This window comes from Enterovirga aerilata (assembly GCF_013044135.1).
GTDB lineage: Bacteria > Pseudomonadota > Alphaproteobacteria > Rhizobiales > Beijerinckiaceae > Enterovirga > Enterovirga aerilata.
This window is the reverse complement of sequence record NZ_JABEPP010000007.1, coordinates 1-54801: the sequence shown is the minus strand read 5'-3', so window position 1 is coordinate 54801 and position 54801 is coordinate 1. Positions and strand designations below refer to the sequence as shown.

At 69.5% G+C, this 54801-nt stretch carries 55 protein-coding genes, 1 pseudogene and 1 riboswitch (1 of these 57 only partly in view); of the genes and pseudogenes, 29 read left to right on the top strand and 27 right to left on the bottom strand.

Going from position 1 to position 54801, the window contains the following annotated elements; translation table 11 throughout:
* Both HJG44_RS21580 and HJG44_RS21575 read right to left on the bottom strand, forming a co-directional pair.
* Nucleotides 1-358: the 5' portion of a hypothetical protein gene (locus HJG44_RS21580; RefSeq protein WP_171220475.1), read on the bottom strand. The gene continues 14 nt to the left of window position 1, outside the view; only the first 358 of its 372 coding nucleotides appear in the window; it begins with the start codon at nt 356-358; its stop codon lies beyond the left edge, outside the window.
* A gap of 8 nt (nt 359-366) precedes the next feature.
* Nucleotides 367-1716: a sulfite oxidase gene (locus HJG44_RS21575; RefSeq protein WP_171220474.1), complete on the bottom strand. Its 1350-nt coding sequence runs from the start codon at nt 1714-1716 to the stop codon at nt 367-369.
* 186 nt (nt 1717-1902) lie between these two features.
* Here HJG44_RS21575 and HJG44_RS21570 point away from each other — a divergent pair, with 186 nt between their 5' ends.
* On the top strand, nt 1903-2922 hold the full coding sequence (locus HJG44_RS21570; RefSeq protein ID WP_171220473.1) for an SDR family oxidoreductase: 1020 nt from the start codon (nt 1903-1905) through the stop codon (nt 2920-2922).
* A 160-nt stretch (nt 2923-3082) separates the two neighbouring features.
* On the opposite strand, the gene HJG44_RS21565 is transcribed toward HJG44_RS21570, so the two are convergent.
* Entirely contained in the window at nt 3083-3292 is a 210-nt protein-coding gene (locus HJG44_RS21565) for a hypothetical protein (RefSeq protein ID WP_171220472.1), read from the bottom strand.
* Nucleotides 3293-3369: 77 nt separating this feature from the next.
* On the opposite strand from HJG44_RS21565, the gene HJG44_RS21560 reads away from it, so the two are divergent.
* Complete coding sequence (locus tag HJG44_RS21560; RefSeq protein WP_246736419.1) at nt 3370-4023, top strand: RraA family protein; 654 nt, start codon at nt 3370-3372, stop codon at nt 4021-4023.
* Nucleotides 4024-4138: 115 nt separating this feature from the next.
* Here HJG44_RS21560 and HJG44_RS21555 read toward each other — a convergent pair whose 3' ends face one another.
* A complete protein-coding gene (locus tag HJG44_RS21555) occupies nt 4139-5347 on the bottom strand; it encodes a glycerophosphodiester phosphodiesterase family protein (protein ID WP_246736437.1) in 1209 nt (402 codons plus the stop codon).
* Between the two features lie 154 nt (nt 5348-5501).
* On the opposite strand from HJG44_RS21555, the gene HJG44_RS21550 reads away from it, so the two are divergent.
* The 3 genes from HJG44_RS21550 to HJG44_RS21540 are packed head-to-tail and all read left to right on the top strand — an operon-like array spanning nt 5502 to nt 8504.
* Nucleotides 5502-6881: an MBOAT family O-acyltransferase gene (locus HJG44_RS21550; RefSeq protein ID WP_171220469.1), complete on the top strand. Its 1380-nt coding sequence runs from the start codon at nt 5502-5504 to the stop codon at nt 6879-6881.
* Nucleotides 6868-7872 carry an SGNH/GDSL hydrolase family protein gene (locus HJG44_RS21545; RefSeq protein WP_171220468.1) on the top strand — a complete coding sequence of 335 codons (1005 nt, stop codon included), beginning with the start codon at nt 6868-6870 and terminating at the stop codon, nt 7870-7872. The genes HJG44_RS21550 and HJG44_RS21545 overlap by 14 nt, the downstream gene beginning before the upstream one ends.
* Entirely contained in the window at nt 7869-8504 is a 636-nt protein-coding gene (locus HJG44_RS21540; RefSeq protein WP_171220467.1) for a GDSL-type esterase/lipase family protein, read from the top strand. Before HJG44_RS21545 ends, HJG44_RS21540 begins: the two co-directional genes overlap by 4 nt.
* A gap of 19 nt (nt 8505-8523) precedes the next feature.
* Here the strand turns inward: HJG44_RS21540 and HJG44_RS21535 are convergent, their stop codons facing one another.
* The 5 genes from HJG44_RS21535 to HJG44_RS21515 all read right to left on the bottom strand — a co-directional run bounded on the left by HJG44_RS21535 (nt 8524) and on the right by HJG44_RS21515 (nt 11514).
* Nucleotides 8524-9024, bottom strand: coding sequence for an invasion associated locus B family protein (locus tag HJG44_RS21535; protein WP_171220466.1), 501 nt, complete (start codon nt 9022-9024; stop codon nt 8524-8526).
* A 68-nt stretch (nt 9025-9092) separates the two neighbouring features.
* Nucleotides 9093-9284 (bottom strand): hypothetical protein, encoded by a 192-nt coding sequence (locus HJG44_RS21530; RefSeq protein ID WP_171220465.1) that lies wholly within the window; start codon nt 9282-9284, stop codon nt 9093-9095.
* 32 nt (nt 9285-9316) lie between these two features.
* On the bottom strand, nt 9317-10057 hold the full coding sequence (locus tag HJG44_RS21525) for a recombinase family protein (protein ID WP_171220464.1): 741 nt from the start codon (nt 10055-10057) through the stop codon (nt 9317-9319).
* Between the two features lie 123 nt (nt 10058-10180).
* Entirely contained in the window at nt 10181-10660 is a 480-nt protein-coding gene (locus HJG44_RS21520; RefSeq protein ID WP_430395087.1) for a YaiI/YqxD family protein, read from the bottom strand.
* A gap of 2 nt (nt 10661-10662) precedes the next feature.
* A complete protein-coding gene (locus HJG44_RS21515; RefSeq protein WP_210261277.1) occupies nt 10663-11514 on the bottom strand; it encodes an alpha/beta hydrolase in 852 nt (283 codons plus the stop codon).
* 152 nt (nt 11515-11666) lie between these two features.
* Between HJG44_RS21515 and ilvA the strand changes: the two genes are divergently transcribed.
* Both ilvA and HJG44_RS21505 read left to right on the top strand, forming a co-directional pair.
* Entirely contained in the window at nt 11667-13202 is a 1536-nt protein-coding gene (ilvA, locus tag HJG44_RS21510) for a threonine ammonia-lyase, biosynthetic (RefSeq protein WP_171220462.1), read from the top strand.
* Nucleotides 13199-14128 (top strand): EamA family transporter, encoded by a 930-nt coding sequence (locus HJG44_RS21505; protein WP_171220461.1) that lies wholly within the window; start codon nt 13199-13201, stop codon nt 14126-14128. Before ilvA ends, HJG44_RS21505 begins: the two co-directional genes overlap by 4 nt.
* On the opposite strand, the gene HJG44_RS21500 is transcribed toward HJG44_RS21505, so the two are convergent.
* The 9 genes from HJG44_RS21500 to HJG44_RS21465 form a co-directional block, all read right to left on the bottom strand.
* Complete coding sequence (locus tag HJG44_RS21500) at nt 14103-15080, bottom strand: type II secretion system F family protein (RefSeq protein ID WP_171220460.1); 978 nt, start codon at nt 15078-15080, stop codon at nt 14103-14105. The genes HJG44_RS21505 and HJG44_RS21500 overlap by 26 nt on opposite strands.
* A 12-nt stretch (nt 15081-15092) precedes the next feature.
* Nucleotides 15093-16067: a type II secretion system F family protein gene (locus HJG44_RS21495; protein ID WP_430395086.1), complete on the bottom strand. Its 975-nt coding sequence runs from the start codon at nt 16065-16067 to the stop codon at nt 15093-15095.
* Nucleotides 16068-16104: 37 nt separating this feature from the next.
* Nucleotides 16105-17562 (bottom strand): TadA family conjugal transfer-associated ATPase, encoded by a 1458-nt coding sequence (locus HJG44_RS21490; protein WP_171220459.1) that lies wholly within the window; start codon nt 17560-17562, stop codon nt 16105-16107.
* 26 nt (nt 17563-17588) lie between these two features.
* Nucleotides 17589-18863: a CpaE/TadZ family protein gene (locus HJG44_RS23890; protein ID WP_346767236.1), complete on the bottom strand. Its 1275-nt coding sequence runs from the start codon at nt 18861-18863 to the stop codon at nt 17589-17591.
* Complete coding sequence (locus HJG44_RS23885) at nt 18860-19570, bottom strand: CpaD family pilus assembly protein (protein WP_246736418.1); 711 nt, start codon at nt 19568-19570, stop codon at nt 18860-18862. Before HJG44_RS23885 ends, HJG44_RS23890 begins: the two co-directional genes overlap by 4 nt.
* Before the next feature lie 49 nt (nt 19571-19619).
* Nucleotides 19620-21128, bottom strand: coding sequence for a type II and III secretion system protein family protein (locus HJG44_RS21480; RefSeq protein ID WP_171220457.1), 1509 nt, complete (start codon nt 21126-21128; stop codon nt 19620-19622).
* A gap of 29 nt (nt 21129-21157) precedes the next feature.
* Nucleotides 21158-21955, bottom strand: a complete 798-nt coding sequence (gene cpaB, locus HJG44_RS21475; RefSeq protein ID WP_171220456.1) for a Flp pilus assembly protein CpaB — start codon at nt 21953-21955, stop codon at nt 21158-21160.
* 189 nt (nt 21956-22144) lie between these two features.
* Nucleotides 22145-22660, bottom strand: coding sequence for an A24 family peptidase (locus HJG44_RS21470; RefSeq protein WP_171220455.1), 516 nt, complete (start codon nt 22658-22660; stop codon nt 22145-22147).
* Nucleotides 22661-22735: 75 nt separating this feature from the next.
* Complete coding sequence (locus HJG44_RS21465; protein ID WP_171220454.1) at nt 22736-22906, bottom strand: Flp family type IVb pilin; 171 nt, start codon at nt 22904-22906, stop codon at nt 22736-22738.
* A gap of 367 nt (nt 22907-23273) precedes the next feature.
* On the opposite strand from HJG44_RS21465, the gene HJG44_RS21460 reads away from it, so the two are divergent.
* The 3 genes from HJG44_RS21460 to HJG44_RS21450 all read left to right on the top strand — a co-directional run bounded on the left by HJG44_RS21460 (nt 23274) and on the right by HJG44_RS21450 (nt 25185).
* Nucleotides 23274-23846, top strand: a complete 573-nt coding sequence (locus HJG44_RS21460) for a pilus assembly protein N-terminal domain-containing protein (RefSeq protein WP_171220453.1) — start codon at nt 23274-23276, stop codon at nt 23844-23846.
* Between the two features lie 128 nt (nt 23847-23974).
* Complete coding sequence (locus HJG44_RS21455) at nt 23975-24556, top strand: TadE/TadG family type IV pilus assembly protein (protein WP_171220452.1); 582 nt, start codon at nt 23975-23977, stop codon at nt 24554-24556.
* Nucleotides 24553-25185, top strand: coding sequence for a TadE/TadG family type IV pilus assembly protein (locus HJG44_RS21450; protein WP_171220451.1), 633 nt, complete (start codon nt 24553-24555; stop codon nt 25183-25185). The genes HJG44_RS21455 and HJG44_RS21450 overlap by 4 nt, the downstream gene beginning before the upstream one ends.
* Nucleotides 25186-25218: 33 nt before the next feature.
* On the opposite strand, the gene HJG44_RS21445 is transcribed toward HJG44_RS21450, so the two are convergent.
* The gene (locus tag HJG44_RS21445; RefSeq protein ID WP_171220450.1) at nt 25219-26739 is read right to left on the bottom strand and encodes a phosphomannomutase/phosphoglucomutase; all 1521 of its coding nucleotides are present in this window, start codon (nt 26737-26739) and stop codon (nt 25219-25221) included.
* A 92-nt stretch (nt 26740-26831) separates the two neighbouring features.
* Between HJG44_RS21445 and HJG44_RS21440 the strand changes: the two genes are divergently transcribed.
* Nucleotides 26832-27884, top strand: coding sequence for an AbrB family transcriptional regulator (locus HJG44_RS21440; RefSeq protein ID WP_171220733.1), 1053 nt, complete (start codon nt 26832-26834; stop codon nt 27882-27884).
* 3 nt (nt 27885-27887) lie between these two features.
* Here HJG44_RS21440 and HJG44_RS21435 read toward each other — a convergent pair.
* Nucleotides 27888-28295: pseudogene (locus HJG44_RS21435) on the bottom strand (Uma2 family endonuclease); the annotation flags it as partial.
* 166 nt (nt 28296-28461) lie between these two features.
* On the opposite strand from HJG44_RS21435, the gene HJG44_RS21430 reads away from it, so the two are divergent.
* On the top strand, nt 28462-30291 hold the full coding sequence (locus HJG44_RS21430) for a hypothetical protein (protein ID WP_210261276.1): 1830 nt from the start codon (nt 28462-28464) through the stop codon (nt 30289-30291).
* Between the two features lie 57 nt (nt 30292-30348).
* Here the strand turns inward: HJG44_RS21430 and HJG44_RS21425 are convergent, their stop codons facing one another.
* Nucleotides 30349-31947, bottom strand: a complete 1599-nt coding sequence (locus HJG44_RS21425) for a catalase (RefSeq protein ID WP_171220448.1) — start codon at nt 31945-31947, stop codon at nt 30349-30351.
* 131 nt (nt 31948-32078) lie between these two features.
* Between HJG44_RS21425 and HJG44_RS21420 the strand changes: the two genes are divergently transcribed.
* The gene (locus HJG44_RS21420; RefSeq protein WP_171220447.1) at nt 32079-33017 is read left to right on the top strand and encodes a LysR substrate-binding domain-containing protein; all 939 of its coding nucleotides are present in this window, start codon (nt 32079-32081) and stop codon (nt 33015-33017) included.
* 4 nt (nt 33018-33021) lie between these two features.
* On the opposite strand, the gene HJG44_RS21415 is transcribed toward HJG44_RS21420, so the two are convergent.
* Nucleotides 33022-33402: a DUF3775 domain-containing protein gene (locus tag HJG44_RS21415; RefSeq protein ID WP_171220446.1), complete on the bottom strand. Its 381-nt coding sequence runs from the start codon at nt 33400-33402 to the stop codon at nt 33022-33024.
* A 100-nt stretch (nt 33403-33502) separates the two neighbouring features.
* On the opposite strand from HJG44_RS21415, the gene HJG44_RS21410 reads away from it, so the two are divergent.
* The gene (locus HJG44_RS21410) at nt 33503-33763 is read left to right on the top strand and encodes a SemiSWEET transporter (protein ID WP_171220445.1); all 261 of its coding nucleotides are present in this window, start codon (nt 33503-33505) and stop codon (nt 33761-33763) included.
* 41 nt (nt 33764-33804) lie between these two features.
* Here HJG44_RS21410 and HJG44_RS21405 read toward each other — a convergent pair whose 3' ends face one another.
* Nucleotides 33805-35628 carry a hypothetical protein gene (locus tag HJG44_RS21405; protein WP_171220444.1) on the bottom strand — a complete coding sequence of 608 codons (1824 nt, stop codon included), beginning with the start codon at nt 35626-35628 and terminating at the stop codon, nt 33805-33807.
* A 129-nt stretch (nt 35629-35757) separates the two neighbouring features.
* Here HJG44_RS21405 and HJG44_RS21400 point away from each other — a divergent pair, with 129 nt between their 5' ends.
* The 4 genes from HJG44_RS21400 (at nt 35758) to HJG44_RS21385 (ending at nt 39618) form a co-directional block, all read left to right on the top strand.
* Complete coding sequence (locus HJG44_RS21400; RefSeq protein WP_171220443.1) at nt 35758-36276, top strand: GtrA family protein; 519 nt, start codon at nt 35758-35760, stop codon at nt 36274-36276.
* A complete protein-coding gene (locus HJG44_RS21395; RefSeq protein WP_171220442.1) occupies nt 36273-37775 on the top strand; it encodes an NAD(P)/FAD-dependent oxidoreductase in 1503 nt (500 codons plus the stop codon). Before HJG44_RS21400 ends, HJG44_RS21395 begins: the two co-directional genes overlap by 4 nt.
* Nucleotides 37776-37869: 94 nt before the next feature.
* Nucleotides 37870-38319 (top strand): chemotaxis protein CheW, encoded by a 450-nt coding sequence (locus HJG44_RS21390; protein ID WP_171220441.1) that lies wholly within the window; start codon nt 37870-37872, stop codon nt 38317-38319.
* Nucleotides 38320-38427: 108 nt separating this feature from the next.
* Nucleotides 38428-39618 (top strand): multidrug effflux MFS transporter, encoded by a 1191-nt coding sequence (locus tag HJG44_RS21385; protein ID WP_171220440.1) that lies wholly within the window; start codon nt 38428-38430, stop codon nt 39616-39618.
* On the opposite strand, the gene HJG44_RS21380 is transcribed toward HJG44_RS21385, so the two are convergent.
* On the bottom strand, nt 39619-41670 hold the full coding sequence (locus HJG44_RS21380) for a transglycosylase domain-containing protein (RefSeq protein ID WP_171220439.1): 2052 nt from the start codon (nt 41668-41670) through the stop codon (nt 39619-39621).
* 154 nt (nt 41671-41824) lie between these two features.
* Here HJG44_RS21380 and HJG44_RS21375 point away from each other — a divergent pair, with 154 nt between their 5' ends.
* Complete coding sequence (locus HJG44_RS21375) at nt 41825-42313, top strand: hypothetical protein (protein ID WP_171220438.1); 489 nt, start codon at nt 41825-41827, stop codon at nt 42311-42313.
* Between the two features lie 683 nt (nt 42314-42996).
* Here the strand turns inward: HJG44_RS21375 and HJG44_RS21370 are convergent.
* Together HJG44_RS21370 and HJG44_RS21365 are read right to left on the bottom strand one after the other, a co-directional pair.
* Nucleotides 42997-43392 carry a PIN domain-containing protein gene (locus HJG44_RS21370; RefSeq protein WP_171220437.1) on the bottom strand — a complete coding sequence of 132 codons (396 nt, stop codon included), beginning with the start codon at nt 43390-43392 and terminating at the stop codon, nt 42997-42999.
* A 46-nt stretch (nt 43393-43438) separates the two neighbouring features.
* Nucleotides 43439-43678: an antitoxin gene (locus tag HJG44_RS21365; RefSeq protein WP_171220436.1), complete on the bottom strand. Its 240-nt coding sequence runs from the start codon at nt 43676-43678 to the stop codon at nt 43439-43441.
* Between the two features lie 38 nt (nt 43679-43716).
* Here HJG44_RS21365 and HJG44_RS24100 point away from each other — a divergent pair, with 38 nt between their 5' ends.
* The 3 genes from HJG44_RS24100 to HJG44_RS21350 all read left to right on the top strand — a co-directional run bounded on the left by HJG44_RS24100 (nt 43717) and on the right by HJG44_RS21350 (nt 45436).
* Entirely contained in the window at nt 43717-44142 is a 426-nt protein-coding gene (locus HJG44_RS24100; RefSeq protein ID WP_171220435.1) for a DUF2277 domain-containing protein, read from the top strand.
* 69 nt (nt 44143-44211) lie between these two features.
* A complete protein-coding gene (locus HJG44_RS21355) occupies nt 44212-44850 on the top strand; it encodes a DUF5343 domain-containing protein (RefSeq protein WP_171220434.1) in 639 nt (212 codons plus the stop codon).
* Nucleotides 44851-44908: 58 nt separating this feature from the next.
* Nucleotides 44909-45436 (top strand): Swt1 family HEPN domain-containing protein, encoded by a 528-nt coding sequence (locus tag HJG44_RS21350; RefSeq protein WP_171220433.1) that lies wholly within the window; start codon nt 44909-44911, stop codon nt 45434-45436.
* A 455-nt stretch (nt 45437-45891) separates the two neighbouring features.
* On the opposite strand, the gene thiC is transcribed toward HJG44_RS21350, so the two are convergent.
* Nucleotides 45892-47784 carry a phosphomethylpyrimidine synthase ThiC gene (gene thiC / locus HJG44_RS21345; RefSeq protein ID WP_171220432.1) on the bottom strand — a complete coding sequence of 631 codons (1893 nt, stop codon included), beginning with the start codon at nt 47782-47784 and terminating at the stop codon, nt 45892-45894.
* A gap of 80 nt (nt 47785-47864) precedes the next feature.
* Nucleotides 47865-47974: riboswitch (TPP riboswitch) on the bottom strand.
* Between the two features lie 206 nt (nt 47975-48180).
* On the opposite strand from thiC, the gene HJG44_RS21340 reads away from it, so the two are divergent.
* From HJG44_RS21340 to tcuA, 7 genes are all read left to right on the top strand, one after another.
* Nucleotides 48181-48606, top strand: a complete 426-nt coding sequence (locus HJG44_RS21340) for a hypothetical protein (protein WP_171220431.1) — start codon at nt 48181-48183, stop codon at nt 48604-48606.
* The gene (locus HJG44_RS21335; protein ID WP_171220430.1) at nt 48603-49451 is read left to right on the top strand and encodes an alpha/beta fold hydrolase; all 849 of its coding nucleotides are present in this window, start codon (nt 48603-48605) and stop codon (nt 49449-49451) included. The genes HJG44_RS21340 and HJG44_RS21335 overlap by 4 nt, the downstream gene beginning before the upstream one ends.
* 16 nt (nt 49452-49467) lie before the next feature.
* Nucleotides 49468-50676 (top strand): ABC transporter substrate-binding protein, encoded by a 1209-nt coding sequence (locus HJG44_RS21330; RefSeq protein ID WP_171220429.1) that lies wholly within the window; start codon nt 49468-49470, stop codon nt 50674-50676.
* 11 nt (nt 50677-50687) lie between these two features.
* Nucleotides 50688-52157: an aldehyde dehydrogenase gene (locus HJG44_RS21325; RefSeq protein WP_171220428.1), complete on the top strand. Its 1470-nt coding sequence runs from the start codon at nt 50688-50690 to the stop codon at nt 52155-52157.
* Between the two features lie 8 nt (nt 52158-52165).
* Nucleotides 52166-53080: an NAD(P)-dependent oxidoreductase gene (locus HJG44_RS21320; protein ID WP_171220427.1), complete on the top strand. Its 915-nt coding sequence runs from the start codon at nt 52166-52168 to the stop codon at nt 53078-53080.
* 1 nt (nt 53081) lies between these two features.
* Nucleotides 53082-53819: a helix-turn-helix domain-containing protein gene (locus HJG44_RS21315; RefSeq protein WP_171220426.1), complete on the top strand. Its 738-nt coding sequence runs from the start codon at nt 53082-53084 to the stop codon at nt 53817-53819.
* 34 nt (nt 53820-53853) lie between these two features.
* A partial coding sequence (tcuA, locus tag HJG44_RS21310; protein WP_171220424.1) for an FAD-dependent tricarballylate dehydrogenase TcuA occupies nt 53854-54801 on the top strand: 948 nt, incomplete at its 3' end.

The window sequence follows — 54801 nt, the reverse complement described above, 5'->3', positions numbered from 1 at the left end:
ACGGATTGCGGAAGCCGCCGGCGCGGGAGGGCGCCCTCGGCGGATGGTGGCGGGCGAGATAGTCGAGGACGACGTCCCGGTCAGCGCCCTGGATGTCCGCCATGCCGTGCCGCTGCACCATCCATGTCAGGGTGTCGTCCCAGCGCTCGCGCGTCATGCCCTGGTTCGAGACGAGCCTGTAGCCGTGGCAGGCCGAGCAGAGGCCGAAGGTCTCCTCCCGCCCCGGCGTGTCCGGCAGGTCCTCGATGCGTTCGTCCTGCGGCGTGAAGGCGGGACGCGGCGCCTGGGCGGCCGCGACGGATGCGAGAGCGGCCGCGCCGGACAGGAACGCGGCCCCGACCCGGAACCTGTTCGCCATGCGCCGGATCAGCCGACGAGGAGCGCGACCCGGTGCATGGCGTTGCCGCCGTAGCCCTGCGGGTTCCAGCCCGCCGCGACGGGCGGCTGCATCTTCCCGTTGGCATCCGTGCCGCGGGTCCAGATCTCGAAATAGCCGTCCGAGGGCAGGGCCAAGGTCGCGGTCCAGCGGTGCCAGTCGTAGGGGTTGCGCGGCGGCGCGAGCGCCGCCGGGCTCCAGGTCTGGCCGAAATCGACCGAGAGGTCGACGCGCGAGACCGCGAGGTCGCCCGCCCAGGCGGCGCCCCGGACGGCAATCTCGCGCGTGCCGGCCGGCAACCGCGTGCCGTTCGTCGGGGAGGTCGTGATGGAACGCACCGGCATCGATTCGAGAATGCGGAAATCCTTCTCGTCCGCCCTGGCGCCCGGCACCATCGGCCGGTTGGGCACCCGGTAGGAGGTGCCCGTCATGCCCTGGCCGTCATGCTCCCGGTCGCGCAGGGTGACCCGGGTCAGCCATTTGTGCGAGAGCGAGCCGGGCCAGCCGGGAACGAGGAGCCGCACCGGCCCGCCATGGATGTTCGGCAGAGGCTCGCCGTTCATGGCGAAGACGACGAGGGTGTGCTCGTCCATGGCCTTCGGCAGGCGCATGCCGCGCGAGAGCGAATCCTTGCTCGGATCACCCGAGAGATGCGGGTCCGCGCCGTAATGGGCCGTGTATGTCGCGCTGTCCTTCACGCCGGCGGCCCTGAGAAGATCGGCGAGCGGGACCCCGGTCCATTCCGCGCAGCCCGCGCCGCCATTCGTCCACGGGTTTCCCCGCGCCTCTGGCTGGAAGGCAGAGCGGCCGTTGCCGCCGCATTCGAGCACCATGCGGTAGGTGCGCGGGGCGAAGCGCGACTTCAGCTCCCCGAGCGTCAGTTCAAGGCGGCTGTTCACCTCGCCGTCGACGACGATCTTCCAGGAATCCGGGTTCGCCGGCGGCTCGGGGATCTGCCCGTTGTTGCGGATGAAGAACCTGGCCGTCGGCGTCGTCTCGTCGTCGAGCATATGCTCGGGCGTCTCGGCGACGAGCGGCCGTTCCCCGAGCACCACGAGGCCCTTCTCCTTGCCCGGGAAATCCAGGATCTGCGGACCCGCGGTCTTGCCGCCGCCGGACGGCGCCGTGCTCCCCTGCGCGAAGGCCGCCGGCAGCACCCCCGCGGGCAGGCTCGCCCCGAACGGGATCGCCGCCCCGAGGGCGACGCCGAGCCCGCCGAGGCTCGTCGCCTCCAGGAGCCCGCGCCGGTTCAGGGCGCGGCGCCCGAAAACGACGGCGTCCGCACGCTCGGGATCGCGCGCATAGAGTTCCGCGAGCGACCGCTCCAGCTTCTTCGCCATGTCCGTCCTCCCCGGGGGCCGCCGCGATCATGCGCCGCGTTCGGCCCTCTGCGGCCGATCCTAGCGCAGGTCGCGCGGCTGTGAAGCGGGCTCCCGTCTGCGGCCTTGTGCCCGCGCAACGAGGCGGCGCGGGGAGGCGTTGGTTGCGCGATGGCCGCACGGGCGGGCCGGGACAGCGGAGATCAGATGGCTTCCGACGAATTCGATTCCACCCGCCGCCTGCTCGTCGGCGGGCTGGCGACGGGCGCCGCTGCCGCGCTTGCCTCCCCCGCCCTGGCCCAGGCGCCGGCTTCTCCGCCGAGCCCGGCCGGCGGTGCGTCGTCCCAGCGGCTCGTCGACCCAACGGCGAAATACCCGAAACCGCCCTTCCCCAAGCAGGAGCAGCCCTGGCCGGGACTCGCCTCGCGGATGAATCCGCGCCCCGACCACGGCGAGACGAGCTACCGGGGCTCCGGCCGGCTCGCCGGGCGCAAGGCGCTGGTGACCGGCGGCGATTCCGGGATCGGCCGAGCCGCCGTGATCGCCTTCGCGCGGGAGGGCGCCGATGTGGCGATCAACTACCTGCCGGCCGAGGAGGAAGATGCGCGCGAGGTCGTCGAGCTCATCCGCCAGGCCGGCGGAAAGGGAGTCGCCCTGCCGGGAGACATCCGCGAGGAGGCGTTCTGCCAGAAGCTCGTGGCCGATGCCGTCCGGGAACTCGGCGGTCTCGACATCCTGGTGAACAACGCGGCCTTCCAGCGCCCGCGCAAGTCGATCCTCGACATCTCGTCGGAGGAGTTCGACCAGACCTTCAAGACGAATGTCTACGCGCCCTTCTGGATCACGAAGGCCGCCCTTCCTCACCTCAAGCCCGGCTCGGCCATCATCACGACGAGCTCGGTGAACGCCTACGATCCGGGCGAGAACCTCCTGGCCTATGCGTCGACCAAGGCCGTGAACATGAACTTCACGAAGTCGCTCGCCAAGCAGCTCGCGCCGAAGGGCATCCGGGTGAACGCGGTCGCGCCCGGTCCCGTCTGGACGCCCCTCCAGCCCTCCGGTGGGCAGTTCCCCGAGGATCTCCCGGATTTCGGCGCGACGAGCCCGATGGGCCGACCGGGCCAGCCGGCCGAGCTGGCGCCGCTCTTCGTCCTGCTCGCCTCCGACGAGGCGACCTTCTCGACCGGTCAGGTCTTCGGCGCCGTGGGTGGTCGCGGCGGCCCCTGACCCTGGCGTTCGGCTCACGGGCTGCCAGCTCGCGCTGGCAATGCCCATGCGCCGGCTGGGGCTGCCGAGACGAAGAGCGCAACGCCGAAAACGCCACGGCCCGGGGGCCGCGGCGCAATCATCATCGAAAGCCTGGCCGGTCAGGCCGGCGTTTGCGAGCCTAGAAGCCGACCCCGAGCGACGGCACGCTTTGCAGGCAGCCGATCCCTGAGCAGCGACGCTGCGCAAGGGGCCGGGCGTCGCGGTTCTGAACGGTCCGCACGACCTCGCCCTGCCGCGTCACCGCGGCGTCGCTCGTGCGCTCCTGCGCGGCCGCCGCCCCGGCCATTGCCGTGCCGGCGACAAGGGCCGCGGCGATCAGGCGTTTCATGCTACCCTCCGATGTCATTCGCCGGTAACAACCGGACGCGCGCGGGAGGGTTCCTGCCGGGGCGAGCGGAGGCCGCATTGCTGCCCTACGACGTCCACCGCCGCCTCTACGCCGCCGTCCTCTCGGATGTCCTCGACGGCATGGGGCTCCGCGAGCAGGCGATGCGGCCCTTCGTGCGGCCGCTCGACGAGGCGAGCCTGCTGTTCGGGCGCGCCAGGACCGGCCTCTACATGCCGGTCTATACGGTGCGGGAGGGCGAGAACCCCTACGAGGTCGAGATCGCCCTGGTGGACGACCTGAAGCCGGGGGAGGTGGCGGTCTTGGCTTGCGGCGGCCCGACGGACCGGATCGCGCCCTGGGGCGAGCTCCTGTCGACGGCCGCCCGGGCGCGCGGCGCCGCCGGCTGCGTCACGGACGGGCTGGTCCGCGACGTCCGGGCGATCCGCGCCATGGGCTTCCCGGTCTTCCACGGCGGCATCGGCCCGCTCGATTCCAAGGGCCGCGGCAGGATGATGGAGGCCGACATGCCGGTCGCCTGCGGCGGCGTCCTGGTCAATCCCGGCGACTACGTGTTCGGCGACGCGGACGGTGTCGTGGTCATCCCCGCGGCCGTCGCCGGCGAGACGTTCGAGGCCGCCCTCGCCAAGGTCGATGCCGAGACCGACACGCGCGACGAGCTCGCGGCCGGCGCGACGCTCGCCGAGGTCTTCCGGCGACGCGGCGTCCTCTGAGGCGGGCCGCCGAGCGCCGCGCGCGCTCAGCCCGTTCCGTCGCCGGCGTCTTCATCGAGCAGGCGGCTGCGGATGTCGTCCGGCGCCGACGGTGTGACGGGCCGCCTTGCGCGCCCTACTCCGCCCCGACGCAGTTCGCGTAGAAGGTCGTGGTGGCCGGCCAGTCGGAGAAGACGCCGATCACCCCGACGTCGCGATGGAGCACGTCGAGCAGCGCCAGCATGTCGCCGTCGCGGTCCACCACCGGCCTGATCGTCCGGTAATAGTAGCCGCCGCCGGCCTTGAGCGGACCGGAACGCTCGAGCGACCAGGCGATGAGCCCGAGCCCGGCCTTTTTCGCCTCGAGCGCATAGGCGGATGGCACGATCCGGCCGCCCTCCCCGACGGTGACCAGCATGGAAAGCGCCGGAGCGAGGATCCGCACGCCCCGGCCGGCGAGCTCGGCCATGCTCGGCGTCCAGGTCTCGGGGCGCATGTTGTCGAAGCCGGCCTCGGTGTCGTCCCGCTCGTCCAGGAACACGGCCTGCCTGCCGAATTCGGGCTCCCTGGCGATCCAGTAGAGGACGTCGCGGAGCTGGAAGCTCTGCGGATACACGTCCGCGGCCGGGACGCCGGCCTCCTTGTACTCGTCGATGACCTGCTGCGCGTAGCGGTCCTGCGTGTAGGAGCCCTGGAAGGGCATCGGCACCTCGGGCGCCTTGAGCTCGGGCGTGAACCTGCGCCCCAGCGACTTCACCAGCGCGATGTATTCCTTGTGCGTCATCAGCGTGCCGGTGGTGGCGTACAGGTCGGTGCGCCAGCGCGGGGTCGCGTTCATGTAGGCCTCGACCGTCACGGCGTTCGGATCGAAGGCGTCCATCTTGCCGTTGAGCGACTTGAATTCGGCCACGGTGAGGTCGCTCGTGCAGCATTTCGCGGACGCCTTGCGGCCCGTTGCCGGGTCGGCCGGCGAGAACGGCTGCGAGCATTTCGCGGCGAGATCCGGCCGGGCCAGGATGTCCGTCGTGGTGTGCAGGTCGCATTGCGCGTGCCGGCAGACGAGCTGGCGGTCCTTCGTGAAGGCCACGTCGCATTCGATGATGCCGGCGCCCATGCGGGCGGCGGCCAGCACGCCCTCGCGGGTATGTTCCGGGAACTGCAGCGGCGCGCCGCGATGCGAGATGGAGAAATTGCGCGTCGTGTAGGCGCGGTCGGCTCCGCATTGCCTGAGCCGGTCCTGAAGCGGGCCCGGCTTCATGGAATCGACGAGATAGAACGGCCGCGGCCCGAGCTGGGCCGCGGCTCCGCCCTCCGCGGCGGCGCTCCCCTGCCCCGCCGCGAGCATGGCCAGCAGCATCCCTCCGAACCGGCAGAAGCTCGACATGGTCCCTCCCGTCGCGTCCGGAGCATGGCTAGGGCGGGCGCGTGACGGCCGTGTGAACCGGGCGCCCTGGCCACCGCGCGGGCACGAGTCTAAAGCAATCCGTCCGGCGGCGCCCATGCTGTTCAACTCGCTCGTGTTCCTCCTGCTGTTCCTGCCGGCGGCATGGGCGGGATATGCGGCCGTCGTGCGGACCTTGCCGCGCGGCCGCACCGCCTATCTCGTCCTCGTCTCCTTCGTCTTCTACGCCTCCTTCGATCTCCGCTTCGTCCCGGTCCTCGCGGCCTCCATTCTCCTGAACTGGCTCCTCGCCGCCGTCTTCGTCCGCTCCGGCCGGGGGCCGTTGATCACCATCGGGATCGCCGCGAACCTGCTCCTGCTCGGCATCTTCAAGTATCTCGACTTCTTCGGCGGCCTCCTCGCGCTGATCCCCGGCGTGACGCCGCCGCGCTACGACCTCGCGCTCCCGCTCGGCATCTCCTTCTTCACCTTCCAGCACGTGATGTATCTGAGCGACCTCCGCTCCGGTCGCACGCGCCATGCCGGGCTTCTCGACTACGCCCTCTATGTCGCGTTCTTCCCGCGCGTGATCGCCGGCCCGCTGGTCCGCCCGGCCGATCTCCTGCCCCAGCTCGCGGAGCGGGCCGCCCTCCCGGCCGCCGAGACGGTCGCGCGCGGGCTCGCGCTCCTCGTCCTCGGCCTCGCCAAGAAGGTCTTCGTCGGCGATCCGCTCGGGGCCTTCGTCGACCCGATCTACGCACGGGTCGCAACCGGCGCGATCCCGACCATCGCCGAGGCCTGGCAGGCGACGCTCGGCTACACGTTCCAGCTCTATTTCGACTTCTCGGGCTATACCGACATGGCGCTCGGGCTCGCGCTCCTGTTCGGGATCGTGCTGCCGCAGAACTTCGACGCACCCTACCGGGCCGTCTCCATCCAGGATTTCTGGCGGCGCTGGCACATCACGCTGTCGCTGTTCCTCCGCGACTACCTCTACATCCCGTTCGGCGGGAACCGGCACGGGGTGCCGCGCCAGGTCCTGGCGCTGTTCGCCACCATGGCGCTCGGCGGGCTGTGGCACGGGGCGGGCTGGACCTTCGTGGCCTGGGGGGCCCTGCACGGGATCGCGCTCGGGACCCATCTCATCTGGCGGAAGGCGGGACGCGCCATGCCGGACGCGCTCGGCTGGGCCTGCACTTTCGCCTTTGTGTCGCTCGCCTGGGTGCTGTTCCGCGCCCCGGACTTCGCGGCCGCGACCGCGATCTATGCCGGGCTCGCGGGGCTGAGCGCCGGCGGCCTCGGCCAGCCGTCCTCCGACTTCTGGCAGCTCGCGGCGATCGCCGCTGCGCTCGCCACGCTCGGGCCGACCGCCTGGAGCCTGAGCCGGAAGCTGCCGCCGCTCCGCTGGGCGGCCGCCGCCCTGGGGCTCGTCCTGGTCGCGGTGCTGCTCAAGGTCGGCGACGACGCCAATGCCGACTTCATCTATGCCCAGTTCTGACGCCGCGGCCGGCAGGCGGTGGCGCCGCGCCCTGGCGGCGGCAGCCGGCGCGCTCCTCCTCGCCCTCGCGGCGATCGTCGGCCGGGTCGTCTGGTTCGACGCCTACTGGCTCTTCCGCGAGAGCCCGCCCTGGCTCGCCCAGACCGGCGGCGGGAACCGCCTGCTCGACCGCCAGACGCGGCGCGCCAAGGTCCTCCAGGCAATGACGCGCGACTACGAGGTCGCCCTCGTCGGCAGCTCCACGGTCTACCACGGGCTCGATCCGCGCGACGTCGCGCCGGACCTGAAGGGCCGCGTGTTCAATGCCGGCATCTCGGCCCTGGTCGCCGACGAACTGCCCGTCGTGGCGAGCGTGGTCCGCTCGCGACGCGGAGTCGAGCGCGTGGTGCTCGGGCTCGACTACTTCATGTTCTCACGGCGGGAGCTGCCGGCGGTGCGGCTCAGCCGCTCGCTCCTCACGGCGAGCGGGCGCTGGAACGCGCTCCTCGGGAGCCTGGTCAGCGAATACGCCATCCGGGACAGCTTCCTCCATCGGGTTGCCGGCGCGGAGGATCCGGGCGCCTGGACCCGGGACGGGTTCCGCATCACGCCTCCGCTCCCGCCCGAGCTGACGCTCAGGAACGACGAGACGCGCCGGCGCACCACCGCGCCGTACCGGCCGGAGACGCTCGCGCGCCTGGACGAGGCGCTTGCCGCTCTTCGCGGACGGAGCCTCACGGTCTATCTCGCGCCGGTCAGCCCGGCGCAGCGCCGGCTGATGGCGGAGCTCGATCTGCTCGACGACTTCGCCCGCTGGCGCACCGACACGGCGCAAGCCGCGGGCGCGCATGGCGCCCGCTTCCTCGATCTCGCCGATCTCGGCGCCGACCATCCGTTCGATCCGCGCGAGGGCTCGAACGAGGTCTGGCTCGACAACCTGCACTACACGCCGGTCCTCGGACGGCAGATCCTGGAGCGGGTCGGTCTGCGCGGCCCGGGACAGCCGGAATGACCGCGTCTCCCGATGCCGTCGCTCGCGTGCTGACGCCCGTGCCGCCAGCGAAACCCTCCTCCGCCAGGCGCCTGGCGGAACTCGGCGCGCGCATTCCGGACTACGTCGACCTCATCCTGCTGGGCGATTCGCTTGCGGCCGCCTGGCCGTCCCACCTCCAGGGGGAGGCCTTTCCCGGGCGGCGCGTTCTAAACCTCGGGCTCCCGGGTGACCGGATCCAGAACACCCTGTGGCGGCTGCGCGGCGGGGAGACCGCCCATCTCCGGCCGCGCGAGCTGGTCCTGCTCCTCGGCACCAACAATCTGGGCGACGGCGATCCGCCCGACGCGATCGCGGCCGGGCTCGCCGCGGTGCTGCGCCGGGCGCTCTCGCTATGGACAGGAGCAAGACCGCTGGTCGTGACGGTGCCCCGAAGGGGCGAGCCGCCGGGCTTCCGCGAGGCGGATCGGCTCGCGCTGAACGCCGCCCTCGCGGCCGGGCTGGCCGGGCTTGCGGAGGCTGCCATCGTCGACGCCGACGCGGCTCTCGCGGCCACCCGGGACGAGGAGCCGAGCCTCATGCCCGACCGCCTCCACATCAGCCGGGAGGGTTATGTCCGGCTGAGCCGGGCGATGCGGGTCGCGCTCGGCTGAGCCCGAGCCGGCAGCGCGGCTATTTGCAGCCGCTCATCATGATGTCGTAGGCGCGCGTGAACCCCTCCAGCGAGTAGGTGTCCTCGGTGACGTTCTGGCGCCGGGAGGTCGTCTGCACCTTGGCCGTGGCGCCCCGCTTCATGGCCGCGACCGCGCGGCGCTGCTCCTCGGCGTTGAGAAGCCAAGCCTGCTCGTTCTGCTCCCCAAGCTCGAATTCCTGCGACCCGATCGTCAGCGTCGAGCGCGCGTCGGAATCGAGCGGGAAGCCGAGCTCGAGCGCGATCTCGTCCCGCGGCCGCCGCGACACGAACATGTAGGCGGGCCCGCGCTTCAGGCCGGCAGGCAGGCGCTCGGTCGGCGAGGACAGGATATAGCAGGAGCCGGGTCCTCCGGACGGGGACTTGTAGGCCTGCCAGGCGCCGCTCTCCGCGAGAAGCTGCGGCTGGCCCGTGGCCGCCGAGGCCGCGGCGCTCGCGAAGATCGCCAGGCTCGCGAAGGCAAAAGGACGGAGTCGGTTCATGGCATGTCTCCCATGGTGAGGTGCGCCTCGGGAACGCGCGGATGCCCGCTCGCGGGAGCGGACGGCTCTCAGGTCGGTCTGGTGGTGCGGGAGGCGACCGAAGGCCGGCCGCCGATCGGCCCCTCCACGCCGCGGGACGTCTCCCAGACCGGCTGAAGGACCACTGCCCAGAGAAGGATGAACGCAGCAGCCAGCAAGGCCAGCGGCTTCACCATGTCGATTTCAATTCGATGCGGCTGCCGCAGCCATCGTCCCGGCATCGGATCTCCCATGTTTCGCGATACGGCCAAGCTTACCCGGCTTGGTTAACGGAGCATGAAAGGGACGGCGAGCGCGGCGACGCTCTCCGATCGCGCAGCCGCTGGGCACGCAGCGGATTCGCTCCGAGAAGACGGTCGGAGCGGTCGAAGATGGCACGGACCCGGCTTTCCGGAAGCCCGACCTCCTGTGCGATCCGGCCGTAGCCGAGCCCCTGGTTCCGCAGCCCGATCATGCGGCGGAGGACCTCATGCTCGTCCGGCTTCGGCACGAGACCTCCCTTCACGACATCGAAGCCGAAGGGGACGGGGCCGCCACGATGCGGTCCCTGGGAGGCGAGATGGCGCTTCAGCGCCCGGTTCTCCTCGGCTTCAAGGCTCCGCTCCGCCCGCGCGAGCGCCGTAAGAAGCCCGAGCACGAGCCGGGAATTCGGCTCCCGGCAGACGTCGCAGCCGAGCTCGATCATGTGGAGGCCGACGCTGTCGGCCTTCAGCGCGGCGACGGTCGCCAGCGCGTCCCGGGCGGACGGGAACATGCTGTCCAGCCCCGGAGTGATGACAGCGTCCCCCGGAGACAGAGATCGAAGAAGCCGCCGGCCCTGATCGCGGCTGGCCAGGGGCAGGGTTCCGCGGCGCGGCGCCTCGACCAGCACCTCCGCGAGCCGCAGCCCGCTCCGGTCGGCGTAGCGGAAGACCTCGCCGCGCTGGCGCTCGACCAGGTCGCTGCCCCGCCCATCTGCCGGAAAATATGCCAGTAAGTACCCGTAAACTCTCATCCATCCGTCTTCGGCGTGGCGCCGGACGGGGAGCCCGGCCCTGCGTCGCAGATGAACGGAAGCTAAACGGCGCGTTCAGCAAGCGTCAACCTTGACCGATCGAGGCGGGCCGGAGACACGCCGTCAGCCCGGGACGGCGCTGAAGCCGGCCCGCCTGAGCCTGACGATAGAGAGATCGAGCGCCTGGAGAAAGGCGGAGCGATCGCTCTTCGAGAAGGGGCGCGGCCCGCCGGTGACGGCACCCGCCTCGCGCAGCTCGGCCATCAGGTTGCGCGTCGCGAGCGCCGCCCCGATGGTCGATTCGGTATAGGCGCGGCCATTCGGGGCGATCACGTCGGCTCCCGCTTTCACGGCCCGGTGCGCGAGCGGGATGTCGGCCGTGATCACGATCACGCCCCGCCGCGCCCGTTCCGCGATCCAGTCGTCGGCAACGTCGAGCCCCGATCCGACGACCACCCGCTCGATCATCGGGTCCTTCGGGAGCATCATGAAGGAGTTCGACACGACATAGGTCTTCACGCCGTGCCGGGCGGCGACGCGGAATACCTCGTCCTTCACCGGGCAGGCATCGGCATCGACCAGGATCTCGATCGGCTCTGGCACGATCACTCCGCCGTCTCGGGGGCCGGCATGCCCGCCGGTCGCCCTCCCGGCGCGCGCCGGCCGGCGGCGGCGCGCAGGAATTCCGCCGCCTCGGCGACTGACTGCGCCGCCTCCGGCACAATGCGCTGCAGGAGCTGCCAGCCATGCGGCACGACCGGCCAGCGCTTGAGCGTGACCTCGACGCCGGCATCGCGCGCCCGCTCGGCGAGGCGTAGCGCGTCGTCGAGCAGGATCTCGCGCTCCCCGACATGGATGAGGAGCGGCGGCAGCCCGGCCAAATCCGCGTAGAGCGGCGAGGCGAGCGGCGTCCGCGGTTCCGCGCCGCCGAGATAGAGCCGGGCGATCCCGGGCAGGTTGTCCTTGAAGAAGAGGGCTTCCGCCTCGTCGTTGGCCTGGATCGACCGGCCGCTCAGCGCCAGGTCGGTCCAGGGCGAGAAGAGCGCGGCGGAGGGCGGCAGGGGACCGCCCGCCTCGCGCAGGCGCAGTAGGAGCGAGAGCGCGAGCCCGCCGCCGGCCGACTCGCCGGCGATTGCGGGTGCGCGCGGATCCAGCCCGGCTCCGAGGAGGCCCCGATAGGCGGATTCGGCATCCTCGAGCGCGGCCGGGAAGGGATGTTCGGGCGCGCGCCGGTAATGGGGCACGAAGACGCGGAAGCCGTGGCTGCAGAACGCGCCGGCGAGCATCCGGTGGGTCGCGGGCGAGCCGACCACATAGGCGCCGCCATGAAGGTAGAGCAGATCCGCCCGCGCGTCCCGGGGCTCCAGCCATTCGCCCTCGACACCGCCGACATGCGCTGCGCGGACCCGCACGCCCGCGGGCGGCGCCGTCTCGAGCCACGCCTCGCGCGACCGCATGCGCGATATGTCGAGGGGGCGCCGCGTGCGTGGCTTGACGAAGCGGCGCAGGAGCCAGGCCGCGAGGTGAGCCCTGAAACTGGCGATAGGTCCGCTCCATCCGGTTGCGCCGCCGCTTGCCGGCCGACGGCGATTGCACCACAAGCCCCCAAATGCACGACACAGTCCGGATGATCCTGACCGCGCGGGTCTACGATGTCGCGGTCGAGAGCCCGCTCGACCCGATGCCCCGCCTCTCCGCCCGGGTCGGCGCGCCCGTGCTGTTGAAGCGCGAGGACCTGCAGCCGGTATTCTCCTTCAAGATCCGCGGCGCCTACAACAAGATCGCCGGCATGTCGGCGGAGGCGCTGTCCGGCGGCGTGATCTGCGCCTCGGCCGGCAATCACGCCCAAGGCGTGGCGCTCGCCGCCGCGCGCCGGGGCGTGAAGGCCACGATCGTGATGCCGACCACGACGCCCGACATCAAGGTGGAGGCCGTGCGGGCGCGCGGCGGCCATGCCGTCCTGCACGGAGAGGGGTTCGACGAGGCCTATGCGCATGCCCGGCGTCTCGAGACGGAGACCGGGGCGGTGTTCATCCACCCCTTCGACGATCCGGCCATCATCGCCGGCCAGGGCACGGTCGGGCTCGAGATCCTGCGCCAGCACGCGGACCCGATCGAGGCCGTGTTCGTGCCGATCGGTGGCGGCGGGCTCGCGGCGGGCGTCGCGGCCATCGTGCGGTTCCTCAGGCCCGAGACCCGGATCGTCGGCGTGGAACCGGAGGACGCCGCCTCCATGAAGGCGGCCATCGAGGCCGGCGACCGCGTCATCCTCAACCGCGTCGGCCTCTTCGCGGACGGGGTCGCGGTCCGGCAGGTGGGCGAGGAGACGTTCCGGCTCTGCCGCGATCTCCTGGACGAGGTGATCACGGTCGATACCGACGCGATCTGCGCGGCCATGAAGGACATCTTCGACGACACGCGCGCCATCGCGGAGCCCGCGGGCGCGCTCGCGCTCGCCGGGCTCAAGGCCTATGCGGAGCGCGGACTCGAAGGCCGGGGCGCTCTCGTCGCCATCAACTCGGGCGCCAACCTCAATTTCGACCGGCTCCGGCACGTGGCCGAGCGCGCCGAGATCGGCGAGGGCCGCGAGGCGCTGATCGCGGTCACCATCCCCGAGCGGCCCGGCAGCTACCGCCGGTTCATCCAGCTTCTCGGCAACCGTTCCGTCACGGAGTTCAACTACCGCTACGCCGACCGCGAGGCCGCGCACATCTTCGTCGGCGTGGAGCTCAGGGACGGCGGGCGCGAGAAGCGCCAGATCATCGAGCGCCTGCAGGCCGAAGGCTTCCCCGTCGTCGACATGTCCGACAACGAGATGGCGAAGCTCCATGTGCGCTACATGGTCGGCGGTCGGGTGGAGGGCCTGCCCGACGAGGTGCTGTACCGCTTCCAGTTCCCCGAGCGCCCCGGCGCGCTGCTGCGCTTCCTGGAAAGCCTGCGCCCGGACTGGAACATCACCCTGTTCCACTACCGCAATCACGGTGCCGATTTCGGCCGCGTGCTCGCCGGCATCCAGATTCCCCACACCCAGAGGCCGGACTTCGCCAAGGCGCTCGACGAGCTCGGCTATCCCTATACCGACGAGACGGACAACCCCGCCTACCGGCTCTTCCTCGCCGGCGGCAACGGCGCCGCCGCTTCGTGAGCCGGCGCAACATCGCGCTCGTCCTGGCCTGGATGGCCGGGGCGGTCTTCTGCTTCTCGGCGACGGCGATCGCGGTGCGGCTCCTCGCTCCGCGTCTGAGCGGCTTCGAGATCCTGACGATCCGGAACGGCGGCGGGCTTCTGATCCTGCTCGCGCTGCTCGCCGCGAGGCGCGATCTCAGGAGCCGGCTCCATCCAGGTCCTCTCCCCCTCCAGCTCCTGCGCAACGCCTCGCACTATGCCGGGCAGTTCGGCTGGAACTACGCCGTCGCGATCCTGCCGCTCGCGACCGTGTTCGCGCTCGAGTTCACGGCGCCCGTCTGGCTTGCGGCGCTCGCCGTCCCGATCCTGGGCGAACGCATGACCTGGAGCCGGGCCGGCGCGATCGTGCTCGGGCTTGTCGGCGTTCTCGTGATCCTGCGGCCCGGCCAGGAGGCGCTGCAGCCGGCAGCGCTCGTGCTGCTCGCCTCGGCCTTCTTCTTCGCGCTCACGGGGGTGACCACGAAGGCGTTGACCCGCAGGGTCTCGACCTTCACGATCCTGTTCTGGATGAACCTGCTGCAGCTCCCGCTCAGTTTTGCAGCATCCGATCCCGGCTTCCCGGCCCGCATGGAGACACCGCAGATCGTTGGCGCCCTGATGCTGTCGGTCACCGGCCTCGCCTCGCATCTCTGCCTGACGCAGGCATACCGGCACGGCGACGCGCTCGTGGTGATGCCGCTCGATTTCCTGCGCATCCCAATGATCGCGGTGGTCGGCTGGTACTTCTACGGCGAGGGGCTCGACCCGCTGGTGTTCCTGGGCGCGGCACTCATCATCGGCGGCATCCTGTGGAACCTCTCCGCCGAGGCGAAGAAGCGCGAGCCCGCCGGCGCGGCAGCGGCAATCGCCTCCCCGTCGCCTACTGCCAGCCGAAGACCTGGATGAGGGCCGGCGTCATGATGACGACGAAGAGCACCGGGAGGAAGAACAGGATCATCGGTACGGTGAGCTTCGGCGGCAGTGCCGCAGCCTTCTTCTCGGCATCGGCCATGCGCATGTCGCGGCTTTCCTGCGCGAGGACGCGCAGCGCTGTGCCGAGCGGGGTGCCGTAGCGCTCCGCCTGGATGAGCGCCGTGGTCACGGCCTTCACGCTGTCGAGCCCGGTGCGGTTGGCGAGGTTCTCGTAGGCGGCGCGCCGCTCCTGTAGATAGGAGAGCTCGGCCGTAGTCAGCGTCAGCTCTTCGGCAAGCGCGACCGATTGCGTCCCGACCTCCTGGCTGACCCGCCGGAAGGCCTGCTCGATCGACATGCCCGCCTCGACGCAGATCAGCAGGAGGTCGAGCGCGTCGGGCCAGGCGCGCCGGATCGATTGCTGGCGCTTGGTCGTGGCGTTGGAGAGGAAGATTTCCGGGCTTTTGATGCCGATGAATGTGGCGCCTATCGCGATCCCGAGCCGGATCAACACCGGCAGTCCGAAATCGTTCACGACGAACAAGTAGAAGAGCGATACGATCAGAAAGCCGATCGGCGCAACAAGCCTGAAGAACAGGAAGGTGATCTCAGCCTGCTGGCCGCGGAAACCCGCCTTGACGAGTTTTTCCTTGGCAGTTTCGGTTCCGAGCCAGTCGCCGAGCTTGAAGCGGTCAACGATCTGTTTCATGTAGGCCTTCGGCTCCTGGCGGAGCGAGACCTTCTGCTGGCCTTTCAGCATCCGCTCGCGCTCGCGCGCCCGGATGCGCTCGCGCTCATAGGCGACGGCCTTCATGCGCCTGTTGAGCGTGTTGCCCTCCACGAGCGGCAGGGCGAGCGTGATGACGGTGGCGCCGGCCGCGAAGGCCGCAAGCAGGGCCGCGATCGCCTGCGGCTCGGCAAGCTTGGCGAGGAGGAAGGAGAACATGGCTGCTCCTCCTCAGAAGTCGAAGTTGATCATCTTCCGCATCACCAGGATGCCGAAGGTCATCCAGATCGCCGACACGGCAAGCATGATCTTGCCCATGAAGGTGATCCAGAGGAGCTCGATATAGGTCGGGCTCGTGATGTAGGTGAGGAGGGCGACCACGAAGGGCAGTGCCGCGATGATGCCGGCCGAGGCCTTGGCCTCCATGCTCATCGCGATGATCTTCTGCTTCATCTTGCGGCGCTCGCGCAGGACCCGGGACAGGTTGCCGAGCGTCTCGGCGAGATTGCCGCCGGATTTCTGCTGGATGCCGATCACGATGGCGAAGAAGTTCGATTCCGCCACCGGGACGCGCTCGTAGAGCTTGGCTACGGCCTCGCCGACGGACAGCCCGAGCGTCTGCTGCTCGACGAGATAGCGGAACTCGGACCTCACCGGCTCCTGCGCCTCGCTCGCGATGATGCGCAGGCAGTCGCCGAGCGGCAGGCCGGACCGGATGCCGCGGACGATCACGTCGATCGCGTTCGGCAGCTCTTCCAGGTAGCGGTTGAGCCGCCGCTTCTTCATGAAGCCGAGGAACCAGCGCGGCGCTCCCAGCCCGCCTGCGAAGGCGCCGACGGCCGCCAGGACGAGATTGCCGGTCATCGAGAAAAGCACCAGCGCGACCGTAAACCCGACCCCGGCGCTGATGAGGTAGAAGCGGCTGCGCGTCCAGTTCAGGCCCGCATGGGCGATGCGCTGCTCGAGGCTGATCTTGTGCCGGTTCTTCTCGCGTTCCTCGAGCTCCTTCAGACTCTGGGCGATCTGCTCCCGCCGGTCCGCCCCGCGGCCGGCCCGCTCGGGGCGCCGCTCGCCCTCGCCGACGAGCGCGCGCTGGCGCTTCTCGGCCCGTGCCTCGCCCGACAGCAGCGGGTAGACGAAGACATAGGCGAGCCCGCCCGCGGCCGCGGCCGCAAGCACGATCGCCGCGACGATGCTCATATCCATGCCGAAGCCTCCGCTCGGGGCGCCAGCGAGGCGGTCGTCACGCTGCCTCTTCCCGGGCTTCCATGGCGTCGAGCGCCGCGGCGAGGTTCCCCTCCTCCCCGAAGTAGCGCGCGCGCTCCCAGAATTTGGGCCGCCCGATCCCGGTCGAGCGGTGGCGGCCCGAGAGTCGGCCCGTCGCGTCCTCGCCGAGGATGTCGTAAACGACGATGTCCTGGGTGGTGATGACGTCGCCCTCCATCCCCACCACCTCGGTGATGTGGGTGATGCGGCGCGAGCCGTCGCGCAGGCGGGCGGCCTGGATGATGACGTCGATCGAGGTCGCGATCATCTCCTTGATCGTCCGCGAGGGCAGCGAGAAGCCGCCCATGGTGATGAGCGATTCGACGCGCGACAGGCATTCGCGCGGCGAGTTCGCGTGGATCGTGCCCATCGAGCCGTCGTGGCCCGTATTCATGGCCTGGAGCAGGTCGAAGGCTTCCGGTCCGCGCACCTCGCCCACGATGATGCGCTCGGGCCGCATGCGCAGGCAGTTGCGGACGAGGTCGCGCATCGTGACCTGCCCCTGCCCTTCCAGGTTCGGGGGCCGCGTCTCGAGCCGCACCACATGCGGCTGCTGGAGCTGCAGCTCCGCCGCGTCCTCGCAGGTGATGACCCGCTCATCGGCGTCGATGTAGCGCGTCAGGCAGTTGAGCAGCGTCGTCTTGCCGGAACCCGTGCCGCCGGAGATCACGACGTTGCAGCGCACCCGGCCGATGATCTCCAGGATGCGCGCGCCTTCCGGCGAGATCGCCCCGAAGCGCACGAGCTGGTCGAGCGTCAGCTTGTCCTTCTTGAACTTGCGGATGGTGAGCGACGGCCCGTCGATCGCGAGCGGCGGCCCGATGACGTTGACGCGCGAGCCGTCCGGCAGGCGCGCGTCGCAGATCGGCGAGCTCTCGTCGACCCGGCGGCCGACCTGGCTCACGATCCGCTGGCAGATGTTCATCAGCTGCTGGTTGTCGCGGAAGCGGACATTCGTCAGCTGGATCTTGCCGCCGACCTCTATGTAGCACTTGTCGGCGCCGTTCACCATGATGTCGGCGATGTCGTCGCGCGCGAGAAGCGGCTCGAGCGGGCCGTAGCCGAGCACGTCGTTGCAGATGTCGTCGAGCAGCTCCTCCTGCTCGGCGATGGACATCACGACGTTCTTGAGCGCGATGATCTCGTTGACGATGTCGCGGATCTCGTCCCGCGCGGAATCCTGATCGAGACGGGAGAGCTGAGCGAGATCGATGGCCTCGATCAGCGCCCCGAAGATCATGCTCTTCGTCTGGTAGTACTCGTCCGACTTCCGCGTCTCCGAGATCGTCGGGACGTGGATCTCCACAGGGCGCTGCGGGATTTCGGGCTCCGCCAGGACCGGCGGAATGGACGGTGACGGCGCAAGGTCGCGCGAACCCGGCCGGGCGGCCGGAACCGCGACGGGGCTGGTTGGCGCGGATCGCTTGCCGAACATACGCTACTCCTACTTCCGCACGGGCCTCAGGAGACCTTGCGGCGCGCAAGCTTCGAGATGAACGGGTCGAGGAGGCCACCCCGCGGCCGCCTCGGCTCCATGCGGCCGGTGACCGCGGCCGCAAGGCTCGTGAAGATTTCGGCGGTCTTGCTGGAGGGCTGCACCTCCGCGATCATCTGCCCGTTATTCGACGCCGTGCCGAACAGCGCGGCGTCGAAGGGCAGGATGGCCGCGAGGTCCGCCCCGATCGCCTTGGCGAAATCGGCCGCGCCGATCTCCGGCCGTTTGGGCAGCCCGACCTGGTTCAGGATCACGCGCGGCTTCTGGTCGTTCGGCCGTGCGGACTTGAGCAGGTCGTAGAGGTTCTTGACGTTGCGGAGCGAGGCGAGGTCCGGCGTCGCCACCAGCACGATCTCGTCGGACGAGACGAGCAGCCGCCGCGCCCAGGCGTTCCAGGTGTGGGGTATGTCGAGCACGATCGTCGGGATCGAGTTGCGCAGGATGTCGACGAGTCCGTCGACCGCCGTCTCGCTGAGATCGGTCGTGCGGTCGAGCATGGCGGGGGCGGCGAGCAGGCTCAGGTTGTCGCTGCAGCGCGACAGGAGCCGGTCGACGAGGTTCGCGTCCAGCCGGTCGGGGGCGAAGACCGCCTCGGACACGCCCTGCGGCGGGTCCTGGTTGAAGTCGAGACCCGCCGTCCCGAAGGCGATGTCGAGATCGACGACCACCGTCTGTGTCGAGAGGGACTTCGCGACGGCCCAGGCGAGGTTGTGCGCGATCGTCGAGGAGCCGACGCCGCCCTTCGCTCCCGCGACCGCGATCGTGCGGCCGAGCGGCTCGGCGCCGGGCATTGCGAAGAGCTCGGAGGCCGCCTGGATGAAGTCCAGCACCTGGATGGGAGCGATCAGGTACTCGCTGACGCCGCGCCGCATCAGCTCGCGGTAGAGCACGACGTCGTTGACGTGGCCGATCACGAGTACCTTCGTGCCGGCGTCGCAGACGGTCGAGAGCTGATCGAGCGAGGACAGGATCCCGGTGCGATCGCCCTGGAACTCGAGCACGATCACGTTCGGGGTGGGGTTGTGCCGATAGGCCTCGACGGCCGCGGGGGCGCCGCCCATCTGCACCTTGAGATGCGCCTTCTGCATGCGACGGTCGGAGGCGGCGGCGGAGATCGCCTCCACGACGCCCGGGGTCTCGCAGAAAGCCTGGATCGTGATCCGCGGCAGCGGGGCAATGATGCGCTCGCCCTGCGGCTCGACGACGTCCGGGAGGTTGCGGGGCTCGACGGGCGCGCTCACTCCGACACTCCCTGGCGGACCGTCCGCTCGTCCGTCCTGTAATTCGTCGAGGGATCCTGGCCCTGGCGAAGCTTCTCGATGTTGTACATCCGGCGCCCGGTATCGGGTGCCGTCGGCTGGCGTCCGCGGACGAGATCGACCGGGTCGGCAACCTGCGCGGCGAAATTCGACTGGGTGGCGCAGCCGAGATTCCAGTAGGGCTGGTTCGCCATCGAGAACTCGGGATCGGCCACGCCGAGATCCTGCGGCCAGAGCCCGCAGGTCGAGCCGACTTTCGCCTGGAGCCTCGTGAAGCTCAGGCGGATCGGCGACGCCAGTGCCGGATCGGCGGGCTCGTAGGTCGACAGCGCGATGCGGACCCCCGCCGTAGCTCTGATGCGCTCGACGGCGGCACGGGTGGCGGCTGCGTTCCGCACGCCCTTGGGCACCTGCGCGAGAAGCGGGCCCTGGCCGTAGCGGCGGTACTCCGCCAGGAAGGCGGCAAGGTCGGCACGCTCGCGCTCGCTGACGCCGCGCGGGGCGTCCACGAAGACGTCGAGCACGCGCGGCCCGTTCGCCAGCACGATCGGATGCCGATCGCGCAGGTCGACCGGATAGGTCGAGCCCGTGACCTCGCCGGCGGTGTGGCATCCCGCGAGCGCGGCCGAAATCGCCCCGAAGGCGGCAAGCGCGCCGATCCGCCTGCCGAACTTGCCTGTCTGAGCCATGTGCTTGCGTCTCGCGTTCCGTGCGGCTGTCGGGGAGCGGTGGTGCGGATCAGTCGGTGATGAAGCCGAAGCGCCCGGCGCGCGGCGGTACGGGAGCGCCCGGGCCGGCGGCGCCGTAGAGCTTGTTCAGGCGGCCCATCAGCACCGATTGCGGATCGCTGGCATCCACGAAGCCGTCGTCCGGCCGCTTCACCTGCGCGGCTTCCATCGGCTTGGCGATAAAGGGCGTCACCATGATCATGAGCTCGCTTTCGCGGCGCTGGAAGTCGCGGGAGCGGAACAGCGTACCCAGGATGGGCAGGTTGATCAGGCCCGGCACGCCCGAGATGGTCTGGTTCGACTGCACGCTGATCAGCCCGGCGGTCATGATCGTGCCTCCGGACGGCAACTCGATCGAGGTCGAGGTCTTGCGGGTGCGGAAGCCGGGCGTGCCCGTGACGGTGTCCGCATTCTCCCGGTCGATCTCCGAGACCTCCGTGAAGACCTTCAGGCTGATACGCCCCTCGGAGAGGACGATCGGCGTGAAGGCGAGCGACACGCCGTACTGCTTGTAGGTGACCGTCGGCGTGCAGACGGCGCTGCCGCAGCCGATCGTGATCGGGATCTCGCCGCCGACCAGGAAGGTCGCCGACTCGCCCGAGACGGCGACGAGGGTCGGCTCGGCGAGGACGCGCGCGACGCCGGCCCGCTCGAAGGCCGAGAGCGTGCCGCCGACGCCTGCATTGCCGTTTCCGAAGCCGGCCTGGCCCGTCACCGTGCCTCCCGAGCCGGTCAGCCCGCCGATGACGCCGGTCGTGATCTGGGAGGCTGCGCCGATCGCGGGACCGTAGGGATTCAGCGCGCCCGTCGCGGTGGACAGGAGGTTCCAGTTGCCCGTGACGTTGATGCCGAGCTGCTTGGCGACCGAGCGCGCCATCTCGACGACGCTCACCTTCAGCATAACCTGGTCCCGGCCGACGATGGTAAGCGCGTTGATCACCGCACCCGAAAAGCCCGCCGCCGCGCCGGTTCCGGCCGCGGCCCCGCCGGCGCCCTGCCCGACGAAGGCCTTGGCGATGTCGACGGCCTGCTGCGCGTCGCCCGCGGAATTGACGGTTCCGGTGAGCAGGATCGAATCGCCCGCGGGCCTCACGTCGATGCGCCCGTTCGGGATTGTGGTGCGGAGCGTCTGGCGCAGGACGTTGAGGTCGCGCCCGACATTCACCTCCAAACTCGCGATCTGACGGCCTTCGGCATCCATCACGAAGACGGAGGTCGAGCCGTTGGCGACGCCGAGCAGGAAGAGCTTGCGCGTGGAGCGCACGACCGCGTTCGCGACGGCCGGGTTGGCGACGAAGATCTCCTTGGCGTCCCGGGTCAGCTCGATGACGACCGAGCGGCCGATCGAGAGGTCGAGCCGGCGCGCTGCGCCGGAGCCCAGTTCCAGGGCTCCCGACGAAGCCGAACCCGAACCGTAGCCCGGCTCCGCGGCGAGGCCCGGCGCTGCCGAGGCCGCCAGCAGCCCCGCAGCAAGCGCGACCGCGGGCAGCGACGCAGTGATCGACCTCGTCATCGTCATCGGATTCCGTTCTGCAATTCGCATCGGGGTCAGCGCGCTTTCGGCGCCGCTCGGGCGACACCGGCGCGGATCACGGTAAGGGCCCCGTCCGAGCGATCGTCGCGGCTCGCCACCTGCTTGGCGTCCGCGAGGCTGCGCAGCGCGAGCGAGAGCTGGCCCTGCCTCTGCGCGAGCGCGAGGAGTTCGGCCTGCGACGGGTTGAGCTCAAGGGTCGCGGTCTCACCCGTCACGACGCGCTCGCCCTGGCGCTCCTGGACGTTCTGGCCGATCGCCAGGACGCGGACATTGGACAGAAGCGTCTCGGCCACCTGAACGTCGCTGCCGCCTGCCTTCGACGCCTCCTCGTCCCGGTAGATCCGCAGCACGTCGACGCGGTCTCCGGGAAGGATGAAGCCGCCCGCCGAGGTTGCGCCGCGGGTGTCGATCGAGATGGCGAGCGCCCGCATGCCGGAAGGCAGGATCGCCGACATGAAGCCGGCGCCGTCGGCGCGGACGAGCTTCTCGCGCCGCATCGGTTCGCCGGCGACGAACGGCACGCGGACGAGCGACCCTTCCAGCTCGGCCGTGGCATTCGGCGCGGCGTCGCGCGTCAGCGCGCCCGTCGGGGCGAGATCGGCGGGCCAGGGCTGCCAGCGGATGTCGCCGGGCTTCAGCACCTGGCCGATCGGGAGATCGGCGGATGCGACCAGGACGTCGATCGACTTGGATGGTGCGGTCTCGGTCTGCACCACGACCTGCGCCGGCTCGCCGGATCGCATCATGATGACGGCGGCCAGACCAGCCGCCCCTAGAGCCGTGACGAGTACGATGAGGCGGGCGGGCTTCATGTCTTGACGTTCCGGACGCAACAATCGGTCGAAGCGAATATGGCGGGCGAGTCGTCAAAACATGGTTAATCGAACCTGTCGGAAAGGGCGGCGATTAACCCTTCGCTCACGCTGCCACGTCTTGGCGCGGAGGCGGAACAATTGGCCGGGATGCCGACGATCGAGAGCCGCGACTAGAAGTGCAAAGGCTCAGTGGCCGAGCGCAACGGCCCAGATCTGAGATTGCGGATAGACGGCGAGCGCGGCGGCCGCCAGCGCGATGCCGTAGGGAACGCCGGAGCGCCGGTCGTGCATGCGCGACAGCCAGGTCCAGCCGAGCGCGAAACGCGGCAGGGGAAAGTGTCGCAGAACCAGAATGGCGAGGGTCAGCCCGCCGCCGCAGAGCGCCGCAATGAAGAGATATTCGAGGAGCGACTCGAAGCCGAGCCAGAGTGCGGTAGCCGCCGCGAGCTTCGCGTCGCCGCCGCCGATCCAGCCGAGCGCGAACATCGCGAAGGTCACCGCGAGGACAAACGCGCCGGCGAGGACGTGAAGGAGAATGGCCTGTGCGGTCAGCCCGCCTATGCAGGCGAGCGCGACGAATCCCGCGACCAGCGCCAAGGAGAGCCGGTTCGGGATCGTCATCGTGAGGAGATCGCTCGCGGCCGCATAGGCCATGAGGATCGGGAAGACCACGAGGATCGCGATTTCAAGCGGGCCCAACATCCTGCCTCGGAGAACGCGGCCGAACGCCGACGGCTCCGGCGCGTGCCGGAGCCCGTGCGAAGGGCAGCGACCGGCTTACCGGGTGGCCAGGTTGGTGCCGATGCTCGTGAACGCCGTGTTGAGGTTGGTACCGATCGTCTTCAGCGCGCTGATGATGACGACGGCGATGAGCGCGGCGATCAGCCCGTACTCGATCGCGGTGGCGCCCGACTCGTCATCGACGAAGCGGCTCATCAAAGTGGTCATAGCGAAGCTCCTGTCCTGGTCGCCCTTCACGTCCGAAGGCCCTCTGGTCCAGGTCCACTCGGAACTGCCGCGACCTTATAAGCGCCGCGTTTCGACAGGGTTAACTTAACCGGCGGATCGGAGCGGGTCCCGCGCAAACCCGAACATGGTTAACAGGAGATGCTTACGGCCGCGAGCGATCTTACCGGCGCTGCACCATCTATTCATATCCAGGCCGGCAAAACTACTTACAGACAAGCGGATGAATACGTTCCCGAATATGGAAGCAAGCCCGAGACGTCGGTGTCAATCCGGAAGGTCCGCGCAACCCAATCTTCACCATTCCGGGCGTAAGCTCGCGGCCGCGATCTTGAACAGGCTCTCCAGGATGAGAACGAGCAAGTGGCTGCTGTACGGCGTCGGAGGAGTTGCGCTCGCCTTCTCCCTGCCGGCACCAGGATCGATCGCTCGGGAGGGCGTGCGCACAATCCCGCTTGCAGCCGTAGCGCCCGCCGACAATCGGAACATTGCCGACACGCGGCCCGCCGCCATCGAGCCTGGTAGGAGCACAGCCCAGCCAAACCGCGGCGAGCTGACCGTGGCCGTGGACCGCGCCAAGGTCATCAAGCTCCCCGAGAAGACGCAGACCGTGATCATCGGCAATCCTGCGGTCGCGGACATCTCCATCCAGAAGAACGGCGTGGTCGTGCTGACCGGCAAGAGCTTCGGCGTGACGAACTTCATCGCGCTCGACTCCTCCGGGGGGATGATCGGCGAATCCATGGTGAGCGTGACAGCGCCGACCGATGCCACGCTCACCGTCCAGCGCGGACTGGAGCGGCAGACCTATTCCTGCACGCCGGTCTGCCAGCCCTCCGTCGCGCTCGGCGACGCGGGCGGCTATTTCGCCGAGACCAAGGGGCAGGTCGACCAGCACTCGGCTTTCGTCGGCTCCAGGTAGAGCAAGGGCGAGGCGGACACGACCAGACCGCTCCCCGGCTCGACGATCCCCTCAACCATCCCGCAATCATTCTTCGCTAGACCGGGCTGTGGGGCGCCTCTCCGGCCGCCCCGTGGAGATGCCACCCCATGTCGCTGAGCCTCGCCTGGCGCGGCCGGGATGCCGGGCGGCCCCGACGGCCGCGCCTCCTCGTCCGCTTCACGCGCTCGGAATCCGGCGCCCTTGCGGTCGAGTTCGGGCTGATCGCGCCCTTCTTCTTCGGCCTGCTCTTCGGGATCCTCGAGGTCGCGCTGACCTTCTGGTCGACCCAGGTGCTCGAGACCGCCGTCGCGAACGCTGCACGGCAGATCTACACCGGGAGCTTCCAGCAAGGCGCCGTCAGCATGAGCCAGACCGACGCGCTCGCGAAGTTCAAGGATCTCGTCTGCGCCAATGTTACTGCGGTGTTCAACTGCAAGAGCCTCGTCCGGGTCGATGTGCAGAAATTCACGAGCTACTCGGCGACCACGATCACGGTGCCCGTGAAGAACGGCGCCTTCGACACGTCCGGCTTCGGCTACAACCCGCCCGGGCCGAACGAGATCTGCGTCGTGCGGGCTGCGATGGAGTACCCCGTCTACGTCAACATCTTCGGGTACAAGACGGGGCTGGCGAACGGCAACCGGCTCATCATGGCCTCCTCGACGTTCCGGACGGAGCCGTATCAATGAGCCTCCCGGCTCTCCCGGTGCGGCTCGCGCCTGCGCGTCTCAGGCGCGCCGCCGGTCCGCTCGCGGCGCGTCTGGCGGCCCTCCACTCCTCCGTTGCGGGCGTTGCGGCGGTCGAGTTCGCGCTTGTCCTGCCCGTGATGGTGACGATGCTGCTCGGCATGAGCGAGGTCACGCTCGCGGTGAATGTCGACCGCAAGCTCACGCTGCTGTCGCGCAGCCTCGCGGACCTCTCCTCCCGGGTTCAGACGATCACGACGTCCGAGCTCGACGACATCTTCAAGGCGTCCTCGATCGTGCTTCAGCCCTTCAGTGTCCCGGGCCTGCGCATGGTCGTGAGCCAGATGTATGTCGAGCAGGTCTCCGGCACCGTATACCGGCAGTCCGTGAACTGGAGCTGCGCCCGCGGGACCGGGGCGACCGCCAAGCCGCTGAACGTCTATGAATCGACGGTGCCGAGCGGGTTCCAGACCGACAAGAGCTACTACATGCTCATCGACGTCGCCCTGCCCTATACGCCGATGTTCGGCAAGGCGATCACGGGCACGATCACGCTCGCCGAGTCGACCCCCTGGCCGATCCGCAACAACACGAAGGTCACGCTGTCGGGCGGCTGCCCGAGTTCTACCTGAGCGCGCCGGCGCTGGCCCGGTGCGGCAAGCCGGTCAGAGCGTCTGGTTGTAGGCGCCGACCTCGGGATTTTCGCGCAGGATCTTGTCGACAGCGGCGAACATCTCGCGCAGCCGCGCCTCGGAGACCGGGCTCTCGACCACGACGACGAGCTCGGGCTTGTTCGAGGAGGCACGGACAAGGCCCCAGGTGCCGTCCTCGGCGACGACGCGCACGCCGTTGACCGTGACGAGGTCGCGGATGGGCTGGCCCGCAACCGTCTCGCCCTTCTGCTTCATCTCCTCGAAGCGTCTCACGACGCGCGCGGCGACATCGTATTTCACCTCGTCCGCGCAATGGGGGGACATGGTCGGCGAGCCCCAGGTCTTCGGGAGCTCCGCATAGAGCTGCGACATGGTCTTGCCGGGGTTGCGGTCCAGCATGTCGATGATCGCGATCCCCGTCACGAGCCCATCGTCGTAGCCCCGCCCGACGGGGGCGTTGAAGAAGAAGTGGCCCGATTTCTCGAACCCTGCGAGAGCGTTCAGCTCCTTCACGCGGCGCTTGATGTAGGAATGGCCCGTCTTCCAGTAATCCGTCTTGGCGCCGAGCTCCTTCAGCACCGGATCGGTCATGAAGAGGCCAGTCGACTTCACGTCGACGACGAATTGCGACGGCCCGTATACGCGCGCGAGGTCGCGCGCCAGCATGGCGCCGATCTTGTCGGCGAATATCTCGTCGCCGTTCTCGTCCACGACGCCGCAACGGTCCCCGTCGCCGTCGAAACCGAGCCCGACATCCGCCCCGTGCTCCTTCACGGCCGCGGCCATGGCATGGAGCATCTCCATGTCCTCGGGGTTCGGATTGTAGTTCGGAAACGTGAAATCGAGCTTCGCGTCCAGCGGCACGACCTCGCATCCGATCGCCTCGAGGATGCGCGGCGCGAAGGCGCCGGCCGTGCCGTTGCCACAGGCCGCCACTACCTTGAGCTTACGCTTGATCTTGGGGCGAGAGGTCAGATCCTGGATGTAGCGTTCCGGAAAATTCTCGACGAAGTGGTAGGAGCCGCCACCCGCGAGGTCGAAATCGGCGCCGAGAACGATGTCGCGGAGCTGGCCCATCTCGTCGGGCCCGAAGGTCACCGGACGCTGGGCGCCCATCTTCACGCCCGTCCAGCCATTGTCGTTGTGTGACGCCGTGACCATCGCGACCGCCGGGACATCCAGGGCGAATTGCGCGAAATAGGCCATCGGGGACATGGCGAGCCCGATGTCATGCACCTTGCATCCGGCCGCCATCAGCCCTGTCACGAGGGCGTACTTGATCGCCGACGAATAGCTGCGGAAATCATGGCCCGTCACGACCTCGCGTGCCACCCCCATGCGGCCGATCAGGGTGCCGAGCCCCATGCCGAGGGCCTGCACGCCCATCAGGTTCAGCTCGGGAGCCTTGTCCGAGCCGGGGTGGCCGAACCACCAGCGAGCGTCGTATTCGCGAAATCCCGTTGGCTTCACAAGCGGGAACGACTCGAATTCGTAGGTGTTCGGCGACAGTGACGGACGGGGCTTCGGATACATCTGGCGACGGAGGCTCCGGACAGGCAGGCGGCCATAGCCGATCGGTTGGCAAAAGGAAAACGGCGGTCCGGGTTCCCGCCTTCGGTGCAAGCCTGCGTCCGGGAGCGGAATGGGCCGGCCTCGTCGCCGCGTCCTTCGGGCTATCGTGGCTGTTCGAGGCGGCGCGGCTGCCCGCGGCCATGCTGCTCGGCCCGATGGTCGCGGGAATCGCATTCGGGGCGGCGGGCGCACGTATTCGGATGCCGCGACCGGCCTTCACGGCGGCGCAGAGCATCGTGGGGTGCCTCATCGCCCACTCGATCACGGGCGCCATCGTCGCCTCGGTCGTGCGCGACTGGCCCGCCATGCTGCTCGTCGTGACCACGACCATTTTCTTCGGCGGAGTCGTCGGCTGGCTGCTCGGCCGGTTCGGCACGCTGCCGGGCGCGGTCGCGGCCTGGGGATCATCGCCGGGCGGCGCCTCGGCCATGGTCGCGATGGCCGATGCCGCCGGCGCCGACCCGCGCCTCGTCGCCATCATGCAATACGTCCGGGTGGTCTGCGTGGTTGCGGTCGCTTCCGTCGTCGCCCGGCTGATGCTGCCGGCCGCCCCCGCTTCGGGCATGCAGGCCGCGGCCTATCCGTCGGGCCTCCTCGACGATGCGGGCCAGGTCGCGGCGACGCTCGCGGTCGCGGTCGCCGGCGCCGCTCTCGGCCGGTGGCTGCGCCTGCCCGCCGGCGCGATCCTCGGGCCCATGATGCTCGGTGCGGTGCTTCATGCGACCGGGCTCGTCGAGATGACGATTCCGGCCCCGCTCCTCACCCTGGCCTATGCGGCGATCGGCTGGTTCGTGGGCCTGCGCTTCACCAAGGCGACGCTTGCGGTCGCCTGGCGCGCCCTGCCCGAAATCATCGGGGGCTCGCTCGTGCTGATCGCGCTCGGCGCCGTCTCCGCCTGGCTGCTCATCCAGGTCCGGCACACCGATCCCCTTACCGCCTTCCTGGCCACGACGCCCGGCGGCATCGACTCGGTCGCGATCATCGCGATCGGATCCGACGTGGATGTCGGCTTCGTGATGGCGCTTCAGGCGATCCGCGTGCTGCTCGTCGTCCTGACCGGCGCGCCGCTCGCACGCCTCATCATACGAGCCACCGGCAAGCGGTGAGACCTATGGCCGCCCGCCAAGGACGAGCCTGGGCCGGATCTCCGGAAACTCGATCCCGTCATATATCTCCGCCAGGGAGAGCGTCACTTCGAGCGCCGGCAGGGACGGGCTCTCCTCCATGCCTCTGACGCGGCTCGCCTGCCACGAACCATCCGCGTCGCGCGACCACATCGCCACCTCGGCCTCGTTCGGCTCGACCAGCAGGATATGCGCGATGCTGGGGACGGCCTTGTACTCCTCCAGCCTCTGGAACGCGTCGTAATCCCGCGTGGAGGGAGAAGGCACCTCGGCGACGACGCGCGGCTCGGCAGCCTTGAACCCGCTCGGATCGAAGCGTCCGCAATCCACGCCGACGTCGGGCCGCCTGATCTGGCCGGAATAGGTGTCGACGCTGCCATCGCCCGTGAAAGGCCGGCAAGGTCCGCCCCTCCACGCTCCAGCGGCGGACCGGGTGCGACATCGGGTCTCCTCGCTCCAGTCTAGCCGAAAGGCGGGCGGGACGGAACGGCGCTTCGACGGCCGCGGCTTAAGCCGGCGCTAAGCGCCGTCCGGCACTGTCGCTCGCCGCGGAGCCGTCATGACACCTGCCGCATCGGAGCGCCGAGGCCGCCCCGGGGCCGACGATGGCCGATCGGGGGCGCTCGCGCTCGATGTCGTTATGCCGGCGCTCGCGCTGTTCAGCGCCGCGATGGTGGTCGTCACCGCGCCGCTGACCGGCATCGTTCGCGAACTCAGCCTGCCCGACACCGATGACGCCATGCGCCTTGTCCAGGTGCTGGACCTCATTCGCGGCCAGGATTGGTTCGACAAGGTCCAGCATCGCCTGATGCCGCCCGCCGGGACCGCGATGCACTGGTCGCGGCTAGTCGACGCGCCGATCGCGTTCGGGATCGTGGCGCTTCGGCCCATCCTGGGCGAGCGGCTTGCGGCCGGACTCGTCGCGGCAGGCTGGCCCGTCCTTCTGCTCGCCGCCTATCTCGTCGCGCTCTGGTGCGTCGCCCTGCGCTGGCATGGCCCGCGCGCCGCATGGCTCGCCGTGCTCGCGGCAAGCCAGATGACGACAATCGGCCTTTTCGCGCCGGGCCGGATCGATCATCACAACCTGCAGATCCTGGCGATCCTCGGCCTGATCGCCGCCGTGTGCGATCCGCCGGCCGGGCGGCGGGGCGCGGTGCTGCGCGGCTCGGCGGCGGGCATCCTGTCCGCGATGTCCTTGGCGATCGGGCTCGAGTCCCTCCCCTTCGTGGCGGCCGCCGGTGTCGCGGCCACGGCCACCTGGGCATTCGGTCAGCCGCGCGCAAAGGCGCGCCTTGCCGCGTTCGGGGCGTCGCTCGCTCTGGCAGCGCCGATCCTGTTCGCGGCCGAAACCGCCCGCGTGCAATGGCTCACGCTACGCTGCGACGCGCTCTCCCCGCCCTGGCTGCTGCTCGCGATCCTCGGAGGCGGCGGGGCGGCCGCCGCGGCGCTGGCCGGCGCCCGCTTCCGGCCGGGGCTGCCCCGGCTTCTCCTCGCCGCGTTCATGGGAGCCGGGGCGCTGACGCCCTTCCTGGCCCTCTATTCGGGCTGCGTCCTGAACCCGCTCGGCAGCCTCCCGGAGATCGTCCGGCACGACTGGCTCGGCATGGTGGCGGAAGCGCTGCAGCTGACGCGCGCCCTGGTATTCAGCCCCGAGATGGTGGTAGGCGGCATCCTGCCGCTCGCAGTCGGAGCCGCGGTGGCGCTGGTCCGCGCCCGGACCGCAACCTCCGACCAGACGGCATATCGCGAACTCGTGCTGGCGAGCATGCTCGCGCTCGGCGTTGCCATCGCGACGCTTCAGCTGCGCGGGATCTATGTCGCATCCGCGGCCCTACCGCTGGTCGCCGGCCCCGCGCTCGACCGGGCCTTGAACAGGCTGCTTCGTGGCGGCGAGCCCGCCCGGGCGGCGGTCTCCCTCGCGCTCGCGCTCGCCATGCTCGGCAAGGCGGCCGCGCTGCCGCTCACGGTTGCGCAGGCCGCCTTCGGCCGGCACCCGCCCGCCGTGGTCAGCCGCCACATATCCGATTGTGCCGAGGGGAAGCGGCTGGAGGAGCTGAACGGCTTCGCCCCAGGCACGCTGCTCGCGCCTGTCGACCTCGGGACGGGGATCCTGCTCTTCACGCCGCATGCGATCGTGGCGGCGCCCTATCACCGGGCAGCCGAGGGGATTGCCGCCTCCCTGTCGGCTTTCTCCGGCGCGGAGGAGGCCATGCTCGCCGCCGTGCGCTCGACCGGCGCCGATATCGTGGCGCTCTGCAGGTCCTGGACCGAGGGCAATCCGGGCAGCTTCGCCTACACCCTCGCCCGTGGTGCGGGCGTGCCATGGCTGGAGCCTATTCTCGCAGGGCCCGGCGACCTCATGGCGTGGCGCGTCGTCCGGCGCCCTTGAAGCGGAAACGGCCGGGCTCTCGCCCGGCCGCCGTCACAGGATCACAGGACCAGGCAATCACTCGGCAGCCTGGAGCTGCGTGCCTTCCTCGGGCTTGCCGTCCGTGTAGGTCGGGCCCTGGCGGTTCTTGCCCGGGGCGGGCTTGCCCGGCAGCGGCGGCAGCTTCAGCGCCTCCTGGAGGTCCAGGCCCGCACCCTCCGCGACACGGCGGCCGTAATCCTCGTCGCAATGCCAGAAGTGCCAGACCATGCGGAGCGCAAGCTCCTTCGGGCACTGCTTCAGGTCGCCCGAGATGTTGGAGATGAGGTCCTCACGCTCCCAATCCTCGAAGGTCCGGTAGCGTTCGCCGGCCTGCGTGTAGTCGTCCTGGACGCGGGTCGGCTGATAGCGGCCGAGATGTCCCTCGACGAACTGGTGGTAGTCCTTCTCGGGCTTCGGCGCCTCCTTGAGGCCGCGGCCGAGATAGCTCGGCTCGTAGTTCACGTGCTTCGACTCGCCGCCGCGATCCACGTAGTAGGTCATCTGCCCGTCGCGCTGGTTCGTACGCGCCTGGACCTCCGGATGCGGCGCGTTGATCGGCAGCTGCAGGTAGTTGGGGCCGACGCGGTAGCGCTGCGTGTCGGAGTAGCTGAGGGTCCGGCCCTGCAGCATCTTGTCGTCCGAGAAGTCGATCCCGTCGACCAGCACGCCCGTGCCGAAGGCCGACTGCTCCACCTCGGCGAAGAAGTTGTCCGGCACGCGGTCCAGCACCATGCGGCCGACCGGCAGCAGCGGGAACTGGTCCTCGGGCCAGCGCTTCGTGTCGTCGAGCGGATCGAAGGTCAGGTGATCGTTCGGGCCGTCCGGCATGATCTGGACGCAGAACTCCCACTCGGGGAAGTTGCCGGCCATGATGTTGTCATAGAGGTCGCGCGTGGCGTGGCCGACATCCTTCGCCTGGATCTCGGAGGCCTGTTTCGAGGTCAGGTTGCGCACGCCCTGCTTGGGCACCCAGTGGAACTTGCAGAGATGCGCGACGCCCTCGGCATTGACGAGCTTGTAGGTGTTGACGCCCGAGCCCTCCATCTCGCGGTAGTTCGCCGGGATGCCCCAGGGCGACTTCAGCCAGGTCACCATGTGCAGCGACTCGGGGTGGCAGGCGATGAAATCGTAGAAGCGCCAAGCCTCCTGCCGGTTGGTGACCGGATCGGGCTTGAAGGCGTGGATCATGTCCGGGAACTTGATGGCGTCGCGGATGAAGAAGATCTTCAGGTTGTTCCCGACGAGGTCCCAGTTGCCGTCGAGCGTCTTCAGCTTGACGGCGAAGCCGCGCGGGTCGCGCTCGGTTTCCGGGCTTTCCTTGGCGCCGGCAACGGTCGAGAAGCGCACGAAGACGGGGGTCTTGACCCCGACCTCGTTGAGGACGCGGGCGCGCGTGTATTTGGAAGCCGGCTCGTTGCCGATCTTGCCGTAGGCCTCGAACCAGCCATGAGCGCCGGCCCCGCGGGCATGGACGACGCGCTCCGGAATGCGCTCGCGGTCGAAATGGGTGATCTTCTCGATGAACTGGTAGTTCTCGAGCGTCGCCGGGCCGCGCTCGCCGACCGTGCGCATCGCCTGGTTGTCGCGGACGGGATGACCCTGGCGCGTGGTCAGGATCCTGTTGTCTTCGGCCATCTGGCGCCTCCTCTGGTTCGACGGGCCCGCAGGTCTGCAGCTTCGAGCTGGACCAATGTGCAGGAGCCTTATGGCGCGGCTGCGACGCCGGGACAAATGCAAGGTTTCTCCGGATTCGATAGGCTCCGCCTATGAATATCGCCGCCCTTTCGCTTCGCGATCTCGAATACGTCGTCGCCGTCAGCGAGGAGCGCCATTTCGGCCGCGCGGCCGAACGCTGCAATGTGAGCCAGCCTTCGCTCTCCGCCCAGATCCGCCGGCTGGAGGAGGCGCTCGGCCTGACGCTGTTCGAGCGCACCAGCCGCAAGGTGTTGCCGACGGCCCGGGGAGAGGCGGTGGCGCGGCAGGCGCGGGCGGTGCTCGCCGAGGCGCAGAAGCTGCTCGTGATCGCGCAGGAGGGGCGAGACGCCCTCTCGGGCCGGCTCGTGCTCGGGGCTATCCAGACGCTCGGGCCCTACCTCTTCCCCCGCGTCCTCAGGCAGATGCGGCAGCTTTTCCCCGACCTCGCCCTTACGCTCAGTGAGGGCCGCACGGCGGAGCTCCTCGAAGCGCTCCGGGAGGGGCGTCTCGACGCGGTCCTGCTCTCGCCGCCGATCGACGAGATGGGGCTTACGGTGACGCCGCTCTTCAGCGAGCCCTTTCTCCTGTCCTGCCCGGCGGACCACCCGCTCGCCCGCAGCCCGGAGCTGCGCGCCGATGCGCTGGGCGGTCCCGAACTGCTCCTTCTGGAGGAAGGGAACTGCCTGCGCGACCAGGCGCTCGCCGCCTGCGCTGCCGGCCCGCATGCCGGACGGCACGCGACGAGCCTCGAGACGCTGCGCTCGATGGTTGCGGCGGGAGCGGGCTACACCCTCATGCCGCGTCTCGCCGCGCCGGAAGGAACCGACAGAACGGGCCTTGTCGTCTCGCGCCCCTTCCCCGAGGGCGGGCCGGCACGGCCGATCGCGCTCGTCTGGCGCGCCACCGATCCGAGACGGGCGAGCCTGGAGCAATTCGCCGCCTTCTTCCGCGAAAACGCCCCGGAAGGAACGATCCCGCTCGCATCGCAGCCCGGGGAACAGGGGAGCTGATCGCTCAGGCGCAGGAGCGGCCGAGCGCCGCGAGCCCCTCGTCGAGGAGGTCGGCGAGGTTCGGGATGCCCAGAAGATAGTCGGCCGTGTCGCCCTGCTCGCGCTCGCGCGCCGTGCGAAGCGCCTCCGACCATTCCTCCGGCTCGAAATCGCCGCGGCCGATCCAGACGATGGCTACGAGGTCGTGCCGCTCGTCGTCGTTGAGCCCGGCGATGAACTCCCGGATCTCCTCCTCGCTCGGGTCCTCGCCGCCTTCGGTCAGAACGTCGGCCATCCCGTCGTCGACGGCGTTCGAGCCCGAGTCGGGATCCGTCTCGCCTTCCTTCACGTCGACCGCCCGCGCCCGCAGGATGAGCTCGCAAACCTTGTCCAACGCGATGTCCATCGACCTCTTCTCCCTGTGGCCGGACAAGAACCCGCTACCGGTGCGCCGGTTCATTCGGCCAACCGGTAGCGCGCGCTGCTCGAACCTGCACCCTGGCCGCATGAGCACCATCATCGCCGAATCGGTCGGCGGCGCAGCCGCGATCCTCACCACCTTCTGCTGGGTCCCGCAGGCGATCCGGACGATCCGGCTGCGGGATACCCGCGCGATCTCGCTCCCGGCGCAGCTCGCCTTCGGAACGGGCCTCGCGCTCTGGCTGACCTACGGTCTGATGATCGCGAGCTGGCCGCTCATCGCCGCGAATGCCGTGAGCCTCGCGCTCGTATCGGTCATCGTGGCCACAAAGCTGCGATACGGCTGAGGACAGGGCCCCGAGCCGGCGCAGCTCGCGGGCGCGCTTCGTCAGGGGCCCGCCCGGAACGCGTCTGGCCCGATCTCCCACAGCCGCAGCCTGCCGATCCGCGCCGCAAGGCGGAGCCCGGGCGAGGGCGCCTCGTCCTGGGCGAGGCGTTCGGCGAAGCTGCCCGGCTTGGCCCAATCCGCGCAGGCGAGGAGATAGCGCGGCCGGAACCGCCGAACCGCGCGCTCCACGTCCACCTGCGAGCCGCCGGCGACAGCGAGCCCCGCCACGATCCCCTCTCCCTGCCGATGGTACGGCGCCGCGATCACGGAGTGGCGGGTGAAGAGAAGGAGCGAGGGACCGAGATCGACCGGCGCCAGGACCAGCCCGGGCGGGGCGGCGTCGAGCTGGCGCAGCGTCTCCGGCTTTGCGCAATCGCCGACCCGCACCATCGGCACCGCGCCCGCGGAGGGCCGGCCGAGCAGCCCCTGCAGGAGGTCCGCCGTCGCGGTGGCCGTATGGGTGAGGAGCAGGGTCGCGGCGGCCAGCATCGCGATCGGCCCCGCTCCGATGCGGCCGTCGGTCCCGGGCCGCGTCACGGCCGAGATGGCGCGGTCGAAGGCCCACCCGCCGATAACCGGCACGAGGGCCGAGCCGACATAGAACCCGCGCAGCTGGAAGGCGGTGATCGCGAGGCCCGTGCCGGTGAACAGGGCCAGGATGAAGAAGGCCGGACGGAGGTGCGGCTCCGCCCGCCGGAGACCGACGAGCGCGGCCGCGAAGGCGGCGGCCATCGGCACCACGACCCCGAGGCCCGCGGCGGGGCTGAGCGCAAGGATATGCGCGAGGCTCGCGGCCTCGAGGACCTCGCCCAGCCAATCGGCGCGAGCCTCCTCCGGCAGGCCGACGAACGGCCCCGCGAGACAGTGCGGGAAGAGCCGCGCGAAGGCCAGGAGGAGTGCCGCGCCGATCGCAACCGCCAGGCCGAGCCGCGCCGCGGCGGAGGGCGAGCGCGCCGATGCCGCGACGGCCACCGCCCCGATCCCGCCGCCGCCGGCGAGCAGGAGCCAGGGCGGCGAGAGGGAATCGCATTCGGGTGAGGTCCAGAGCGCAGGCGACGTCTGCAGAGCGAAGAAGGCGCAGCTCCCCGCCGCGAGGGCCGCACCGAACGCGGCGAGATCCCGTCCCGGACCGCGCTCGGCAAGCGTATGCAGGACGAGCCCGACCCCGAGAGCGGCCACGAAGGGAAGCGTCTCGAGCCCCACCGCGAGGGAGAAGGCGGCGCCGAGCCCGGCCGCAGCGCCCTTCCGCCAGGAACGCTCTGGTCCGGCGAGCTGGAGCACGACGAAGGTCATCGTCAGCGCCTGGATATTGTGGTGATCGACGCGGCCGGGGGCGAAGAGGGCGGTCAGCGCGAGCTCGCAGGCGACGAAGATGGCGAAGCACGCCGCCCGGAAGCCGAATAGCCTCCCGGTGCCCCTGAAGATCAGGCCGAGATAGGCCAGGAACAGAAGCGGCGGCCAGAACGCCGCGACCAGCCCCTCGGCCCGCGTAGCGCCGAGAAACGGCGTCAGCGCGAGGATCGCCGCGGCGAGCGGGGCGTCGACGAGGCGCGACCAGTGCATGGCGACGCCGGCGGGCGGCAGGTAGCGGTGCTGGACGTTGTCGAACCAGCCCTGCCCGGCCAGCAGGTCCCGCACCGCGACGAGCCGCATCGCGTCGTCGCTGTCCGGCAGGAGCAGGCGGCGCGCGACCTCCATGATCCCGCTCTGCCCGCGCAGGAAGATCGCAAGGCCGAGGAGCGCGACCGCGACGAGGAGCCAGCGGCGCTCGAGAAGCGGGGTTGCGGCCCCGCTCGGCCGGGCCTCGATGACGGTCGATTGCATGGAGGGGCTCTGATCCCGCCGAGTATCACCGGTGGCGCTTACCCGCCGGTTGACGGGCGCCGGATGCATGGCATCGAAACCTCGCGTCAACCATTCCCCTTCACCTTGCGGCCGCTCAGGAGCCTCTGCGTGCCGCCCGTCCCCGAAGCGACCGAACCCCGCGGAGCGCCGCTCCCCGCCGCTCGGGAGGGCGCAACAGCCGCCTCCGCTCCTCTGCGCCGACCGCTGGCCGAGCACCCGCTGCCGCGCTTCCTCGCAGTCGGCGGGATCGGCTTCTCGGTCGACGCCTTCGTCTTCTCGCTCGCCGCGGCCGCAGGCGCGGCGGACTGGCTCGCCCGAGCGGTTTCGCTCGCCGTCGCGACGATCGTGACCTGGCGCCTCAACCGGCGCTTCACCTTCCGGCCGAGCGGCCGCCGCAGCGAGGCGGAGGCGATGCGCTATGCCGGGGTAGCGCTCTGCGCGCAGGCGCTGAATTACGGCCTCTTCCTCGCGCTGAGGGCGGTTGCGCCGGCCCTCTGGCCCGTCGCGGCCCTCGCCGCCAGCGCCGGATCGGCGGCCGGCTTCTCCTTCGCCGGACAGGCGCTCGTCACCTTCCGGCCGCGTGGCACAACCCCGATGGCGGCTCCGCCGGCCGGAGCCGGACGATGAGCGGCCACGCCGATACGATCGTCATCGGGGCGGGCCCGGCCGGGCTCACGGCCGCCTATACGCTCGCGAAATCCGGCTTCGAGGTTCTGGTCCTCGAAGCCGATCCGAGGCAGGTCGGCGGGATCAGCCGCACCGTCGAGCATAACGGCTTCCTGTTCGACATCGGCGGCCACCGCTTCTTCTCGAAGCAGAAGGAGGTGGTCGACCTCTGGAACGAGATCCTGCCCGACGACTTCATCGAGCGTCCGCGGCTCTCGCGCATCTACTACAAGGGCAGGTTCTACGCCTATCCGCTGCGGGCGCTGGAGGCCCTGCGCAATCTCGGCGTCCTCGAATCCGCCGCCTGCGTCCTCTCCTATGCGGCCGCGAGGCTGCGGCCCGTCCGGAACCCGAAGACCTTCCACGAATGGGTGCGCAACCAGTTCGGAGAGCGCCTCTTCTCCATCTTCTTCAAGACCTATACCGAGAAGGTCTGGGGGATGGATTGCGACGAGATCTCGGCCGATTGGGCGTCCCAGCGCATCAAGGGCCTCGACCTGCGCACCGCCATCCTCGACGGCATGAAGCGGTCGCTCGGGCTCGGCAAGGGACGCGCGAAGGACGGCGAGGTCGTCAAGACGCTCATCGAATCCTTCCGATATCCGCGCCGCGGGCCCGGCATGATGTGGGAGGCGGCGGCCGCGAAGATCCGCGCCTTCGGCGGCCATATCCTCATGGACCGCAAGGTCGACGGCCTCTCCTACGACGCCAAGCGCGGCATCTGGACCGTCACGGCCATCCGCTCGAACGGCACGCGCGAGACCTTCACGGCGCGGAACGTGGTCTCGTCGGCCCCCCTGCGCGAACTCGCCGAGGCGCTCACCCCGAGGCCGATCAGCTTCTTCCAGGCGCGTTTGCTGAAGTACCGCGACTTCCTCACGGTCGCGCTGATCGCGAGGTCCGACCGGAGCTTCCCGGACAACTGGGTCTACATCCACGATCCTTCCGTCCTGGTCGGGCGCGTGCAGAACTTCCGCTCCTGGTCGCCCGAGATGGTGCCGGACGAGCGCTACACCTGTCTCGGGCTCGAGTATTTCTGCTTCGAGGGCGACGGGCTCTGGACCATGCCGGACGAGGAGCTCGTCGCGCTCGCGGCGCACGAGATCGGCCGCATCGGCCTGATCGACCCGGCCGACATCGTCGACGCCGCCGTCGTGCGGCAGCCGAAGGCCTACCCGGTCTACGATGATTCCTACCGGGCGCATGTGGACGCGATCCGGCTCGACTTCGATCTGAACTACCCGACCCTGCACCCCGTCGGCCGCAACGGCATGCACAAGTACAACAACCAGGACCACGCCATGATGACCGGGATGCTCGCCGCCCGAAACATCATGGCCGGCGAGCGCCTCTACGACACGTGGAGCGTGAACGAGGACGCCGAATACGCCGAAGCGGGGGCCGAGGGCGCCCAGAACTCGATCTCAGGCCTGCGGCTCGTGCCGCGGAAGGTCGCGTAAACCGATCCCTCGGACGGGCGCGCCGGACCTGGTCGGGAAAGTCCCTTTAACCCATGTCGTGCTTGACTGAGGGCGGTACGAACCTGGAACAGACATGCTCGCAGCAACGAAGTCGGGGGCGGCCAAGCGCGAGGAGCTGATCGCGTTCCGGATCGCCGACCAGGAGTTCTGCATCGACATCATGTCGGTGCGCGAGATCCGGGGCTGGACGCAGACCACGCCCCTTCCGCAATCGCCGCATTACCTGCGCGGCGTGATCAACCTGCGCGGGACGACGCTGCCGGTGGTGGACCTCGCCGCCCGGCTCGGGCTGCCGGTCTCCGAACCGAGCGCCCGCCATGCCATCATCGTGGCCCAGATCGGCGACCAGACGCTCGGCTTCCTGGTCGATGCCGTCCTCGACATCATGACGATGAGCGAGGACGAGCTCCACCCCGCGCCCGAGGTCGCCTACGACCCGTCCAAGACCTTCGTGCGCGGTCTGCTCACCGTGGACGACCGGGTTCTCGTCCTCGTGACGCTCGACCAGTCGCTGCTGCACTGAGCGGCAGCGCCCGGCTTCCGGCCGGCAAAGCCGCTCAACCGAGATCGACGCCGCCCGGAGCCGCTGGCGCGCATCTTGCCCGGCCGGCACCCGATGGTAAGACGGGTCATGCGGTCAATTCTGACCAGGCCGCCTTTCGGCAATCCCTCCTCCGCCAGCATCGCCCTCCTCGTCGCGATCACGATGACGGGTACGCTTGCGATGCACATCTTCGTGCCGGCGCTGCCGCGGGCCGGCGCGGATCTGGGCGCCTCGCCCGGCGCGATGCAGCTCACCGTCACGCTCTACCTCGTCGGGCTCGCGGCGGGTCAGCTCGTCTACGGCCCGATCTCGGACCGGTTCGGGCGCCGCCCGGTGATCATCGCAAGCCTCCTGATCTACCTCGGAGGATTCCTCCTCGCGATTCCGGCGGCGTCGATCGGCGGGCTGATCGTCGCGCGCGTGCTGCAGTCGCTCGGGGGCTGCGGCTCGCTCGTCATCGGGCGGGCCATGGTCCGCGACGTGTCGTCCGGCCAGGACGCCGCACGCCAGCTCGCGCTGCTGACCATGGCCATGTCGATGACGCCGGCGCTCGCGCCGGCGATCGGGGGCGTGATCGACGGGACATTCGGCTGGCGCGCGATCTTCGTGGCGCTCGCCGGGCTCGTCGCCGTGCTGCTGCTGCTCGTGCTCCTGACGCTGCCGGAGACCAACCGCCGCCCGGTCGCGCTGCCGGGCGTCCGGGCCATCTTCGGCGCCTATGCCCGGCTCGCCCGCTCGGTGAAGTTCCGCCGCTACACGGTCGCGGCCTCCTGCGGAGGGACGAGCCTCTACGCCTTCCTGGCGGTCGCGCCGTTCCTCATCGGCGAGATGCTCGGCCGCTCCTCGCAGGAGGTCGGACTGTGGTGCCTTTTCGTCACGGTCGGCATGGCGGTCGGCTCCGCACTCGTGCGGACCGTCGCCGGGCGGCACGAGGTGCGCGTGGCCGCCCAGCGCGGCAACCTGATCTGCCTCGGGGCCGCGATCGTGCTGGTCGGCCTCGTCCTCGCCGCGCCCTTCACGATCTGGACGCTGGTCCTGCCGCTCTTCGCCTATGCGATCGGGGTCGGCATCATGGGCCCCAACGCGGTCGCCGGCCTGATGAACGTCGATCCCGACGCGGCGGGCTCGGCCTCGAGCCTCTACGGCTTCATCGCGATGGGCTTCGGCGCCCTCTACACGATCCCGGTCGCGGTGTTCCACGGCGCGGGCGCGCTGCCGATGGCGCTGACGCTGCTCTTCGCCGCGAGCCTCGCGGCCTTCGCGCTGCACCGCGTCTGATCAGTCCCCGAACAGCCGGCCGAAGAACTCGCCCAGCGGATCGGGCTGTGCGTTCGCCGTCCGGCCCCGCGCGCCCGACGCCGAGGCGACGCGCGCGGCGCCCAGATTCGGCGGCGGAACGGGCTGCGTGCCCTGCAGCGCCGCCTTCATGAAGCGGCTCCAGACCTCGACCGGCAGGTTGCCGCCGGACACCTTCTTGGTCGGCGTGCCGTCGTCGTTGCCGAGCCAGACGCCCGCGACCAGGTTGCCCGTGTAGCCGATGAACCACGCGTCCCGGAAATCCTGGCTGGTGCCGGTCTTGCCCGCCGCCTCGAAACCCGGGATCTCGGCCCTGCGGGCCGTGCCTGTGAGCAGCGTCTCCCTCATCATGCCGTTCATCGCGGCGACCGCCGCCGAATCGACCACGCGGCCGAGCCCGCCCTCCTTGCGCCGGTAGATCACCTTCCCGCCCGGCCCCGTGACCTCGGCGATGACATAGGGCACGACCCCGAACCCGCCATTGGCGAAGGCCGCATAGGCGCCGACGAGCTCGATGGGCGAGACTTCCGAGGTGCCGAGCGCGATGGAGGCGTTCGGCTGCAGGGGCGAGGCGATGCCGAGCCGGCGCGCCACCTGCACCACCCGCTTCGGCCCGACCTCGAGCCCGAGCCGCACCGCGACGGTGTTGAGCGAGAGCGCCAGCGCGTCGCGCAGCGTCACCGGCCCGCGATAGTCGCGCGAATAGTTCTCCGGGCTCCAGCCCCGGACGGAGATCGGGCCGTCCTCCCGCACCGTGTCCGGCCCGAGCCCCGCCTCCAGAGCCGCGAGATACACGAAGGGCTTGAAGGCGGAGCCCGGCTGGCGCCGGGCGCTCGTGGCGCGGTTGAACTGGCTCTCCGCGTAGTTCCGGCCGCCGACGAGCGCGCGCAGCGCCCCGTCCGGCCGCATCGCTACGAAGGCGCCCTGCCCCACCCCGAACTTCGTCCCCTTCTGCGCGAGCTCCTCCGTGAGCGCCCGCTCGGCCGCGGCCTGAAGGCCCGGATCGATCGTGGTCTTCACCGAGATGTCCGTCTCGACCGTGCCGACGAAATCGTCCAGCACGTCCATGACGAGGTCGGCCGCGTAGTTCGCCGAGCCCGCGCCGGCGCGGCGGCGCGGCTCCGCCGGCTCCAGCAGCGCCGCCTTGTGCTGCTCCGGCCGGATGTAGCCCTCGTCCGCCATCGCGGCGAGGACGAGCTCGGCCCGGGCGCGCGCGGCTTCCGGGTTGCGGTTCGGCGCGAGCCGCGAGGGCGCCTGCACAAGCCCGGCGAGGGTCGCGGCCTCCGCCACCGTGACCTCCCGGGCGGGCTTGCCGTAATAGCGCTGCGCGGCGGCCTCCACGCCATAGGCGCCGGCGCCGAAATAGACGCGGTTGAGGTAGAGCTCGAGGATCTGGTCCTTCGTGTAGCGGTGCTCCAGCCAGAGCGCGAGGATCGCCTCCTGGATCTTGCGCGAGGCGGTGCGCTCCTGCGTCAGGAACAGGTTCTTGGCGAGCTGCTGGGTCAGCGTCGAGCCGCCCTGGGCGACCCCGCGCGAGGTGAGGTTGCGGAAGGCCGCCCGCGCGATGCCGAGCGGGTCGATGCCGAAATGGCCGTAGAAGCGCCGGTCCTCGATCGCCACGAAGGCATTCGGCAGATAGGGCGGCAGCTCCCGGAGCGAGACCGTGCGCCCGCCCGTCTCGCCGCGATTGGCGAGGAGCGTGCCGTCCGAGGCGAGGATCGCCACGTTGGGCGGCCGCTTCGGCACGGCGAGCTGGTCGATCGGCGGCAGCTGCGTCGCATGGTAGGCCAGGATCGCCGCGACGCCGATCGCGCCCCAGATCGCGACGACCAGCGTCCAGGAGACCAGCCGGCCGACGAGCGAGCGCCGGCGCGGCCTCCTGCGGCGCCGGCCGCGTTCCTCGTCCCGACCCGGCCTCGCCATCGCTCCCCCGGCACGGTCCCCGCGCGACAGCCGCAGCCCCACATCCGTGGGCTCGGCGCCGTCGAAGACCGGCTCCCGTCTCTCCCGCCGGCGCTCCGGCCCCTGACGCATCGCGTTCCCCGCAGAGCCCGCCTTCCCGCGGGCCAAGCTCGGACGCAAAGAGCCTAAATCGGGGCGCTTTAAGGCAGCGTAAAGCGCGCCCGCCCTGGCCGGGGAGCCCGGGCCGTGCTTTGGTCCGGCGCGACCAACGCACCCGAGGATCCCGATGCGACAAGCCCGCCTCCTCTGGCCCCTCCTGGCCGGCCTCTGCCTCGCGCCGCCCGCGGCCGCGCAGCAGCCGCCCGGGCCCGAGAGCGAGCAGACCGTCCTGACGCGCTCCGTGCTCGAGGCCCTGCGCCAGAACACGGCCGCGCTGCAGCGGAACAGCCAGGCCCTGGAGACCTTCTCCAACCGCCTGGAGCGGCTGGAGGCCGCGACCCGCACCGTGCCGCCCGCCATGGAGGGCCTGCGCACGGACATCATCGCGATCCGGGCCGGGCTCGAGCGCCTCGTCGCGGCGACCAGCGGCCGGCGCCCGGCCGCGACGCTGCGCTTCGCGCCCTTCGCCTGCGGCAACGAGGCCGAGGCGAGCTGCGCCGTCAACGCCTGCAGGTCGGTCGGCTACGGCAACGGCGTCGCGGTCGCGGTCAACCGGACGGGAACGGGCGCGAATGTGCGCCCGACCAGCATCGCCGAGGCGACCTGCTGGGAGTGAGCGCCCACGCGCCGTCCTTCCCCGGCGCGGGGTCGGTCAGGACGGGCGACTTCAAAGAGCGGGTGAATTGGTCGAGGGGCGTGGGACGCCGAAACGCTCGATCAATTTTTTATAGAGGAGCCTTGCGGCGTCCCCGCGATGCCCGCCCGCCTGTCATCCTCGGGCTTGACCCGAGGATCCAGACGACAAGCACCGCGTCCGGGTTTCCCCGGCACGGGCGGCGATTTTGGACCGGACCTGCCGCTCTTCCGCCCCCTCGCCCGTTGCCGGACGAGAGAACACTAGCCATGCTGCACTGGCGCCCGGGCCGTATTACCCGGAGGGCGGCGCTGGTCCGGCTCCCCGAGTGCGGGTTCGCGAAACCCGCCCGCAGGCGCCGCGTCAGCCGGCCTGGGCTCTCGCCCATTCCGGCCCATTCAAGCTCTTCCGCTCTGTTGACGCCTCGCGAGAGCGCCCCTCGGCGAAGAGGACGAAGCCGATCTAGACTATATTCCTATGATTGTCAAGCCGCCTATCATCCCCGGCGGGCGCGCAGCGCCCGGGAAGGGCTCCTTGTCATCCCCGGCGGCCCGCAGGGCCGGGAAGGGGATCCAGCACACCTCCCACCGCGGACGACGTCCCTGGATTCCCTTCCCCTCCGCAGTGCTGCCGCACTGCTCCGGCCGGGAATGACAGTGGAGCGCTCAGCCGCTCGTCCAGTTCACAAGCGTCAGCCCGTGAATGTCGCGGAAATCCGCCTCGTTGTTCGTGACGAGGGTCGAGCTTGTGGCGATCGCGTGCGCTGCGATCATGCGATCGTAGTCGCGGCCGCGCACCCAGCCGCATTGAGCGATGATCGTCCCATAAGCCTCGGCCGCGGCGGCATCGAACGGGATTACGGGGATCGCCTCGAGCAGGATCGCAAGCCGCTCCCTCCGGAGCGCGGTTACGGCCGGATCGCGGTGGAGCCCGCGCTGCAGTTCGGCGAGGCTCAGCGCAGAGAGCAGCACCTGACCGTCATGCTCGGCCAAGGCGTCGAGCACGCGCTCGGTCCCGTCCCGCGCATGGATCGCGATGTTGGTGTCGATGAGAAAGGCCATCGCATGATCCGGAAAAGTGGGAACCGGTTTTCCGGTGAGATCATGCTCAACCCACTTGTTCGCGCTCGGGCATCTCGATCGGCTCGCGCCGCTCGACATCGGGCGGCTTAGGCATACCGCGCAGCCGCGCCACTGCGTCCTTGAGGCCGGTGCGCGCCGGATAGAGCGTGATGACGTCGCCATGCCGGCTGATCGTCAGCTCCGCCGCAGCATCCTCATAGGCCAGCTCCGCCGGTATGCGGACCGCCTGGCTGTTGCCGGACTTGAACACACGCGTACGGGGCATGGGGGGCTCCTCTCAGGAGAGAGTAGGCACTGGGCGACATGTGTCAATCCGCGTATATACGTTGTCACGCGGAGGACCCGCTCGTCAAACCCGGCGTCTGCGCAGCAGGCGGAAGGGGATCCAGCCAACCTCACAGTCCGCAGCCGCCTCGGGATTCCCTTCCCCTCCGGCGGCTCCGCCGCCTCCGGCCGGGAATGACAGTGGAGAGAGCCGCGGCGCTGCAATTCGGCGCAAGGCTCTCCGGCACGACGCACCCGTCGAAGGCCAATGCGGAGGCCTTCGACGGGGTCGTCGACAAGATCACCCACGCCGCCCGCCACCTCCTCGCCTCGCTTCACACGAGCGCCCCGCCGCGGGACCGGGCCGTCGAGGCCGAGAAGGCGCGGGCGCGGTCACGGGAGCGGCTTTTCCAGACACCTAGGTGGCCCGCGAGACCTATGGACTCCGGGCTTTGTGACGACTGACTTGCTCGTTCAGCCATTGACGCGATCGACACTAACGTGATCGTTTGCTCCCGCCGTGGAGCAAACCAATTGACATCTTTGCCGTATGTGACCTCACCCGGGAACATCCAGAAGGCGCTTCTTGGCATCAAGGCCGCAGCTGTTCCCGAGCGCGTCAGCCAGGACTTCGTGAAAACTATCCTGAAAATCCCGGGCGGCTCCGGGGATCAAATGACAGCGTTCCTCAAAAAGCTCGGCTTTGCCAACAGCGACGGAACACCCTCTGAGGCCTACCGCAAATTCCGAAATCCGGCATCTTCCGGATCAGCAGTTGCAGCCGCGATACGCCGAGCGTATGCACCGCTGTACGTACGAAACGAGTACATGCATGAGCTGAACGACTCCGAACTTCTTGGGCTCGTGGTTGAGGAAACCGGAGAAGCGCATGACTCCAATCCCGTGAAGCTGACGGTGAGCTGCATCAAGCACCTGAAGAATTTCGCGGATTTCAACATGCCTACAGAGGCGCGAGCTCCCACGGTGATCCTTCCGGAGGACGATGCTCCTCAAGGAAACCAACGGCAGAGGGCTGCGCATTCTGACAGGAACTTCGAGTTCAGACTCGGCTACACGATCAACCTGAATCTGCCCGCAACGTCGGACGCCGCTGTCTTCGACGCGATCTTCAAGAGTTTGAAGACTCACCTTCTGCGAGAAGACGATGCCTAAGCGACCAGACGGTTTTGTCCGAGCCTTCGGAATGTCAGGCCTTCAGATCGCGTCTAGCATGTCGCACATTGAGCGAACGTTCAGCATCGATCTAGCTTTTCAGGTAGATAATCGGCGAGGAAGAAAGTCGTCGGATTACGATCAGTTCGAAGCGGCGCTTCGATCTGAAGCGGCTCGGATGTCAGAATTCTACGAAGTCTTCTACTGCTTAGAAAATTCTATCCGCAAACTCGTTGCTGACATTCTGATCGACGCGGAGGGCGCAGACTGGTGGGAAAGCAAGAGGGTCGACGAGGACCGAATCCGAAAGCCTGCCACGCAACGGAGAAAAAGGGAGGTAGATAGCGGGATCACCACACGTTCTGACCGATTGATCGACTACACCACATTTGGCGAGCTGTCGCAGCTGATCACCGATAACTGGGACCTCTTTGATCCGGTGTTTCAATCTAAGAGCGCGGTCAGCAACGTTTCGAATCAGCTCAATCTGCTTCGCGGGCCGATTGCCCATTGCAATCCGACAGGAGAGCTAGAGCAGGAGCGTCTCAATCTTGCGGTACGGAGCTGGTTTACGATTATGTCGTGATTTCAGCCTCTAAGCTCCAGAACAACCTCGAAGAAGAGGTAAGTGCCACAACCTCCCGCCCCGCAAGAGGGCGGCCCCTGCGACGCTGTCCTAAACTTTCGGATTGATGGTTCGAACATCAGCGCAGAGTTTGTGGCAAACCTATTGCTCCGGACTTCGAGGGCATATCGGGCCTTCGCGCGCCGGCAATTCAGCCGTGAGACCGATAGTCACTTAGACTAGTAGTTCGCGGCATAATAGCCGGCTTTTGGAAGGTGATCTTATCCCAATCCGGCGCGTCGGCCGGAGAGGGAACAGCCCCCTCACCCGGTCGCCTGCTGCCGCAGGCGACGCGGCCCCTCGGGTAGGGCCCGAGGGCAGGCTCTTCCCGCAAGGGGAGAGAGGCGGGGCGCTGAGCAGCGGGCCGAGGTGGCCGGGACAAGCCCGGCCATGACCTTCGCGACTATTGCCGCTCGTCACTCCGCCGCGTCGACGTAGAGCTTGCCGCCGGTCGCCAAAAACTCCGCGCTCTTCGCGGCCATGCCGGCGCGGGCGGCTTCGGCGCTCGCCACCTCCAGGGCGCGGCGCTCGTTGTCCCCCATCGCCTGCACCTCCGCCCGAAGATCCTGCGTGATCTTCATCGAGCAGAATTTCGGGCCGCACATGGAGCAGAAATGGGCGACCTTGTGCGCGTCCTTGGGCAGCGTCTCGTCGTGGAAGGCGCGCGCCGTGTCCGGGTCGAGCGAGAGGTTGAACTGGTCCTCCCAGCGGAAGTCGAAGCGGGCGCGGGAGAGGGCGTCGTCGCGCAGGAGCGCGGCCGGGTGGCCCTTGGCGAGGTCCGCCGCATGCGCGGCGATCTTGTAGGTGATGACGCCCGTCTTGACGTCGTCGCGGTTCGGCAGGCCGAGATGCTCCTTCGGCGTGACGTAGCAGAGCATCGCCGTGCCGTACCAGCCGATCTGCGCCGCCCCGATCGCCGAGGTGATGTGGTCGTAGCCCGGCGCGATGTCGGTGGTGAGCGGGCCGAGCGTGTAGAACGGCGCCTCGCCGCATTCGCGCAGCTGCTTCTCCATGTTGACCTTGATCTTGTGCATCGGGACGTGGCCCGGACCCTCGATCATCACCTGGCAGCCTTTTTCCCAGGCGATCTTGGTCAGCTCGCCCAGCGTCTCGAGCTCGGCGAACTGGGCGCGGTCGTTCGCGTCGGCGCGCGAGCCGGGGCGCAGGCCGTCGCCGAGCGAGAACGAGACGTCGTAGGCCCGCATGATGTCGCAGATCTCGTCGAAGCGCTCGTAGAGGAAGCTCTCCCGGTGCCCGGCGAGGCACCAGCGCGCCATGATCGAGCCGCCGCGACTGACGATGCCGGTGACGCGGTTCGCGGTGAGCGGCACGTGCGCGAGGCGCACGCCCGCATGGATGGTGAAATAGTCGACGCCCTGCTCGGCCTGCTCGATCAAGGTGTCCTTGAACACCTCCCAGTCGAGCTTGAGCGGATCGCCGTCCACCTTCTCCAGCGCCTGGTAGATCGGCACGGTGCCGATCGGCACGGGCGAGTTGCGCAGGATCCAGCCGCGGATGTTGTGGATGTTGCGGCCCGTCGAGAGGTCCATGACGGTGTCGGCGCCCCAGCGGGTCGCCCAGACCATCTTCTCCACCTCCTCGGCCACGCCGGAGGTCACCGCGGAATTGCCGATATTGGCGTTGATCTTGACCAGGAAGTTGCGGCCGATCGCCATCGGCTCGAGCTCGGGATGGTTGATGTTGGCCGGGATGATGGCCCGCCCGCGCGCGACCTCGCTGCGCACGAATTCCGGCGTGACGAAATCCGGGATCGCGGCGCCGAACGATTCGCCATCCGCGATGGTCTCGGCGGCGTTCGCGAGCGCCTCCTCGCGGGCGAGGTTCTCGCGGTGCGCGACATAGATCATCTCGTCCGTGATGATGCCGGCCTTCGCGAATTCGTATTGCGTGACCATCTGGCCGGGCTTTCCGCGCAGGACCGTGCGTCGGGCGGGGCATTCGGGCACGAGCTTGTCGGGAGCGACATTGCCGTTGTCCTCCGGCTTCACCGCCCTCCCCGGCACGGCCTCGAAGCCGCGCGCGTCGATCCAGGCGCGGCGGGTCTGCCTCAGCCCGGCCGCGAGGTCGATCCCGGCATCCGTCTCCGTATAGGGGCCGGAGGCGTCGTAGACGCGGACCGGCGGCTCGTTCGGGTCGGTCAGCGCGATCTCGCGGAACGGCACGCGGATGTCGGGCCGGCCCTTGGGCGACGCATAGACCTTGCGCGAGCCCTGGATCGGCCCGGTGGTCACGGTCTCGGGCGTGCCGACCGGGAGCTTTGCGGATTTCGGATCGATGTGAACCGTCATTGTTTCCTCCTCGGCCGGCACAATTGCCAGCCTCTCGGCCTGACGGAGGAAGGAGATGGAGGGCGCTTCGGGGGAGTACTGACGCGCGCCGGTTCCAGTCCCTTCGCCGGCATGACCCGGATCAGGTTCAAGGGTCACGGGAAACGCCCGTATCTCAGCCCCCCCTGCGGGGACCCCCCTCGGAACGGCTCGACTGTCGGCCCGGCCGCAGCGCTTGTCAAATGCTGTCACGCGCGGCGCGAGCGGCCGAACTCGCCCGCGCCGGGCGCGCGGTCGATCCTGTCGACCGGAGAATCTCCGTTCGGGCTGTTGCAAAGCCGCGCCGGGCGATGTAGCGGTTTTCGCAATACAGAACGGATGTTCTGCTGTTCAGAACAACACTGGCGGGAGGAAGGAATGTCGCCTGGCGAGACGCGGCCGGAGCCGAGCGAAGCGGACATCCTCGAGCGGTTGCTGGACGTGCCGGAGCTCTCCCGCGCGGCCATGCGCGAGACGCCCATGCGGCGTTTCGTCGACGTGGAATGCCTCGTCGGCACGTTCCGGGCCGGAGTGCATCTGTCCATCCGCTCCGGCGAGGTCGTTGCGGCCGAGCCCGGCCCGATCCTGATGCGCTCCTGGCGCTTCGCCTATCGGGCCACCCCGGAAGCCTGGCAGGAGCATTGGCGGAGCGTGCCGCGCGCGGGCTTCCACGACCTTCTCGCGATGACGAAGCGCCGCGTCGCGACCCTCGAAGGAGACCTGCACCCCTTCCTGGCCAACCTGCAGTTCTTCAAGGACCTGCTCGCGCTGCCGCGTGCCGAGCGCCCGGGAGGCGCGGCATGAGCCCGGATTTCGAGCCGATCCTCGGGCGGTATCTCCGCTGCGAGATCGAGGGCGTTCCGCACCGCGTCTATGTCGAGGAGGCCGGGCGGGGCATCCCCCTCGTCTGCCTCCACACGGCGGGCTCCGACGGGCGGCAGTGGCGGCATCTCCTCAACGATGAGGAGGTGACGCGCGATTTCCGCGTCATCGCGTTCGACCTGCCCTTTCACGGCAAGTCCAATCCTCCCGAGACCTGGCGAGGCGAGGAGTACCGGCTCACGACGCGGTCCTACACCGAGGCGATCCGCGCCGTGTGCCGCGCCCTTTTCCTCGACCGTCCGGTCGTGATGGGCTGCTCGATCGGCGGCCGTATCGTGCTCAATCTCGCGATCGAGCATGCGCGCGAATTCCGCGCCCTGATCGGGCTCGAAGCCGCTGATTTTCAGCAGCCGTGGTACGACACCTCCTGGCTCCATCGCCCCGACGTGCATGGCGGCGAGGTCTGCGCGGCGCTCGTCTCCGGCCTGATCGCGCCGGGCGGCCCCGAGGCCCGGCGTCGCGAAACGCTCTGGCACTACATGCAGGGCGGGCCCGGCGTCTTCAAAGGCGACCTGTATTTCTATCGCGTCGACGGGGACCTGCGGCCGCGCACCGGCGAGATCGATACCTCCGCCTGCCCGCTCTTCCTGCTCACCGGCGAATACGACTTCTCCTGCTCGCCCGAGGACACGATCCGCACGGCCAAAAGCATCCCCGGCGCGGACGTGCAGGTGATGGAGCGGCTCGGTCATTTTCCGATGTCGGAAAATCCCGAGCAGTTCCGAAGCTACATCATGCCGGTCCTGGAGAAGATCAAGACCGTATAACCAGAGGGAGAGAACGATGAGGCTCAAGCTTTTGGGGGCGGTGCTCGCCTCGACAATCCTCGCCGGCGCGAGCGCGGCCGATGCCGCGGGCGACGTCATCCGGATCGGCGTCCTGAACGATCAGTCCGGCGTCTTCGCCGACAACGGCGGCGTCGGATCGGTGGTGGCCGCTCGCCTGGCCGCGGAGGATTTCGGCAACACGATCCTCGGCAAGCGGATCGAGATCATCGCGGCCGATCACCAGAACAAGCCGGACGTCGCCTCCACGGTCGCCCGCGAGTGGATCGACCAGCAGGGCGTCGATCTCATCGCCGACGGCGCCGCGTCCTCGGCGGGATTTGCGATACTCGGCGTCGTGAACGAGAAGGGGAAGATCTTCATCGTTTCCGGGCCGGGCGCGTCCGACTTCACGGGCAAGGCCTGCTCGCCCCAGAGCTTCCATTTCAACTACGACACCTATGCGCTCTCGAAGATCACCGGCAAGGCGATCACGGAGGCGGGCGGCAAGAACTGGTATTTCGTCACGGCCGATTACGCCTTCGGGCATGCGCTGGAGCGCGACGCGGCCAAGTTCATCCAGGCCGCGGGCGGCAAGGTGGTCGGATCGGCCCGGCACCCGCTGAACACGATGGACTTCTCGTCCTTCCTCCTCCAGGCCCAGGCCTCGAAGGCCGACGTCGTCGGGCTCGCGACCTCGGGCAAGGACGTCCAGACCGCCATCAAGCAGGCAGGCGAGTTCGGCCTGGTGGAGGGCGGCCAGAAGCTTGCCGGGCTGCTCGTCTTCATCACCGACGTGCATGCGCTCGGGCTGAAGGCGGCGCACGGGCTCCAGATCACGACGTCGTTCTACTGGGACGTCACCGACGAGACGCGCGCCTGGACCAAGCGCTTCATGGCCGCCCATAACGGCCGCGTGCCCAGCATGATCCATGCGGGCGTCTATAGCGGCGTCCGCCACTATCTCGCGGCGATGAAGGCGGCCGGCACCGACGACCCCAAGGTGGTCGCGGCGAAGATGCGCGAGATGCCGGTCAGCGACATGTACAACAAGGACGTGAAGATCAGGGCCGACGGCCGCGTCCTGCACGACATGTTCCTCGTCCAGGTGAAGGACCCGGGCGAGTCCAAGTACCAGTACGATTACTACAAGATCCTGCAGAAGGTGGCCGGCGAGGAGGCGTTCCGGCCGCTGTCCGAGAGCGAATGCCCCCTGGTCAAGAAGTGACGGCTTCCCCGATGGATCCTGTTCCGTTCCTGGTCGCGGGCGAGCGCGTCCGCGGCGACGCGGGAACCTTCGCGTCGGTCAATCCCGCAACCGGCGCGCTCAACTACGAGGTGAGCGCCGCCGGGCCCCGGGACGTCGAGCGCTGCGTGGCCGCCGCGCAGGAGGCTGCCCGCGCCCCCGCCTGGAGGCGGATGCGCCCGCACGAGCGGGCGCGCATCCTCGCCGGGATCGCCGACGGGATGACGCGTCGGGCCGAGCGCCTGGCCGAGATCCAGATGCGCGAGAACGGGAAGGTGATGGCCGAGTGCCGGGCCCAGGTCGCGAGCGCGGCGGCGACGTTCCGGTACTATGCGGGCGTCTGCGAGACGCTCGGCTCGGACGTGACCCCTCCCCGCGGCGACTACTTGTCCCTGACGATGTACGAGCCGGTCGGCGTGGTGGCGGCGATCACGCCGTGGAACTCCCCGCTCACCATGGAGGCGCAGAAGGTCGCCCCCGCGCTCGCCGCGGGAAACGCCGTGATCGTGAAGCCCTCGGAGGTCACCCCGACGGCCGCGATCGAGGTCGCCGCGATCGCGCTGGAGGCCGGGCTGCCGCCGGGGCTCCTCAACGTGCTGACGGGCACCGGCCGCGACACGGGCATGCCGCTGGTCCGCCATCCGGGCGTGCGGATGATCTCCTTCACAGGCGGCACGGAGACCGGCCGCGCGATCGCGAAGCTCGCCGCCGAGCGGCTCATTCCCGTCGCGCTCGAGCTCGGCGGCAAGTCGCCCAACATCGTCTTCGGCGACGCGGATCTCGAGGCGGCGGTCGACGGCGTGATCGGGGGCATCTTCGAAGGAAGCGGGCAATCCTGCGTGGCGGGCTCCCGCCTGTTCGTGCAGCGCGAGGTCGCCGACCGGGTCCTGAGCCTCCTCAAGGAGCGGACTGCGGCGCTGCGCGTCGGGATGCCGACCGATCCCGCGAGCCAAATGGGGCCTCTCGCCTCGTTCCCGCATCGTGAGCGGGTCGAGGGCTACGTCGCCTCGGCGATCGGCGAGGGAGGCGAGATCCTGGTGGGCGGCCGCCGCCCGAACGGCGGCGCCCTCGATGGCGGGGCCTATTACCTGCCGACCGTCATCACGGGCCTGTCCAACTCGGCCCGGGCCTGCCGCGAGGAGATCTTCGGTCCCGTGCTGTGCGTTCTGCCCTTCGACGACGAGGACGACCTGATCGAACAGGCGAACGACAGCGCCTACGGGCTCGCCTGCGGGATCTGGACGGCCGATTACCGGCGTGCGCTGCGGGTGGCCGGCGCGGTCGAGGCCGGGACCGTGTGGGTCAATACCTACAAGCAGCTCAGCATCTCCACGCCGTTCGGCGGGTTCAAGGACAGCGGCATCGGCCGCGAGAAGGGAATTTCCGGCATGCGCCTCTACCAGCAGGCCAAGAGCATCTATCTCGGCCTGGGCGGCGGGCCCGCCGCGGCGGGCAGGCATTGAGCGCGGCCATGGCCGACCGCCCCCCAGCCAAGCTCGGATTCGTCGGCCTCGGGGTCATGGGCGAGCCGATGTGCCGGAACCTCGCCCGAAAGAGCGGACGGGAGGTGCTCGGCTTCGATCGCGCGGCCGAGCCGCTCCGGCGCCTGCACGAGCACGGCGTCGAGCCGGCACCGGGCATCGCCGCCCTCGCGCAGGATTGCGGGGTGATTTTCATGGCACTGCCGAGCGGCCGCCACGTGCAGGCGGTCTGCGAAGGACCGGACGGCCTGCTCGCGGCGATACGGCCGGGCACGCTCGTGGTGGATCTCGGCACGTCGCCGGTCGACCTGACCCGGGATCTTGCGGACCACTTTCGGGAGCGCGGCGCCCGCTACGCAGACGCGCCGATTGCGCGGACGCGGCAGGCCGCCGAGGACGGGACGCTCAGCATCATGGTCGGGGCGGAGCCCGCCGACTTCGCCGAACTCCATCCGCTGCTCGCCACCCTCGCGACCGACATCACGCATTGCGGGCCGGTCGGGTCCGGCCAGATCGTGAAGATCCTCAACAACATGGTGCTCGTGGAGACGGTGGTCGCGCTGTCGGAGGCCATCGCGGTCGCGCGCCGCGCGGGGCTCGACGGACAGGTCCTGTTCGAGACCCTGCAGAAGGGATCGGCGGACAGTTTCGCGCTCCGGAACCACGGCATGAAGGCGATCCTGCCGGGCCGTTTCCCGGAAAGGGCGTTCTCGACCGACTACGCCCGCAAGGACCTGTCCTATGCGCTCAGCCTGGGCAGCGATCTCGGCCTGGACCTGCGCGGTGCGAGGACGGCCGACGATCTCTTGCGGCAGGCGTCCGAGGCCGGGTACGGCGACCTGTATTGGCCCGTGGTCAGTCGGATCCTGGACCCGAAGCCGAACGAGGGCGGGCCCGGAGCTTGACGTGACCGAGAAGCTGCAGCCCGGCGGCCCTCCGGACGGCGTGGCGGCCGTCGATCGGGCCTTCGCGATCCTCGGAGCGCTCGCCGACGATCCGGAGCCGAGCACCCTCGCCGAGCTCGCGCGCCGGACCGGGTTCTACAAGTCGACGATCCTGCGGCTCCTCTCGTCCGTCGAGGCCGCCGGCTACGTCACGCGCCTGCGCGACGGCCGCTACGGCTTGGGGCCGTCCGCCTTCCGCCTCGGTCTCGCCTACGAGCGCCAGAACCCGCTGCGGCTCCATGTGGTGCCGGTGTTGAGCGATCTCGTGGAGCGTGGAACGGAGAGCGCCTCGTTCCACGTTCTCCACGGGCCCGGCACCCGATTGTGCCTGTTCCGCGTGAATTCCCGGCATTCGACGCTCGACCGGGTCGAGGCCGGCGACATCCTGCCTCTCGGCCGCGGTGCCGCGGGACGCGTGCTCGTCGCCTTCTCGCCGGACAGCGGCCCGGAGCAGGAGCCTCTGCGCCGCGCCGGCTACGCGCTCTCGCGCGGGGAGCGCGATCCCAGCTGCGCCGGACTTGCCGCCCCGGTCTTCGGCCCGGGCGGCGATCTCGCCGGCGCATTGTCCCTCTCCGGACCGGGAGAGCGGTTCACGGACGAGGCCGTGGCCGCGATGCGCGGTCTCCTGCTGGAAGCCGCCGAGAATCTCAGCCGCTCCCTCGGCGCCGACAGGCCGCCGCGAGCCCGCGCGGCCCGATGAGCGGCGGACCAGGACATCACAGGATGCCGGCGGCGTGACGGATCGGCCCTACGACGTGCTTGTGATCGGGGGCGGGAATGCGGCGCTGTGCGCGGCGATCTCGGCGCGTCGGGAGGGGGCGCGCGTTCTGGTGCTGGAGGCGGCGGACGCGTTCTGGCGCGGCGGCAACACGCGCCACACGCGCAACATGCGCTGCGCGCATGATGCCGCGACCGAGATCCTGACCGGGCCCTACACGGAGGAGGAGTTCTTCGACGACCTGCTGCGCGTCACGGGCGGGCAGACGGACGAGGAGCTCGCCCGCCACATGATCCGGGAATCCAAGGAGATGCTGACCTGGATCGAGGCCCAGGGCGTGCGCTGGCAGCCCTCGCTCGGCGGCACGCTCTCGCTCGGCCGGACCAACTCCTTCTTCCTCGGCGGCGGGCGCGCGATGCTGAACGCGCTCTACGCCACGGCCGGGCGGCTCGGGGTCGAGATCCGCTACCTGTCCGAGGTCACCGACCTCGCCATCGAGGACGGCATGTTCCTCTCGGCCACGATCGGCGGGACGGAGCGGGTTTCCGCGCGCGCGCTGGTGGCGGCGGCGGGCGGCTTCGAATCCAACATCGCGTGGCTGAAGCGCTACTGGGGCGATGCGGCCGACAACTTCCTCATCCGCGGCACGCGCAACAACAAGGGCACCATCCTGCGCCTCCTCCTCGACAACGGGGTGCAGGAGGTCGGCGATCCGACCCAGTGCCACGCCGTCGCCATCGACGCCCGGGCGCCGAAATACGACGGCGGCATCATCACCCGGCTCGACTGCGTGGTCTTCGGCATCGTCGTGAACAAGCATGCGCAGCGCTTCTACGACGAGGGCGAGGACATCTGGCCGAAGCGCTACGCCATCTGGGGCCGGCTCGTCGCCGCCCAGCCGGACCAGATCGCCTACATCGTCTTCGACGCCTCCTCGCTCGAGCTCTTCATGCCCTCGCTCTTC

Excerpts from the sequence above, each read along its gene's own strand:
- HJG44_RS21575 (WP_171220474.1), bottom strand. The coding sequence starts at position 1,716 with ATGGCGAAGAAGCTGGAGCGGTCGCTCGCGGAACTCTATGCGCGCGAT.
- HJG44_RS21570 (WP_171220473.1), top strand. The coding sequence starts at position 1,903 with ATGGCTTCCGACGAATTCGATTCCACCCGCCGCCTGCTCGTCGGCGGG.
- HJG44_RS21565 (WP_171220472.1), bottom strand. The coding sequence starts at position 3,292 with ATGAAACGCCTGATCGCCGCGGCCCTTGTCGCCGGCACGGCAATGGCC.
- HJG44_RS21555 (WP_246736437.1), bottom strand. The coding sequence starts at position 5,347 with ATGCTCGCGGCGGGGCAGGGGAGCGCCGCCGCGGAGGGCGGAGCCGCG.
- HJG44_RS21550 (WP_171220469.1), top strand. The coding sequence starts at position 5,502 with ATGCTGTTCAACTCGCTCGTGTTCCTCCTGCTGTTCCTGCCGGCGGCA.
- HJG44_RS21545 (WP_171220468.1), top strand. The coding sequence starts at position 6,868 with ATGCCCAGTTCTGACGCCGCGGCCGGCAGGCGGTGGCGCCGCGCCCTG.
- HJG44_RS21540 (WP_171220467.1), top strand. The coding sequence starts at position 7,869 with ATGACCGCGTCTCCCGATGCCGTCGCTCGCGTGCTGACGCCCGTGCCG.
- HJG44_RS21535 (WP_171220466.1), bottom strand. The coding sequence starts at position 9,024 with ATGAACCGACTCCGTCCTTTTGCCTTCGCGAGCCTGGCGATCTTCGCG.
- HJG44_RS21530 (WP_171220465.1), bottom strand. The coding sequence starts at position 9,284 with ATGCCGGGACGATGGCTGCGGCAGCCGCATCGAATTGAAATCGACATG.
- HJG44_RS21525 (WP_171220464.1), bottom strand. The coding sequence starts at position 10,057 with ATGAGAGTTTACGGGTACTTACTGGCATATTTTCCGGCAGATGGGCGG.
- HJG44_RS21515 (WP_210261277.1), bottom strand. The coding sequence starts at position 11,514 with ATGCGGTCGCGCGAGGCGTGGCTCGAGACGGCGCCGCCCGCGGGCGTG.
- ilvA (WP_171220462.1), top strand. The coding sequence starts at position 11,667 with ATGCACGACACAGTCCGGATGATCCTGACCGCGCGGGTCTACGATGTC.
- HJG44_RS21500 (WP_171220460.1), bottom strand. The coding sequence starts at position 15,080 with ATGTTCTCCTTCCTCCTCGCCAAGCTTGCCGAGCCGCAGGCGATCGCG.
- HJG44_RS21495 (WP_430395086.1), bottom strand. The coding sequence starts at position 16,067 with ATGGATATGAGCATCGTCGCGGCGATCGTGCTTGCGGCCGCGGCCGCG.
- HJG44_RS21490 (WP_171220459.1), bottom strand. The coding sequence starts at position 17,562 with ATGTTCGGCAAGCGATCCGCGCCAACCAGCCCCGTCGCGGTTCCGGCC.
- HJG44_RS23885 (WP_246736418.1), bottom strand. The coding sequence starts at position 19,570 with ATGGCTCAGACAGGCAAGTTCGGCAGGCGGATCGGCGCGCTTGCCGCC.
- HJG44_RS21480 (WP_171220457.1), bottom strand. The coding sequence starts at position 21,128 with ATGACGATGACGAGGTCGATCACTGCGTCGCTGCCCGCGGTCGCGCTT.
- cpaB (WP_171220456.1), bottom strand. The coding sequence starts at position 21,955 with ATGAAGCCCGCCCGCCTCATCGTACTCGTCACGGCTCTAGGGGCGGCT.
- HJG44_RS21470 (WP_171220455.1), bottom strand. The coding sequence starts at position 22,660 with ATGTTGGGCCCGCTTGAAATCGCGATCCTCGTGGTCTTCCCGATCCTC.
- HJG44_RS21465 (WP_171220454.1), bottom strand. The coding sequence starts at position 22,906 with ATGACCACTTTGATGAGCCGCTTCGTCGATGACGAGTCGGGCGCCACC.
- HJG44_RS21460 (WP_171220453.1), top strand. The coding sequence starts at position 23,274 with ATGAGAACGAGCAAGTGGCTGCTGTACGGCGTCGGAGGAGTTGCGCTC.
- HJG44_RS21455 (WP_171220452.1), top strand. The coding sequence starts at position 23,975 with ATGTCGCTGAGCCTCGCCTGGCGCGGCCGGGATGCCGGGCGGCCCCGA.
- HJG44_RS21450 (WP_171220451.1), top strand. The coding sequence starts at position 24,553 with ATGAGCCTCCCGGCTCTCCCGGTGCGGCTCGCGCCTGCGCGTCTCAGG.
- HJG44_RS21445 (WP_171220450.1), bottom strand. The coding sequence starts at position 26,739 with ATGTATCCGAAGCCCCGTCCGTCACTGTCGCCGAACACCTACGAATTC.
- HJG44_RS21430 (WP_210261276.1), top strand. The coding sequence starts at position 28,462 with ATGACACCTGCCGCATCGGAGCGCCGAGGCCGCCCCGGGGCCGACGAT.
- HJG44_RS21425 (WP_171220448.1), bottom strand. The coding sequence starts at position 31,947 with ATGGCCGAAGACAACAGGATCCTGACCACGCGCCAGGGTCATCCCGTC.
- HJG44_RS21420 (WP_171220447.1), top strand. The coding sequence starts at position 32,079 with ATGAATATCGCCGCCCTTTCGCTTCGCGATCTCGAATACGTCGTCGCC.
- HJG44_RS21415 (WP_171220446.1), bottom strand. The coding sequence starts at position 33,402 with ATGGACATCGCGTTGGACAAGGTTTGCGAGCTCATCCTGCGGGCGCGG.
- HJG44_RS21410 (WP_171220445.1), top strand. The coding sequence starts at position 33,503 with ATGAGCACCATCATCGCCGAATCGGTCGGCGGCGCAGCCGCGATCCTC.
- HJG44_RS21405 (WP_171220444.1), bottom strand. The coding sequence starts at position 35,628 with ATGCAATCGACCGTCATCGAGGCCCGGCCGAGCGGGGCCGCAACCCCG.
- HJG44_RS21395 (WP_171220442.1), top strand. The coding sequence starts at position 36,273 with ATGAGCGGCCACGCCGATACGATCGTCATCGGGGCGGGCCCGGCCGGG.
- HJG44_RS21390 (WP_171220441.1), top strand. The coding sequence starts at position 37,870 with ATGCTCGCAGCAACGAAGTCGGGGGCGGCCAAGCGCGAGGAGCTGATC.
- HJG44_RS21385 (WP_171220440.1), top strand. The coding sequence starts at position 38,428 with ATGCGGTCAATTCTGACCAGGCCGCCTTTCGGCAATCCCTCCTCCGCC.
- HJG44_RS21380 (WP_171220439.1), bottom strand. The coding sequence starts at position 41,670 with ATGCGTCAGGGGCCGGAGCGCCGGCGGGAGAGACGGGAGCCGGTCTTC.
- HJG44_RS21375 (WP_171220438.1), top strand. The coding sequence starts at position 41,825 with ATGCGACAAGCCCGCCTCCTCTGGCCCCTCCTGGCCGGCCTCTGCCTC.
- HJG44_RS21370 (WP_171220437.1), bottom strand. The coding sequence starts at position 43,392 with ATGGCCTTTCTCATCGACACCAACATCGCGATCCATGCGCGGGACGGG.
- HJG44_RS21365 (WP_171220436.1), bottom strand. The coding sequence starts at position 43,678 with ATGCCCCGTACGCGTGTGTTCAAGTCCGGCAACAGCCAGGCGGTCCGC.
- HJG44_RS24100 (WP_171220435.1), top strand. The coding sequence starts at position 43,717 with ATGTGTCAATCCGCGTATATACGTTGTCACGCGGAGGACCCGCTCGTC.
- HJG44_RS21350 (WP_171220433.1), top strand. The coding sequence starts at position 44,909 with ATGTCGCACATTGAGCGAACGTTCAGCATCGATCTAGCTTTTCAGGTA.
- thiC (WP_171220432.1), bottom strand. The coding sequence starts at position 47,784 with ATGACGGTTCACATCGATCCGAAATCCGCAAAGCTCCCGGTCGGCACG.
- HJG44_RS21340 (WP_171220431.1), top strand. The coding sequence starts at position 48,181 with ATGTCGCCTGGCGAGACGCGGCCGGAGCCGAGCGAAGCGGACATCCTC.
- HJG44_RS21335 (WP_171220430.1), top strand. The coding sequence starts at position 48,603 with ATGAGCCCGGATTTCGAGCCGATCCTCGGGCGGTATCTCCGCTGCGAG.
- HJG44_RS21330 (WP_171220429.1), top strand. The coding sequence starts at position 49,468 with ATGAGGCTCAAGCTTTTGGGGGCGGTGCTCGCCTCGACAATCCTCGCC.
- HJG44_RS21325 (WP_171220428.1), top strand. The coding sequence starts at position 50,688 with ATGGATCCTGTTCCGTTCCTGGTCGCGGGCGAGCGCGTCCGCGGCGAC.
- HJG44_RS21320 (WP_171220427.1), top strand. The coding sequence starts at position 52,166 with ATGGCCGACCGCCCCCCAGCCAAGCTCGGATTCGTCGGCCTCGGGGTC.